Origin of the sequence: Hyphomonas beringensis (genome assembly GCF_000682755.1) — a bacterium.
Classification (GTDB): Bacteria; Pseudomonadota; Alphaproteobacteria; order Caulobacterales; family Hyphomonadaceae; genus Hyphomonas; species Hyphomonas beringensis.
Genome location: NZ_AWFF01000028.1, coordinates 1 through 55,836, shown reverse-complemented (window position 1 = coordinate 55,836; position 55,836 = coordinate 1). Strand labels below are relative to the sequence as shown.

At 59.3% G+C, this 55,836-nt stretch carries 59 protein-coding genes and 1 pseudogene (1 of these 60 only partly in view); 16 read left to right on the top strand and 44 right to left on the bottom strand.

Going from position 1 to position 55,836, the window contains the following annotated elements; genetic code table 11:
* The 3 genes from HY29_RS05125 to bfr all read left to right on the top strand — a co-directional run.
* Positions 1–429, top strand: partial view of an O-methyltransferase gene (locus HY29_RS05125; RefSeq protein ID WP_034793481.1) — the 3' portion only. 270 nt of this gene lie to the left of the window's left edge; 429 of the gene's 699 nt are visible here — the last part of the coding sequence; its start codon lies off the left edge, out of view; the stop codon is at positions 427–429.
* A gap of 18 nt (positions 430–447) precedes the next feature.
* Positions 448–684: a (2Fe-2S)-binding protein gene (locus HY29_RS05120; RefSeq protein ID WP_241765139.1), complete on the top strand. Its 237-nt coding sequence runs from the start codon at positions 448–450 to the stop codon at positions 682–684.
* A 182-nt stretch (positions 685–866) separates the two neighbouring features.
* On the top strand, positions 867–1,358 hold the full coding sequence (gene bfr / locus HY29_RS05115) for a bacterioferritin (RefSeq protein WP_034793479.1): 492 nt from the start codon (positions 867–869) through the stop codon (positions 1,356–1,358).
* Positions 1,359–1,378: 20 nt separating this feature from the next.
* Here the strand turns inward: bfr and HY29_RS05110 are convergent, their stop codons facing one another.
* The 12 genes from HY29_RS05110 to HY29_RS05055 form a co-directional block, all read right to left on the bottom strand.
* Entirely contained in the window at positions 1,379–2,203 is an 825-nt protein-coding gene (locus HY29_RS05110; protein ID WP_034793477.1) for an ion transporter, read from the bottom strand.
* 31 nt (positions 2,204–2,234) lie between these two features.
* Positions 2,235–4,628: a phenylalanine--tRNA ligase subunit beta gene (gene pheT / locus HY29_RS05105; protein ID WP_034793473.1), complete on the bottom strand. Its 2,394-nt coding sequence runs from the start codon at positions 4,626–4,628 to the stop codon at positions 2,235–2,237.
* Between the two features lie 3 nt (positions 4,629–4,631).
* A complete protein-coding gene (locus HY29_RS05100) occupies positions 4,632–5,237 on the bottom strand; it encodes a hypothetical protein (protein ID WP_034793470.1) in 606 nt (201 codons plus the stop codon).
* Between the two features lie 9 nt (positions 5,238–5,246).
* Entirely contained in the window at positions 5,247–5,696 is a 450-nt protein-coding gene (locus HY29_RS05095) for an ASCH domain-containing protein (protein ID WP_206741928.1), read from the bottom strand.
* Positions 5,693–6,769, bottom strand: a complete 1,077-nt coding sequence (gene pheS / locus HY29_RS05090; protein ID WP_034793466.1) for a phenylalanine--tRNA ligase subunit alpha — start codon at positions 6,767–6,769, stop codon at positions 5,693–5,695. The genes HY29_RS05095 and pheS overlap by 4 nt, the downstream gene beginning before the upstream one ends.
* Positions 6,770–6,892: 123 nt before the next feature.
* Entirely contained in the window at positions 6,893–7,255 is a 363-nt protein-coding gene (gene rplT / locus HY29_RS05085; protein ID WP_034793463.1) for a 50S ribosomal protein L20, read from the bottom strand.
* 38 nt (positions 7,256–7,293) lie between these two features.
* Positions 7,294–7,497 carry a 50S ribosomal protein L35 gene (gene rpmI / locus HY29_RS05080; protein ID WP_034793460.1) on the bottom strand — a complete coding sequence of 68 codons (204 nt, stop codon included), beginning with the start codon at positions 7,495–7,497 and terminating at the stop codon, positions 7,294–7,296.
* 512 nt (positions 7,498–8,009) lie between these two features.
* Entirely contained in the window at positions 8,010–8,600 is a 591-nt protein-coding gene (locus HY29_RS05075) for a hypothetical protein (protein ID WP_155838207.1), read from the bottom strand.
* A 115-nt stretch (positions 8,601–8,715) separates the two neighbouring features.
* Entirely contained in the window at positions 8,716–9,105 is a 390-nt protein-coding gene (locus HY29_RS18295) for an I78 family peptidase inhibitor (protein WP_051601143.1), read from the bottom strand.
* Entirely contained in the window at positions 9,102–9,623 is a 522-nt protein-coding gene (infC, locus tag HY29_RS05065; protein WP_034793454.1) for a translation initiation factor IF-3, read from the bottom strand. The genes HY29_RS18295 and infC overlap by 4 nt, the downstream gene beginning before the upstream one ends.
* Positions 9,624–9,739: 116 nt before the next feature.
* A complete protein-coding gene (locus HY29_RS05060) occupies positions 9,740–10,774 on the bottom strand; it encodes a glycosyltransferase family 9 protein (protein WP_051601142.1) in 1,035 nt (344 codons plus the stop codon).
* Positions 10,775–10,791: 17 nt separating this feature from the next.
* The gene (locus tag HY29_RS05055) at positions 10,792–11,952 is read right to left on the bottom strand and encodes a glycosyltransferase family 4 protein (protein ID WP_034793451.1); all 1,161 of its coding nucleotides are present in this window, start codon (positions 11,950–11,952) and stop codon (positions 10,792–10,794) included.
* Positions 11,953–12,008: 56 nt separating this feature from the next.
* Between HY29_RS05055 and HY29_RS05050 the strand changes: the two genes are divergently transcribed.
* Positions 12,009–12,764, top strand: coding sequence for an alpha/beta fold hydrolase (locus HY29_RS05050; protein ID WP_034793448.1), 756 nt, complete (start codon positions 12,009–12,011; stop codon positions 12,762–12,764).
* A 142-nt stretch (positions 12,765–12,906) separates the two neighbouring features.
* Positions 12,907–13,485 carry a type 1 glutamine amidotransferase domain-containing protein gene (locus HY29_RS05045; RefSeq protein WP_034793446.1) on the top strand — a complete coding sequence of 193 codons (579 nt, stop codon included), beginning with the start codon at positions 12,907–12,909 and terminating at the stop codon, positions 13,483–13,485.
* Positions 13,486–13,546: 61 nt separating this feature from the next.
* Here HY29_RS05045 and HY29_RS05040 read toward each other — a convergent pair whose 3' ends face one another.
* Positions 13,547–14,404 (bottom strand): SDR family oxidoreductase, encoded by an 858-nt coding sequence (locus tag HY29_RS05040; protein ID WP_034793443.1) that lies wholly within the window; start codon positions 14,402–14,404, stop codon positions 13,547–13,549.
* Between the two features lie 62 nt (positions 14,405–14,466).
* Here HY29_RS05040 and HY29_RS05035 point away from each other — a divergent pair, with 62 nt between their 5' ends.
* Positions 14,467–15,144 (top strand): tetratricopeptide repeat protein, encoded by a 678-nt coding sequence (locus HY29_RS05035; RefSeq protein WP_034793440.1) that lies wholly within the window; start codon positions 14,467–14,469, stop codon positions 15,142–15,144.
* On the opposite strand, the gene HY29_RS05030 is transcribed toward HY29_RS05035, so the two are convergent.
* Complete coding sequence (locus tag HY29_RS05030) at positions 15,145–16,509, bottom strand: leucyl aminopeptidase family protein (RefSeq protein WP_034793438.1); 1,365 nt, start codon at positions 16,507–16,509, stop codon at positions 15,145–15,147.
* Positions 16,510–16,627: 118 nt separating this feature from the next.
* On the opposite strand from HY29_RS05030, the gene HY29_RS05025 reads away from it, so the two are divergent.
* Positions 16,628–17,563 (top strand): tetratricopeptide repeat protein, encoded by a 936-nt coding sequence (locus HY29_RS05025; protein ID WP_051601141.1) that lies wholly within the window; start codon positions 16,628–16,630, stop codon positions 17,561–17,563.
* A 28-nt stretch (positions 17,564–17,591) separates the two neighbouring features.
* Here the strand turns inward: HY29_RS05025 and HY29_RS05020 are convergent, their stop codons facing one another.
* From HY29_RS05020 to HY29_RS18800, 9 genes are all read right to left on the bottom strand, one after another.
* A complete protein-coding gene (locus HY29_RS05020; protein ID WP_034793436.1) occupies positions 17,592–18,593 on the bottom strand; it encodes a type II secretion system F family protein in 1,002 nt (333 codons plus the stop codon).
* 12 nt (positions 18,594–18,605) lie between these two features.
* Complete coding sequence (locus HY29_RS05015) at positions 18,606–19,640, bottom strand: type II secretion system F family protein (protein WP_034793433.1); 1,035 nt, start codon at positions 19,638–19,640, stop codon at positions 18,606–18,608.
* Positions 19,641–19,643: 3 nt separating this feature from the next.
* Positions 19,644–21,146 carry an ATPase, T2SS/T4P/T4SS family gene (locus HY29_RS05010; protein ID WP_034793431.1) on the bottom strand — a complete coding sequence of 501 codons (1,503 nt, stop codon included), beginning with the start codon at positions 21,144–21,146 and terminating at the stop codon, positions 19,644–19,646.
* Between the two features lie 17 nt (positions 21,147–21,163).
* Positions 21,164–22,552: a CpaE/TadZ family protein gene (locus HY29_RS05005; RefSeq protein WP_034793429.1), complete on the bottom strand. Its 1,389-nt coding sequence runs from the start codon at positions 22,550–22,552 to the stop codon at positions 21,164–21,166.
* A gap of 27 nt (positions 22,553–22,579) precedes the next feature.
* Positions 22,580–23,290, bottom strand: a complete 711-nt coding sequence (locus tag HY29_RS18290; protein ID WP_051601139.1) for a CpaD family pilus assembly protein — start codon at positions 23,288–23,290, stop codon at positions 22,580–22,582.
* 10 nt (positions 23,291–23,300) lie between these two features.
* Positions 23,301–24,866 carry a type II and III secretion system protein family protein gene (locus HY29_RS04995; protein WP_034793385.1) on the bottom strand — a complete coding sequence of 522 codons (1,566 nt, stop codon included), beginning with the start codon at positions 24,864–24,866 and terminating at the stop codon, positions 23,301–23,303.
* Between the two features lie 2 nt (positions 24,867–24,868).
* Positions 24,869–25,717: a Flp pilus assembly protein CpaB gene (gene cpaB, locus HY29_RS04990; RefSeq protein ID WP_051601138.1), complete on the bottom strand. Its 849-nt coding sequence runs from the start codon at positions 25,715–25,717 to the stop codon at positions 24,869–24,871.
* Positions 25,718–25,816: 99 nt separating this feature from the next.
* The gene (locus tag HY29_RS04985) at positions 25,817–26,332 is read right to left on the bottom strand and encodes an A24 family peptidase (protein ID WP_034793371.1); all 516 of its coding nucleotides are present in this window, start codon (positions 26,330–26,332) and stop codon (positions 25,817–25,819) included.
* 133 nt (positions 26,333–26,465) lie between these two features.
* Entirely contained in the window at positions 26,466–26,621 is a 156-nt protein-coding gene (locus HY29_RS18800) for a Flp family type IVb pilin (RefSeq protein ID WP_081811236.1), read from the bottom strand.
* A 385-nt stretch (positions 26,622–27,006) separates the two neighbouring features.
* On the opposite strand from HY29_RS18800, the gene HY29_RS04980 reads away from it, so the two are divergent.
* From HY29_RS04980 to HY29_RS04970, 3 genes are all read left to right on the top strand, one after another.
* Positions 27,007–27,375 (top strand): pilus assembly protein N-terminal domain-containing protein, encoded by a 369-nt coding sequence (locus HY29_RS04980; RefSeq protein WP_162176671.1) that lies wholly within the window; start codon positions 27,007–27,009, stop codon positions 27,373–27,375.
* Between the two features lie 133 nt (positions 27,376–27,508).
* The gene (locus HY29_RS04975; protein WP_034793640.1) at positions 27,509–28,066 is read left to right on the top strand and encodes a TadE/TadG family type IV pilus assembly protein; all 558 of its coding nucleotides are present in this window, start codon (positions 27,509–27,511) and stop codon (positions 28,064–28,066) included.
* A gap of 5 nt (positions 28,067–28,071) precedes the next feature.
* Entirely contained in the window at positions 28,072–28,674 is a 603-nt protein-coding gene (locus tag HY29_RS04970) for a TadE/TadG family type IV pilus assembly protein (protein WP_241765138.1), read from the top strand.
* A 22-nt stretch (positions 28,675–28,696) separates the two neighbouring features.
* Here HY29_RS04970 and HY29_RS04965 read toward each other — a convergent pair whose 3' ends face one another.
* Entirely contained in the window at positions 28,697–30,202 is a 1,506-nt protein-coding gene (locus HY29_RS04965) for an MFS transporter (RefSeq protein WP_034793365.1), read from the bottom strand.
* A gap of 92 nt (positions 30,203–30,294) precedes the next feature.
* On the bottom strand, positions 30,295–31,719 hold the full coding sequence (murC, locus tag HY29_RS04960; protein WP_034793362.1) for a UDP-N-acetylmuramate--L-alanine ligase: 1,425 nt from the start codon (positions 31,717–31,719) through the stop codon (positions 30,295–30,297).
* Positions 31,720–31,899: 180 nt separating this feature from the next.
* Here murC and HY29_RS04955 point away from each other — a divergent pair, with 180 nt between their 5' ends.
* A complete protein-coding gene (locus HY29_RS04955; RefSeq protein WP_206741927.1) occupies positions 31,900–32,406 on the top strand; it encodes a DUF3291 domain-containing protein in 507 nt (168 codons plus the stop codon).
* Here HY29_RS04955 and murG read toward each other — a convergent pair.
* The 12 genes from murG to HY29_RS04895 all read right to left on the bottom strand — a co-directional run bounded on the left by murG (position 32,403) and on the right by HY29_RS04895 (position 45,371).
* Positions 32,403–33,500 (bottom strand): undecaprenyldiphospho-muramoylpentapeptide beta-N-acetylglucosaminyltransferase, encoded by a 1,098-nt coding sequence (murG, locus tag HY29_RS04950; RefSeq protein WP_034793359.1) that lies wholly within the window; start codon positions 33,498–33,500, stop codon positions 32,403–32,405. The genes HY29_RS04955 and murG overlap by 4 nt on opposite strands.
* On the bottom strand, positions 33,493–34,644 hold the full coding sequence (locus HY29_RS04945) for an FtsW/RodA/SpoVE family cell cycle protein (RefSeq protein ID WP_051601137.1): 1,152 nt from the start codon (positions 34,642–34,644) through the stop codon (positions 33,493–33,495). Before HY29_RS04945 ends, murG begins: the two co-directional genes overlap by 8 nt.
* Positions 34,641–36,056: a UDP-N-acetylmuramoyl-L-alanine--D-glutamate ligase gene (gene murD, locus HY29_RS04940; protein WP_034793349.1), complete on the bottom strand. Its 1,416-nt coding sequence runs from the start codon at positions 36,054–36,056 to the stop codon at positions 34,641–34,643. The genes HY29_RS04945 and murD overlap by 4 nt, the downstream gene beginning before the upstream one ends.
* A gap of 10 nt (positions 36,057–36,066) precedes the next feature.
* Positions 36,067–37,260 carry a phospho-N-acetylmuramoyl-pentapeptide-transferase gene (gene mraY, locus HY29_RS04935; protein ID WP_034793348.1) on the bottom strand — a complete coding sequence of 398 codons (1,194 nt, stop codon included), beginning with the start codon at positions 37,258–37,260 and terminating at the stop codon, positions 36,067–36,069.
* Positions 37,260–38,693, bottom strand: coding sequence for a UDP-N-acetylmuramoyl-tripeptide--D-alanyl-D-alanine ligase (locus tag HY29_RS04930; protein WP_034793347.1), 1,434 nt, complete (start codon positions 38,691–38,693; stop codon positions 37,260–37,262). Before HY29_RS04930 ends, mraY begins: the two co-directional genes overlap by 1 nt.
* Positions 38,690–40,129, bottom strand: coding sequence for a UDP-N-acetylmuramoyl-L-alanyl-D-glutamate--2,6-diaminopimelate ligase (locus HY29_RS04925; RefSeq protein ID WP_241765137.1), 1,440 nt, complete (start codon positions 40,127–40,129; stop codon positions 38,690–38,692). Before HY29_RS04925 ends, HY29_RS04930 begins: the two co-directional genes overlap by 4 nt.
* On the bottom strand, positions 40,126–41,754 hold the full coding sequence (locus HY29_RS04920; protein WP_034793346.1) for a peptidoglycan D,D-transpeptidase FtsI family protein: 1,629 nt from the start codon (positions 41,752–41,754) through the stop codon (positions 40,126–40,128). The genes HY29_RS04925 and HY29_RS04920 overlap by 4 nt, the downstream gene beginning before the upstream one ends.
* On the bottom strand, positions 41,751–42,092 hold the full coding sequence (gene ftsL / locus HY29_RS04915) for a cell division protein FtsL (protein ID WP_051601136.1): 342 nt from the start codon (positions 42,090–42,092) through the stop codon (positions 41,751–41,753). Before ftsL ends, HY29_RS04920 begins: the two co-directional genes overlap by 4 nt.
* Positions 42,089–43,120: a 16S rRNA (cytosine(1402)-N(4))-methyltransferase RsmH gene (gene rsmH / locus HY29_RS04910; RefSeq protein ID WP_051601135.1), complete on the bottom strand. Its 1,032-nt coding sequence runs from the start codon at positions 43,118–43,120 to the stop codon at positions 42,089–42,091. Before rsmH ends, ftsL begins: the two co-directional genes overlap by 4 nt.
* On the bottom strand, positions 43,120–43,632 hold the full coding sequence (locus HY29_RS04905; RefSeq protein WP_051595001.1) for a division/cell wall cluster transcriptional repressor MraZ: 513 nt from the start codon (positions 43,630–43,632) through the stop codon (positions 43,120–43,122). The genes rsmH and HY29_RS04905 overlap by 1 nt, the downstream gene beginning before the upstream one ends.
* Before the next feature lie 418 nt (positions 43,633–44,050).
* Complete coding sequence (gene ahpD, locus HY29_RS04900) at positions 44,051–44,581, bottom strand: alkylhydroperoxidase, AhpD family (RefSeq protein WP_034793344.1); 531 nt, start codon at positions 44,579–44,581, stop codon at positions 44,051–44,053.
* 241 nt (positions 44,582–44,822) lie between these two features.
* Complete coding sequence (locus HY29_RS04895; RefSeq protein WP_034793342.1) at positions 44,823–45,371, bottom strand: peroxiredoxin; 549 nt, start codon at positions 45,369–45,371, stop codon at positions 44,823–44,825.
* 117 nt (positions 45,372–45,488) lie between these two features.
* Between HY29_RS04895 and HY29_RS04890 the strand changes: the two genes are divergently transcribed.
* The gene (locus HY29_RS04890; RefSeq protein WP_034793340.1) at positions 45,489–46,388 is read left to right on the top strand and encodes a hydrogen peroxide-inducible genes activator; all 900 of its coding nucleotides are present in this window, start codon (positions 45,489–45,491) and stop codon (positions 46,386–46,388) included.
* Between the two features lie 123 nt (positions 46,389–46,511).
* The gene (locus HY29_RS04885; RefSeq protein ID WP_034793338.1) at positions 46,512–47,480 is read left to right on the top strand and encodes a bifunctional helix-turn-helix transcriptional regulator/GNAT family N-acetyltransferase; all 969 of its coding nucleotides are present in this window, start codon (positions 46,512–46,514) and stop codon (positions 47,478–47,480) included.
* 84 nt (positions 47,481–47,564) lie between these two features.
* On the opposite strand, the pseudogene HY29_RS04880 reads toward HY29_RS04885, so the two are convergent.
* From HY29_RS04880 to HY29_RS04845, 7 genes and pseudogenes are all read right to left on the bottom strand, one after another.
* Positions 47,565–47,762, bottom strand: a pseudogene (locus tag HY29_RS04880) (helix-turn-helix domain-containing protein); the annotation flags it as partial.
* 1 nt (position 47,763) lies between these two features.
* A complete protein-coding gene (locus HY29_RS04875) occupies positions 47,764–48,111 on the bottom strand; it encodes an ArsR/SmtB family transcription factor (RefSeq protein WP_034793333.1) in 348 nt (115 codons plus the stop codon).
* A 17-nt stretch (positions 48,112–48,128) separates the two neighbouring features.
* Positions 48,129–48,596 carry an SRPBCC family protein gene (locus tag HY29_RS04870; RefSeq protein ID WP_206741926.1) on the bottom strand — a complete coding sequence of 156 codons (468 nt, stop codon included), beginning with the start codon at positions 48,594–48,596 and terminating at the stop codon, positions 48,129–48,131.
* A 144-nt stretch (positions 48,597–48,740) separates the two neighbouring features.
* Entirely contained in the window at positions 48,741–50,219 is a 1,479-nt protein-coding gene (locus HY29_RS04865; protein ID WP_034793331.1) for a sigma-54-dependent transcriptional regulator, read from the bottom strand.
* 951 nt (positions 50,220–51,170) lie between these two features.
* Positions 51,171–51,539, bottom strand: coding sequence for a PilZ domain-containing protein (locus tag HY29_RS04855; protein WP_034793326.1), 369 nt, complete (start codon positions 51,537–51,539; stop codon positions 51,171–51,173).
* Positions 51,540–51,637: 98 nt separating this feature from the next.
* Positions 51,638–53,245 (bottom strand): putative bifunctional diguanylate cyclase/phosphodiesterase, encoded by a 1,608-nt coding sequence (locus HY29_RS04850; RefSeq protein WP_051601134.1) that lies wholly within the window; start codon positions 53,243–53,245, stop codon positions 51,638–51,640.
* A 112-nt stretch (positions 53,246–53,357) separates the two neighbouring features.
* Positions 53,358–53,795, bottom strand: a complete 438-nt coding sequence (locus tag HY29_RS04845; RefSeq protein ID WP_034793621.1) for an ester cyclase — start codon at positions 53,793–53,795, stop codon at positions 53,358–53,360.
* A gap of 140 nt (positions 53,796–53,935) precedes the next feature.
* On the opposite strand from HY29_RS04845, the gene HY29_RS04840 reads away from it, so the two are divergent.
* The 3 genes from HY29_RS04840 to HY29_RS04830 are packed head-to-tail and all read left to right on the top strand — an operon-like array spanning position 53,936 to position 55,799.
* Positions 53,936–54,520, top strand: coding sequence for a hypothetical protein (locus HY29_RS04840; protein ID WP_034793324.1), 585 nt, complete (start codon positions 53,936–53,938; stop codon positions 54,518–54,520).
* Positions 54,517–55,422, top strand: a complete 906-nt coding sequence (locus HY29_RS04835; RefSeq protein ID WP_034793322.1) for a ParA family protein — start codon at positions 54,517–54,519, stop codon at positions 55,420–55,422. The genes HY29_RS04840 and HY29_RS04835 overlap by 4 nt, the downstream gene beginning before the upstream one ends.
* A 17-nt stretch (positions 55,423–55,439) precedes the next feature.
* Positions 55,440–55,799 (top strand): hypothetical protein, encoded by a 360-nt coding sequence (locus HY29_RS04830; protein WP_034793320.1) that lies wholly within the window; start codon positions 55,440–55,442, stop codon positions 55,797–55,799.
* Positions 55,800–55,836 lie beyond the last annotated feature (37 nt).

Below are 55,836 nucleotides of genomic sequence, written 5' to 3'. Positions count from 1 at the left end.
GGCTCGTCCTTTGGGATCTCCGCCATCTATCTGGCCGCCGCGGCCCGTGAGACCGGCGGCCAGTTTATCGGAACGGAGAAAGACACACGGAAAGCGCAGATCGCCCTTAGAAATCTGGAAGAAGCCGGGCTCAGCCGCTGGTCAGACATCCGCGAAGGCGACGCGCGGGAGAGCCTTGCGCCCCTGCAGGGCCCCATTGATTTCGTCTTTCTCGATGGCTGGAAGGATCTCTATATCCCGATCCTGAAACTGCTGGAGCCGAAACTGTCCCCCGGCGCCACCATCATGGCCGACAATATCTTCAGCTTCCGAAAAACGCTCAAACCCTTTGTCGATTATGTCAGCGACCCGGCAGGACATTATGAGACAACCACGCTGAATATCGGCAGCGGGGTCAGCTGGTCTGTCTGGCGCGGGGAAAAGTGTTAAGAAGCGTGAAAAACCGTATTGACAATCATTCGCACGTTGTTGCAAATGGTTCTCATGATCGTTTGTGTCTGCAACCGCATTAACTGCAAGAGCGTCCGCAACGCCGTGGATGCCGGGGCGCGTAGCCCCAAAGCCGTGCAGGCGCATCATGGCTGCAAATTCCAGTGCGGAAAATGCAGCTGCTCCATGGGCGAAATCATCGCCGAGGAAATGGATCGCCGTATGCCGTCCCCTGCCCTGATTGCTGCAGAGTAGACGCTAGCCCTTTGCCTTGACTGGTTTTTTCCGCCGCCTTGCGCGCGCGACGCATTTGCATACCCGTCTGCAACTGTGTCGCACTTTCATATGCAATTGATTTTATTGGATTTTTTCTTGCGTGCGCGAGACAATCAACCTATCTGCTAGGTATATTCACGTAATCAAACAGGAGCCCCCCCATGAAAGGCGATCCAAAGGTCATCGAATTTCTGAACAAGTGTCTGAAAAACGAGCTGACAGCCATCAACCAGTACTTCCTGCACTCTCGCATGCTGCACGATTGGGGCGTCAGCAAGCTTGGCGACTATGAGTACAAGGAATCCATCGAAGAGATGGAACATGCCGACTGGCTGATCGAACGCATCCTGTTCCTCGGCGGCCTGCCGAACCTGCAGGATCTGGGCAAGCTGCGCATTGGCGAATCTGTGCAGGAAATTCTCGAATGCGACCTGAAGCTTGAGAATGATGCGATTCCGATGCTGCGCGACGCCATGGAATACTGCGAAAGCGTCCGCGACTATGGCAGCCGCGACCTGTTCGGCAAGATCCTCACCAATGAGGAAGAACATGTCGACTATCTGGAAACCCAGTTCGACCTGATCGAGCGTATCGGCATCGAGCGCTACACAATGCTGCAATCCGAAGCCAACGGCTCAAAAAGCCAGGACTAGGCTGCAAGATCAGGCTGTTCTCAGGCGCCGCTCTCTTCGGGGGCGGCGCCTTTTTTGGCTTCGGCCTCCTCCACCCGGTCCTGCAGCTTCTGAAGCTGGCGCTCGCGCAGCTCATCAGAGAAGGCGCTGGCAAATACGCCCGCCGGCAGGGCCACCACCCCGATCCCTGCAATTGCAATGACTGAGGCCGCGATCCGGCCCAGCGTCGTCACCGGATATACATCGCCATAGCCGACCGTTGTCAGCGTCGCGATGGACCACCAGATGGCCCGCGGGATGGAGTTGAACTCCGGACGCCCCTGCCCCACGCCTTCAATGAAATAGAGCAGCACAGCCGCGACATAGACCAGCGCCATGGCCATGGCGAGCGTTGTGAGAAGCTGAGAACCTGCCCGCTTCATCGCCGCGCCCAGCACATCAAAGGCCGGCACAAAACGCGCAATCTTGATCAGACGGAACAGGCGGAAAACGCGCAGCGCGATCAGCGGAATGCCGCCGCCAATCACCATGACAATCAATTCCGGCAGGAAAGCCAACAGGTCTGCGATAGAATAGAAGCGCGTAATGTAGCGTAGCCGCCCGACAAAGCCGGCATATTCCGGCCGCATGCCGGCAATCGCTACGCGCAGCACATATTCGATGGCAAAAATGATGACGACTGTGACGTTGAACCATCGGAATGCCACCCGCCATTCGGGAACGGCCAGCAGCGTCGGCTCGGTCTCAAGCGCCAGGAACAGGAAGCTGGCCAGGACCAGGCTGATGATGAACCAGTTCGTCAGGGAGATACCGGACTCCCGGGCTTCGGGAACCAGCTGATTGTGCAACCACCGATACAGCCCCATGCGTCCCCTCCGCGAACAGGTTCACCCTCTCTTATCCCCTTAGCACACCGCCTGTGCCCTTGGCGACCGCGGCCACAACCTTGTCCATCAGGGCCTGGATGTCTTCATCCTTCATCTTTTCGCGCGGCTGGAGGGTCAGCTCAAACGCGACCGATTTCTGGCCTTCCGGCACACCGGTGCCCTCATAGACATCGAAGACTTCCGCCTGGCTGATCAGCTTCTTGTCAGCGCCCTGCGCAAAGCGCACCAGATCGCCTGCCGGAACGGCCTGATCCACCACAAAGGCCAGGTCACGGCGGATCGGCGTCAGGTCGATACGCTCCAGAACCGGCTTGGTCTTCGTCGCCTTGGCCTTCATCTGCGGCAAGGCATTGAGGTTCAGCTCAAAGCCGAACATCGGGCCATCTACGCCCAGCGCTTTCAGCACGCCGGGGTGCAGCTGGCCGAAATGAGCCACCGTAACCTTCGGGCCGAGCTTCAGCGCCGCTGCCTGACCCGGATGCCATTGCGGCAGCACTGGGTCAGCCACCTGGAAACGATCCCCCGGCTGGCCAAGAGATTCCAGAACGGCAAACAGGTCCGCTTTCGCAGCATAGGAATCATAGGTATGCGGGGCGCCCTGCCAGTGACGCTCATTATAGGGGCGCACCAGACCGGCCACGACCGTACGCTGATCTTTCGGGCCATCGCCCAGATAGATCGGCCCGGCCTCGAACAGACGCACACCGCGCTCACCATGATTGGCCGCGCGTTGAGCCGCCTGCGCCAGATTGCCCAGAATGGACGGGCGCATATAGTCGAGATCGCTCGCCACAGGATTGGCGACGGTCAGGGACTCATCGATCTTGCCGAACAGCGCCGCATGGGCTTTCGACATGAAGCTCCAGCTGACCGTTTCCAGAAAGCCGCGAGATGCCATGACGCGGCGGGTCGTGCGCACACGCGCCTGCATCGGCGTCGTGATGGCGCGCACGCCCCCTTCCGGTGCGGGCAAGGACGTTGTCGGCAGCTGGTCATAGCCGATCAGGCGGGCAATCTCTTCCACGATATCGGCCGATTGTTCCATATCGAAGCGGAAGGTTGGCGGCGTCAGATACCAGGCATCCCCGGCATCCTCGATCACGAACTCCAGATCCTTCAGGATGCGGCGCATCTCGGTCTGCTTGACCGTCAGGCCGGTCAGGCGCTCGACATCGGCCGGATAGAACGTCACCTTGCGCGGGTTCACCGGCGGCTCGCCCACGACACTCGGCTTGGAGACGGTGCCGCCGCCATACTCCACGATCAGCGCCAGCGCCATGTTCAGGCCGTCCAGGCAGCTGTGCGGGTCCACGCCGCGCTCAAAGCGATAGCGCGCATCAGAATGGATACCTGTGGCGCGGCCTGTACGCGCGGTGCGTAGCGGATCAAACCAGGCGCTCTCGATGAAGACCTCTGTCGTCTCATCCGATACCGCCGTGGACTGGCCGCCCATCACGCCGCCAAGGCCAATCACGCCGCTGTCATCAGCAATGACACACATGTCTTCGCTTAGTTTGTAGGTCTTGCCGTCTAGCGCTTCCAGCGTCTCCCCTGCCTTGCCCAGACGGGCCACAACAGGGCCGGACAATTTCTGCGCGTCATACACATGCAGCGGGCGTGCGCGATCCAGAGAGATATAGTTCGTGACATCCACCAGAAGGCTTTTCGGCTGAATGCCAACGGCCTTCAGGCGCTGCTGCATCCAGTCCGGTGACGGACCATTCTTGACGCCAACAATCACCGCCCCAGCGAAGACCGGGCAGGCTTCCGGCGCGTCCAGCTGAATCTCTACCGGGCATTCGGCATTGCCGCTGACCTTCTTGATGTCCACCTGCACGAAACGGCCCCCGCCAGCGGCGGCGATGTCACGCGCAATGCCCTGCACGCCCAGCCAGTCGGGGCGGTTTGGCGTCACTTCGAAATCGATCACCGGATCATTCAGGCCCAGCGCCTCTGCGGCCGGTGTGCCGAGCGGTATGGAGGCGTCCAGATCGGCAATGCCGTCATGGTCTTCGCCAGCTTCCAGCTCTCGCGTGGAGCACATCATGCCATAGCTTTCCACGCCGCGGATCTTGCGGGCCTTCTTGTCCAGCGCAAAGTCCAGCCCCGGGATATAGGCGCCCAGCGGCGCATAGATGGCCGTCATACCGGTGCGGGCATTCGGCGCGCCGCAGACGATCTGTTTTTCGCCATCCACCGTATCCACGGCGCACACGCGCAGCTTGTCCGCATCCGGATGAGGCTTGGCCTCTTTCACCTTGCAGACCGTGAAGGCGGCCAGCTTCTCACGCGGGTCTTCCACCTCCTCAACCTCAAGGCCGGCTTTCAGCATGAGGGCGAGAATATCATCCAGCGTCGCCTTGGTGGCGAGGTGGTCGTTCAGCCAGGACAGGGTGAATTTCATGGTCTATTCCACTTCGGGAGTCTCAATACCTGCAGAAGGTGCAGGTGTACGGAGTTCTTCAAATATATCTCGGTCGCTGCGTTCACAGCGGTTGACGCGTTCGGCTCTCGCCGTGCCGATGCCGCGCAGTTTCCAGCACCGCTCAAAAACAGAGCAATAACAAATCTCAAGCGCCAGATCGTCCCACTCCCCGGCAACTTCGTAAAAATCGTCCTGGGACAATGCCTCAACCGGCCAGGCCACCTCAACGGGTGTGATCATCTGGTCAGGCGCCAGCGCCCGTCCCGTTGCTCCGCTCCAGGACAGATCATAGCCTGGCGGCAGGCTTTCGCGATGGCTCTCAAACCCGTCAATCGGCTCACCACCTTCCAGCAGCGTCACAGACTCGATCAGCGCAGGCCCCACACCACTATTGCTGAGGCGGAGGCCAAGGGAACGTCTTGTCGATGTACTGGACACAAAGCCATCCACCTGCAGCACAGGGTAAACCGAACCATGCTGCTGGGCCCGCATGACGCGGCCCTGATCCCATGCAACGAACAGGGCAATCACGCTGGTCAGTACCGCGCAGATCGCGATCAGCATTTCCGCTTTGTTACCATTACCCATGCCTGCCCCCTAAAGCGTCGCCCCGGCGCGTTCCTGCGCAAGGTGGTTGGGCGCCTGAGCCGCGAAGTCATCGTCGAGGATTTCCACGAGCCGAAACGTCTCGAACAGAATGTCCATGTCTTCAGCGAACACGCCATTACGGGTGAAATATGTCCGGTGGGCGCGCTGCCAGTAGTCCAGGCTGAGGTCGCCCTCCCCCTCCAGCGCTGCCAGCTCCTGCGTCATATCCGCAAACTTCATCGGCGTGATGGTCTGGGTTTCCAGGATCGCCACCGGTCTGCCATCGCCGCACATCAGATAGCCGCGCTCGCCTTCAACCGGCGGCGGGTCGATGCTCATATCGCTGCAGGACGCCGTTTTCACGCCCGCCACGATCAGAGCCGCCAGCCGGTCGGCCAGTTCGGGGCCGTCCCCGAAGGTCCATTTCGGCAGGTCAGATGATACGGCGCTGTCTGTCACGACAGCCCACCGCTGACGCTGGGCGTTGCCCACGGCGCAAAGCCGTAATGGCGCGTCCATTGCGGGTCCGCTTCGAAATACGGGCGCAGGTCCGGCATGCCGTATTTCAGCATGGCCAGGCGGTCGACGCCCATTCCGAAGGCAAAGCCCTGATACTCTTTCGGATCGATGCCACAATTGCGCAGAACGTTCGGATGCACCATGCCGGAGCCAAGAATCTCCATCCAGCTGTCGCCAGCACCGATCTCGATCGTCTCGCCCTTGCGGGTGTATTTCACATCCATCTCGGCAGACGGCTCAGTGAACGGGAAGAAGTGCGGGCGGAACCGCGCCTCGACTTCGTCGACCTCGAAGAAGGCTTTCACAAAGTCGATCAGGCAGCCTTTGAGGTGGCCCATATGCGTGTTCTTCTCGATCACGAGGCCTTCGACCTGGTGGAACATCGGCGTGTGCGTCGCGTCCCAGTCATTCCGGTAAACCCGGCCCGGCACGATGATGCGGATCGGCGGCTGCTGGGTCATCATGCTGCGGATCTGTACCGGCGATGTATGCGTGCGCAGAACCTTGGGGTCGTCCCCTTCCTGCGCCTTCATAAAGAAGGTGTCGTGCGTCTCGCGCGCCGGGTGGCCTTCGGGGAAGTTCAGCGCCGTGAAATTGTGCCAGTCATCTTCCATGTCCGGGCCTTCGGCCACGGTGAAGCCCATATCGCCAAAGATCGCGGCGATTTCTTCAAATACCTGCATGACGGGGTGCAGCGCGCCAGCCTTTGGGCCTGGCGCCGGCGGCAGGGACAGGTCGACCTTTTCGCTGGCCAGCTGAGCCTCCAGCGCGGCCGCTTCCAGCATCTCCTTGCGGGTGCGGATGGCGTCATCAACGCGCGTCTTCAGCGCATTGAGCTTCGGCCCCATTTCCTTGCGCTCTTCCGGGCTCATGCCGCCCAGCTGCTTCATCAGGCCGGATACGCGGCCCTTCTTGCCCAGCTCTGCCACGCGGATGTCTTCAAGCGCGCCAAGATCACCGGCAGACTCAATTGACGCGAGGGCTTCTGTTTCAATCGTATTGATATCGGACACGGGGGAAATTCCCTTTTCTGTTCGCGCGGGCTTTTTAGGCGCTTCGAAGCAGGTTGCAAACGCCCTTAAAGAAAAAGCCCGGCTTTAAGGGCCGGGCTTTGTCACTTGTGCCTTGATGGCAAGTTAAGCGAGGGCAGCCTTGGCCTGTTTGACCAGGGCACCAAATGCTTCCGGCTCGCGCACGGCGATGTCAGCCATGACCTTACGGTCGACTTCGACGCCGGCTTTGGTCAGGCCGTTGATGAACTGCGAATAGTTCATCTCGTCATCGTGAATGCGCACAGCAGCGTTGATACGCTGGATCCACAGGGAGCGGAATTTCCGCTTCTTCACCTTGCGGCCAACATAGGCGTACTGACCGGCTTCCCAGACAGACTGGTGCGCGATGCGGAACGTATTCTTGCGGCGGTTACGGAAACCCTTTGCCTGCTTCAGAATCTTCTTGTGGCGGGCGTGGGCGGGAACTTTATTACGTGAACGGGGCATCTAGGCCTCCTTGGTCAAGATCTTGAACGGATACGGGCCTAGAGGCCGTAGGGCAGGAATTTCTTCACAACGCGGGCAACGTCAGCTTTTGCGGCCAGCTTGGTGCCGCGGTTCTGACGGATGTACTTCGCATTGTGGCTGATCAGGCGGTGACGCTTGCCAGCGACGCCGTGCTTCAGCTTTCCGGTTGCCGTGATCTTGAACCGCTTTGCAGCGGCCTTTTTCGTCTTCATCTTCGGCATTTCATCTCTCCTCTAGTTGAGCTCACACCTTGCGGCGGCCCAGGGTTCATGAGTCAAAGGGGCATGCCGTTCGCCCGCATTGCTCGGAAGTGGCGGCTTATGACGGATCGGCGCACAGGAATCAAGGGGGTGAATCCTTTAAAAGCAGCGTCACTACTGGGGAAAGGCACCCAGCCACTCCCCTGCCCTGACGGGTCTGACACCCCCTTTATCGCAAGGGATCGGCCTTCGCCAATCCGGCGCAAAGCCCCTGCCTGTAATCTCAATCCTGTCATTTCGGTGGTGACATGCCGGAATGGGGGTTTCCATGGCCCCGGCGCGCGGAGAGACAGGGTCGCAACCTGATCCCTCCTACCTCTGTATCGATACGCGGCCTTTTGTGCTCTCCGCGTGTTACAAACAAAAAACCGGAGGGCTGTGGGCCCGTCCGGCTTTTCGTGTTGCCTGAAATGGCGGCGGCCTAAGCTGATCGGGGCAATTCGGGCGAGCCACCCCTGCACAGTCAGTTCACCCTACATACAGTCTTCTATGCCCACATTACTGTAGAGCGTCGTGTCGGTCTGGATCACGAATTCATCGGGGGCATCGCACTTCTCTCTAACGTAAGGCACCGCTCCGCTGGAGAGGTTGAATGGATCGCCATCCAACGAACTCACGGTCACCTGCAGTGCATTTACCAAGGCGGTACATTGAAACTTGCCGCCTGTTGTTACAGTGGAAGAATTGTAAGTGTTTGCCCCATACTTCCAACAAATCAGGGTTTGATCACCAGCCAATTGATGTGCGCCAGTTTCGTCGACATCCTTTTTCTCAAGCTTCCACTCCGCAGGAAGCGCTATGTCGTTACCTCCATACCACAACCAAGAGCGGCTCTCGCTCTCATAATACGTCACTTGAAATCCATGGTCTGGGGAAAACGACATGTAAGTTGTCCCGACCCTCGGATAACCGGGATAAGCGTCTCGTTGTGCTGAGACGCGCCCTTCAAATTCCTGCATCATTTTTTGAATGTCTTGAGAGGAAAAATCGCCAATCCCGGACGTAGCGCAACCAGTCAGCACTACTCCAGCGACTAAAGACGCATAAAGTTTCTTATGAAACACGATAGTTCTGCCCCCGCAGCTAGTTGAGAGTGGAGGCGTTCAAATACGCCTCCCTCTCCTGATAATACATTAGCGCGAACCGCAACACTTAAGGTTGGTAGTAAAGACCAAACCCTCACCCGCACTTCATGCTGAGGATGATGCCATCCTCATCGGTCAGCACATTCAGGCGCGTCGGCCTGTAATCCTCGGTCACCTGGGTATCCGGCGCGACGATACGCGCGGACTCCGGCAGCTCATCTTCCGGAATCTCGCTGGCGACCTGTCCGATATAGCTTTCAAGGTCCGTCATGCCGCAAGTATCTTCCACCTGGTCCAACGGGTCCATTTCCGGGGTCACGCTCTCATCAGAGGCCATGTCCTCGGCGGGCGTTTCATCCGGCGTAACAACGACCGGGGGCTCTGTAACCAACACCTCATCGTCGGCCGGTGCGGAGCTTTCTCCGCCACAAGCGGCCAGCAGCAGCGCTGCAGAGCTGGCCAGAAGGAAAGTACGCATCTTCATCGCGGCGCCAGGACCATGGTCATCTGGCGGCCTTCGAGTTTCGGCTCCAGCTCAACCTTGGCAACTTCATCGAAGTCTTCCTTGACGCGCTGAAGCAGTTCCATGCCGAGATGCTGGTGCGCCATTTCACGACCGCGGAAGCGCAGCGTGACTTTCACCTTGTCGCCTGCCTCAAAGAAGCGCGCCATGGCCTTGGACTTCACGCCATAGTCATGCACGTCGATATTGGGGCGCATCTTGATCTCTTTGAGCTCGGAAGACTTCTGCTTTTTCTTCGCAGCAGCCTTCTTCTTGCGCTCCTCGAACCGAAGCTTGCCATAGTCGAGAATCTTGACGACGGGCACCTCCTGATTTGGAGACACCTCCACAAGGTCCATTGAGGCTTCACGTGCTGCATCCAGTGCAGCCGAGAGGGGCATCACGCCCTGTTTTTCCCCGTTCTCATCAATCAAGAGAACTTTGGCGGCGCGGATGTCATCATTGATACGTGGGCCGGCGGTTTTCTGCGGTCCACCCATGTCTGGTCTGCGAGCTATGGCGAATCTCCTTTGTCGCTATTTCAAGAATGCCTGAATATGCGTGTAAATGCAGGCATATTCAAGGCGGTCGGCAATTCTACACTTCGACGGCCACGTCAAGACGGCAGCACACCTAGCGCCCTGACCGATTGCCAGACATCATCCACGCTGAGTTCCGCCAGTGTCGGGGCGGAATTTATGATGATCGTCTTCGCCCCGCGCGGGGCGGCATGGTCCGGATTGCTCTCATTCAGGGCAAACAGGGCGATGCCCGGCGCGCCAGCAATCGCGGCCATGTGCATCGGACCGGTATCATTGCCCACAACGAACAGCGCCTTCTCGGCCAGGGTGACGATCTGGAACAGATCCGTCCGCGTGGTCAGGCTTTTCGCGCGCGGCTCCTTGCGCACGATCTCCTGCGCCAGCTGGCCTTCCGCCTTGCCGCCAATGATGACCGGCGTAATGCCCCGCTCTGCAACACGTTTTGCCAGTTCGGCATAATTCTCCACCGGCCAGCGCTTGGCCTCTCGGTGCGCCGAGGCACCGGGGATCAGCAGCATATAAGGCTGCTCCAGGCTGAAATAGGCCGGCTGCAGACGCGGCGCATCCCGCAGCTTCGGGCGCACCCATGAGAGGTCCGGCTTCGGCGAGCTATTGCCCAGCCAACGGCCCCCCGGTGCGACGCCGGCCACTTCCAGCTGCTCTGCCAGCCGGTCGATGGAGTGCATTGTCTTGCGGTCGGCATTGTCGTGGAAGAAAGCGGCCTTCTCATGATGGCCGGACCAGAGCGGCGGGCGGCCAGTACGATTCAGCGCGGTGTAGTAATTCTTTGTGCGGCCGCTCGTCTGGAAATCATAGATGATGTCATACTTCGCCTTGCGGATACGCTGGATCAGCGCGGCGGTGGCCTTCATCCCTTCCGGGCGGCCATCGGTTTCCACCTCGTCCACATAGGGGCATAGCTCAGCAAACTCCTTGTAGGGCGGCGTGGTCAGCAGGGTGATCCGCGCCTTGGGGTGGGCTTCACGCACGGCTTTCATCGCGCCCAGCGAAAGCACGAAGTCGCCCAGGGCGCTGAGTTTGATCACCAGCACCTTGCGCGCACTCTCCCCCGGATTAACGGGACTGGCAGACCTGCCCGGTTTTGTCATGCTTGCCTCAGTTTTCCCTATTCAAGCAGGGTCTTATAGACGCCGAGCGTCGCCGCCTGAAGCCCCCGCTTGGAGAAATGCTTGCGAACATGCAGTTGACCGGCCCGTCCCATGCCGCTGCGGGCCTCTTCTCCGATGGAAATCAAGGCGCGAATGGCCCCGGCCAGCGACTGCGCATTGCCCGGCTCGACGCGCGCGCCTGTTTCGCCCTCGATCACGGTTTCCCGTCCGCCGCCATGATCTGTCACGACAACAGGTCGGCACATGGCAGAGGCCTCTGCGGCCACACGGCCAAAGGCTTCCGGGCGGATCGACGGGGCGAGCACGATGTCGCTCGCCATATAGGCCGCCGGCATATCGGTGATGTGCTCTGACATGACCACGCCGCGGTCGAGCCCATTGGCGACCACCGCCTCTTCCAGCCGCGTGACATAATTCTTGCGGCCCTGTGCATCCCCGGCCAGCACGAGCACCAGCTTCTCGCGCTCTTCCGGCGCCAGCAGGCCCAGCGCCTCAATCGCGACCAGTTGGCCTTTCCACTCTGTCAGGCGGCCCGGCAGCAACAAAACGAGACGATCATCATTCTCCAGGCCCATGGACTGGCGGATGGCGGTCACGCGGGACGGGGCAACGGCAATCGGGTGAAACACCTCCAGATCCACACCGCGCGGAATGGTGACGATCTTTTCATCCGGCACGCCATGCTCTTCCTTCACATGTTCGGCGATCCATTGCGAATTGGCGATCACGATATCGCCCTTCGCCATCACCGAATTGTATGTCTTCTTGAGAGAGGATGTGCCGGAATACGCGCCATGATAGGTCGTCACGAATGGCACACCCATGGCGCGGGCAGCCTTGTAGGCGCTCCAGGCCGGCGCACGGGAGCGGGCATGCACAAGGTCCACCCCTTCCCGCTCAATCAGGCGCTTCAGCTTGCCTTCATTCAGCTTGATCGTGACGGGGTTCTTGGTCTTGGCATCCATGCGAAACAATTCGCCGCCAAGCGATTCGAAGTCCTTCTCCAGCCGTCCGCCCTTGCTGGCCAGCAAGGCCCGCCCGCCAGCGCTGACAATCGCTTCGGTGACTTCCAGCACGGTGCGCTCAACCCCGCCCGCAGAGAGCTCCGGGGCCACCTGAAGAATGGTCTTTCCGGTCAGATCCGGGAATTCGTCCACAGCGCGCTACCTCCCACTCGCTTGACAGGCGAGAGAGATGGAGGAACGGGAGAGGAATGACAACGACCTATTTCACCTCCCCTGAGGGACGTCGCCTCGCTTACCGGGCGTCGTCCCCGTCTCGTTCGGACCTGACCTTTGTCTGGCTGTCCGGTTTCAAATCCGACATGAGCGGCACAAAAGTGACGGAGCTGGAGAACTGGGCCAGCGCCGAGGGCCATGGCTTCCTGGCGTTCGATTATTCCGGTCACGGCGAATCCGATGGCGCGTTTGAAGACGGGACGATTTCCGCCTGGCGCGAAGATGCCCTCGCCGCAATTGACGCGCATACGACAGGCCCGCTGGTCCTGGTCGGCTCCAGCATGGGCGGCTGGATGGCACTCCTGTCTGCCCTCGCCCGCCGCGAACGCATCGCCGGCCTCGTCCTGATTGCGCCTGCACCGGACTTTACCGAGAAGTTGATGTGGCCGGAATTTTCCGCAGAGGCGCAGGCAGAGATCATGGACAAGGGCTTCACGCTGCGCCCCTCCGATTATGGAGAGCCCTACACGATCACGCGCGCGCTGATCGAAGATGGCCGGACCTGGCAGATTCTTGACGCGCCGATTGATCTCGGAGTGCCGGTCCGCATTCTTCAGGGCATGCAGGACGCGGATGTGCCATGGCAGCACGCAGAGCGCCTGGTCGAGGCGATTACCAGCGAAGATCTCGTCTTTACCCTGATTAAGGATGGTGATCACCGCCTCTCCCGCGAACAGGATATTGCGCGCCTGAAGGCCACCTGCGCCGACATAGCAGAAGCGGCCCGCTGAGCAGCGCTGACCTTTCCGCTATTTAATCGGAACAACACACGGGCCTCACCCATTGATTGTGTGATGGACGGGATGATCCTGTCCGCCGCGCTCCCCCAACAGGGTCGCAGCGCGGATAACACGAAGCAAGGAGGCATATTCCATGTCAAACCAACGCGCTGAAGGTCGTAAACTCGCAATTCTGGCTGCTGACGGATTTGAGCAGATCGAACTGACATCTCCTAAAGAAGCCATCGAAGCCGCAGGCGGTGAAACGAAAATCGTTTCCATCGAAAAAGGCTTCATCCACGCGAACAAGCACCGTGAGCATGGTGACAGCTTCCATGTCGACATGTCTCTGGAAGAGGCAAAGGCAGATGATTTCGACGCCTTGCTGATCCCCGGCGGTCTGTTCAGCCCGGACGCCCTGCGCACCAATGACCGCGCCAAGGATTTCGTTTCAAAGTTCTTTGAACAGAAGAAACCCGTCTTCGCCATCTGTCACGGCCCACAGGTCCTGATTTCTGCCAATCTGGTGGACGGACGCGAAGTTACCGGTTTCCCGGCCATCCAGCAGGATCTGCGCAATGCCGGCGGTAAAGTGAAAGACCAGTCCGTGGTCGTTGATGGTGGCCTTGTCACCTCACGCTCCCCGGATGACCTCGGAGACTTCAACGCCAAGATTGTTGAGGAAATCTGTGAAGGCAAACACGCTCGCCAGCTCGAGTCTGTGACCGCCTAATTTCACCCCCAATAAAAATACCCCTCTATACCTGCCCCTTCCGATTACGGAGGGGGCTTTTTTATGGGGCGCCCTCTTCTGCCTGCAGCACAGCCGCCAGACCTTCGCGATACGTGCGATAGGCTGGCTGCCAGCCAAGAGCAGCCTTTGCCCGCGCATTGGAAACCCGCTTGCACTCGGCATAGAAACTGCGCGCCATGGGGCTGAGGTCTGCGTCCTTGAAAGGCACTTCCGGTGGCGGCGCGATGCCCAGCAGTTCAGCCGCATAGGCGGTCACATCCTGCGGCGGAGCAGGTTCATCATCACACAGATGGAACACGCCACTTATTTGCGGGCGCAGCATCAGGGCCTCAAGGCCCGCCGCAATGTCATCAACATGCACGCGGGAAAAAACCTGTCCCGGTTTCACAGTGCGGGTAGCCTTGCCTTTTCGCAACTTGTCGAAGGGAGAGCGGCCCGGCCCATAAATGCCCGGCAGCCGCACAGACCGCAGAGCGCCATCTGCCGCCTCCAGCCATTGCTGTTCGGCCTTCACCCGCGCCGCCGCCCGGTCAGAGCCCGGATTGAGGGGGCTCCACTCCATCGCCCAACCGCCCTTCAGGTCTCCATAGACCCCGGTTGTCGAAAGATACGTCACCGATGCGGGCTTTGCTTCGGCATGGCTGGCGGCCCGTGCAGCGGGGCAGCCATCTGCGTCCGGCGGCAACGTCACCAGCCAGTGCGCCCCATCTGGAATTTCCGGCACGCCCTGCCCTTCCCAAACCTGCGCACGGATGCCTTTTGCCTGTAATGTCTCGGCTTTTTCGCCTGTGCGCACTGTGCCATGCACCTGCCAGCCCAGCGGTTTCAGCCGCTCTGCCAGCTGTAATGCGCTATAGCCAAGTCCGAAGACAAAAAGCAGAGATGGCTGATCTGTCATTTGCGCTGGCCTTTCCCGTCGGGTCTAAGATCAGTCATATAGTCCTCCGGAGCCCATGATCCATGTCCCTCCTTGCCCTGGCCACAGCCTCTCTCTTCCTGTCGCAAAGTGCGACGGCCAGTTTCGATACACGTGAAGCTGAACGCCTCGAAGCCTGCGTGGCCAAGATCGAAGTGGATGCGGAAGAGGCCTATGAAGACGGCCTCGCCTGGACCTATCAGGGCAACCGTCCCGGCGCGCGCCAGTGCACGGCGCTCGCCCTGATCGCCCTTGGCCGCCCCGATGAAGGCGCAGCCCGGCTGGAAAACCTGGCCAATGCCGTTGATGGCGGCACGCTGGAACAACGCGCAGAATACCTGACCCAGGCCGGCAATGCCTGGCTGCAGGCCGGCGCGCCGGAAGCGGCCGAACTGACGCTGACCAATGCGCTGAAGCTGAAGCCGAATGTACCGGACCTGCTGATTGACCGGGCCAGCGCCTATCTGATGCAGGAAAAATGGGACGAGGCGGAAGCTGATCTCGACAAGGCCATCTCTCTGCAGCCCGGCCTTGCCACTGCGCACCAGTTCCGCGCGGAGGCTCGCCTGAATCTCGACAAGCTGGACCCGGCCATGGCCGATGTGGAAGACGCCATGGCGGCAGACCCGGAAAATATTGACACGCTGGTGCTGCGCGGACGCGTCCGGGAAGCCAAGCGCCTGTCAAAAGTTCAGGTGCTTAGCCCCCAGATTGTCGACTGATCAGGCCGAGTAACGGTTCTGCAAAGTCTTCCAGATCGCGCGCAGACCGCAAGCGGCGGCGCCTTCCGGGCGCCCATACTTGCCAAGACGCCATGCCCAGACATCCAGATGCGTCCAGCTGGGCGCGTCCACGAACTGTTTCAGGAACAGGCCTGCCGTGATGGAGCCTGCAAAGCGTCCGCCGGAATTGACGAGGTCTGCGATCGGGCTTTGCAGATCGGCCAGATACGGGTCCCATAGCGGCATACGCCAGACCGGATCGCCGGACACTTCAGACCCCGCCTGAATGGCCTCTGCCATGGCTTCGTCATCGGTGTAATAAGGCGCAAGCTCCTGCCCCAGAGCGACCCGCGCCGCGCCGGTCAGCGTGGCGAAATCGATCAGAACGTCCGGCTTTTCCTCGCAGGCCCGCGTCAGCGCATCGGCCAGGATGAGCCGACCCTCGGCATCTGTATTGTCGATCTCGACCGTCAGGCCCTTGCGGCTGGTCAGCACGTCTCCCGGACGGAAGGAATCCCCCGCCACGGCATTCTCGACCGAGGGCACATACAGCTTCAGATGCACCGGCAAATTGGCGCTCATGATCAGCTGCGCCAGTGCGATGACATGGGCCGAGCCGCCCATATCCTTCTTCATGATCCGCATGCCGGAGCCGGGCTTCAGGTCCAGGCCACCGGAGTCAAACGTCACGCCCTTGCCCACCAGCGCGATGCGCGTATTGGTCGGGTCACCCCATTCCAGCTCCATGAAGCGCGGCGCATAGGTCGCGGCGCGGCCCACAGCGTGGACCATGGGGTAGTTCTCTTTCAGCAGATCGTCACCCACAATGGTCGTCAGCTTGGCGCCGAACTTTCCGGCAATCTCGGCAATCGCGCCTTCGACATGCTGTGGCCCCATATCCTGGGCGGGCGTGTTGACCAGATCGCGCACAAGCGCGCAGGCATCGGCTTCACGGCTCAGCGCGTCGGCATCCTCATCTTCCGGAATGACGAGTTGCGGCGGCTTGGCCTTGTCTTTCAGGTAGCGATCAAAACGATACGCGCCGTCTGCCCAGCCTGCAGCGATCTGCTCGAAAGGAAGACCGCCATTCTCGGCGATGCTGTAGCTGCCCTTGGGCAGCTTGCCTGAGAGGGCCGCGACCGCCAGCGCATCCTTGCCCTTGCCCAGGCCGAACAGCACTTTTCCCAGCGTGCCCCCTTCCCCGGGGATCATCGCGACCTGCCCGGCCGCCGCGGTAAAGCCCAGCGCCTTGGCCGTCGCCCGCGCGGATGGGAAGGGATCGTTCTCCAGTCCCTTGAAGGCAGCAGATGTGTAGAGGAAGACGTCAACGGCGCCCGTGGGGTCGGCGGTGAAACTCTTATGCATTCAAACAGGCCTTTCAGCGGCGAGAGTTAATGGAAACTGCCGGGGCGTTAACTGATCCTTGACGCCATGCCGCCAGAGTCCCTTTTGGCTATAACTGATACAAACCCGGAGCCTGTCCATGTCCAGAGCCAAAACGTCACTGGCTGCACTCGCTGTTGTGCTGAGCGCCTGCGCGACAAGTCCGGACCCGGCTGAACAGGTAGAGCAGGACTATGCGCAAGCGGTTGAGGCGGCCATGCAGCCCGCAACCCCCGAAGAAGTTGCTGCTGCCAACCGCGCAGACCCTCTGACCAAGGCCAATTTCTGGGCCAAAGAACATGCCAAGGATCCGGACAATCTGGATAAGGCGCTGAGTTTTGCCAGCGCGCTCCGCGGCATTGGCTCCGATGAACGGGCGATTGAAGTTCTCTCCCAGGTTCTGGTCGTGCATCCCGGGGATCCAGACCTGCTGATTGCACTGGGCAAGGCCCTGTCTACGCAGAATGACATTGTCGCCTCCGCCCGCGCCTTCGAGCAGGCAACGCGCACCGCGCCTGACCGGGCCGAGGGCTGGGCTGCGCTCGGCACGTCTCTGGACAAGCTGGACCGTCACGAAGATGCGCAGCGGGCCTATACGCAGGCCCTGCTGCTGGAGCCGACCCGAACCTCCACACTGACGAATTACGGTCTGTCCCTGGCCCTCAGCGGAAACCTGATCGCTGCGGAGGAAAAGCTGCGGCTGGCCGCCGCTCAGCCGGACGCGGACGTGCGTGTGACGGAAAATCTGGCCCTGATCCTGGGGCTGCAGGGCAAGTATGACGAGATGGCAGAGATTAGCAGCCGGCACGCCCCGCAAGGCGTGGTGGAACAGAATGCAAAACTGCTTCAGGACATGATTCAGCCGGTCCGCTCTTGGGAAGCGCTGGAGGCCGAGGCACCAGCAGCGAAACGGTCTGCCCCGCCCGTAGAGAAGACCAAACCCACACCGGCCACACCGCCTGTTGCCACGAATGCGGAAGACAGCGCGCCGGAGGCCAGCTCGACAGGTTTGCGCCTGCGCCGGTCCGGCGAATAGATTTTAGAACATCAAGAGCAGCAGAAGATCAGGACTGGCGCGTCACGGGCGCCGGCGGTTCTTCATTCATCTGCGATTTCTTGAAGGTGAGATAGGCCGGGCCCAGCACCACAAGGAACAGAACCGGCAGAAAGAACATGATCATCGGTACGGTCAGCTGGGCTGGCAGCGCAGCGGCCTTCTTCTCGGCCTGCGCCATACGCATGTCGCGGTTTTCCTTGGCCATGACGCGCAGGGCATCGCCCAGCGGCGTCCCGTAGCGCTCTGCCTGGCCCAGGGCCATACAGACAGCCTTCACGCCTTCATGCCCTGTCCGCTTGGCAAGGTTCTCATAGGCCTGGCGGCGTTCCGGCAGATAGGCGAGTTCCGCCACCGTCAAGCCGAACTCTTCGGCCAGTTCCGGAGAGGCAGAGCCGATTTCCTGGCTGACCTTGGAAAAGCCCACCTCGATCGACATGCCGGATTCGACACAGATCAGCAGCATGTCCAGCGCATCGGGAAAGGCACGCATGATCGACTTCTGACGCTTCTGAGCCAGGTTTGAGATGTAGATATTCGGCGCATAGAACCCCGCCGCCGCACCAAACAGCAACGAGCCATAGCGCATCGGCCCCTGCAGGCCGTGATCATTCACATAGAAGATGTAGAGGAACATCAGAAATGCGCCGACAAAGGGCAGCGTCATCCGTGCAAAATAGAAGGCGGACAGCGGGCCGGGCCCCCGCAGGCCGGCCTTGCTCAGCGTTGCGGCGACGTTCGGATCTTCCAGAGCCTTTGCGAGATTCAGCTTGGACGAAATGTTTCCGACCATGGAATCATCGGTGCGGCGAAGCCCGCGATTTTCCAGCTCGGCGCGGTTCTGCTTGCGCAGTTTCTCGCGCTGCTCCGTCACCGCCTTGAGACGCGTTTCGAGTTTATCCGTCTTCAGATAGGGCAGCATGATGGACAGGACTGTACCGAACACGGCCAGTGCCACCAGAATTGACGCGATCGCCTCAGGGCGAGCCAGCGAAACAAGCGTATTGTACATCCGGCCCCTCCCCTACATGTCGAAATTGATCATCTTGCGCATCGTCAGGACGCCCAAGGTCATCAGCACAACACCGATGGCTATAAACAAGTGCCCAGCCTCTTCCGTGAAGAGCAGCATGATATAAGCGGGGGTCGTCAGATAGACGAGGAAGCCGACCACGAAGGGCAAGGACCCGATAATCATGGCGGACGCCTTCGCCTCGGAAGACATCGCCTTGACTTTCTCCCGCATCATTTTCCGGGAGCGGATCACATTGGAAAGGTTGTTCAGGGCCTCGGAGAGGTTACCCCCGGCCTTGGACTGGATCAGCAGCACGATGACAAAGAAGTTCACTTCCTGAAGCGGCACACGCTTGTAGAAACTGTTCAGCGAGCGCTCCATGCCTGCACCCATGGCAAGATTATCTGCCAGGATAGCAAACTCGGCGCGCAACGGCTCAGGGCTTTCCTTGGCAATGATCCGCACACATTCGTTCAACGGCAGGCCGGATTTCACACCCCGCACGATGATGTCGAGCGCATCCGCGAACTGGTTGATCATCTTCTTGTTGCGCCGGGTGGTCAGCATATTGACCATAAAGCGCGGGAAGCCGAACATGCCGGCAAAGAAGGCCCCGCCTACGATGACCGGCTGACTTTTCAGGACAATCCCGCTGATCGTCAGGCCATCAAAGCCGGTGATGTAGAGAAAGCCACCGAGAAAAATGCCCGACACCAGCGAGAACAGCCAGAACATGGTGGGCGAGATATCAAGGCCAGCCTGCGTCAGCTTGGTTTTCAGGTCTTGCGGACGAACGGATTTGCGGCGCTCCTGGTCCTGCTTGCGCAGCTTGTCCAGCATTTCCTGTGTCTTCTGGCGGCGCTTTGCATTCTCATCCAGAATGCGTGTGTCGCGGCCCTTGCCATTGATGGTCTGCCCAGACCCGATGGCCTTCACACGCTTGCGGGCCGCTTCGTTCTTTTCCGAAGTCATGGCAATACCGATGCCGGCAATCGCCAGGAAGGCCAGAGCGGCGACCATGTAGATGATCATGTTACCTGCCATGCCTCAGTTCCCCAGGGCGTCCAGCGCGGCGCCCAGCTCTCGTTCAAGACTGTAATAGGAAGCGCGCTCCCAGAAGCGCGGGCGGCCAACGCCTGTGCCACGGTGCGACCCGACAACCCGGCTATCCTCGTCTTCGCCTTCGATCTCGAACTTCAGCACATCCTGAAGCACGATTGTATCCCCTTCCAGACCCATCACCTCGGTGATGTTCATGATGCGGCGAGAGCCATCCCGCAGGCGGGAGGCCTGCACGACAACATCAATCGAACCAACAATCATCTCACGGATCGTTTTTGCTGGCAGGGAGAAGCCGCCCATCGTGATCATGGACTCCACACGGGACAAGGCTTCGCGCGGACTGTTGGCGTGCAACGTTCCCATGGAGCCGTCATGGCCGGTGTTCATGGCCTGCAACAGGTCAAATGCCTCGGGCCCACGCACCTCGCCCACGATGATCCGCTCAGGACGCATACGCAGACAGTTCTTTACAAGGTCGCGCATCGTGATTTCGCCAGAGCCTTCAATGTTCGGCGGGCGGGTTTCGAGACGCACCACATGCGGCTGCTGGAGTTGAAGTTCGGCGGAGTCTTCGCAGGTGATGACGCGCTCGGTCGGGTCAATGAATCCCGTCAGACAGTTCAGCAGTGTCGTCTTGCCTGAACCGGTACCACCGGAGATCAGGATGTTACAGCGGGCGCGACCGATGATGCGGAGAATCTCCGCCCCCGGCTCGGAAATCGAGCCGAAGTTCACGAGGTCCTGCAGCTTCAGCTTGTCCTTCTTGAACTTACGAATGGTCAGGGTCGGGCCATCAATCGCCAGTGGCGGCGCGATGACGTTGACACGGGAGCCATCCAGAAGACGCGCGTCACAGATAGGTGAGGAGTCATCGACGCGGCGGCCAACCTGGCTCACGATGCGCTGACAGATATTCATCAGCTGGGCATTGTCCCGGAAGCGGATATTCGTCCGCTCGATCTTGCCATTGACCTCGATATAGGTCGTGTCGGCACCGTTCACCATGATATCGGCAATGTCATCCCGTGCGAGCAGTGGCTCCAGCGGGCCATAGCCGAGCACGTCGTTACAGATATCATCGAGCAGCTGTTCCTGCTCGGAAATCGACATCACCACATTCTTGATGCTGATGATCTCGACAACAATATCGCGAATCTCTTCGCGGGCGCTTTCCGCGTCCAGCTGTGCCAGCTGTGACAGGTCGATCGTATCGATCAGCGCGTTGAAGATCGTCGTCTTGGTGGCGTAGTATTGCTCGGACTGCTGGTTCACCTGACGCACAGGTTCCGGCTTTGGCTCCGGCGCCTTGACCTGAACGGGCTTTCCTTGCGCGGATGGTGGTTTGGGCGCGCCCTTTACGGCAACCGGGGCCGGGGTTTTCGGCTTTTGCGCCTGAGGACGCGGCACAGCAGCAGGCACAGCCTTGGGCTTCGGCGCAACTGGCGCCGGCTCAGGTGTGCTGGATGCTGATCGTTTGCCGAAGGCCATTCAGGGCTCCCTAAGGGCTATTTGCCAAGCAGTTTCTTGAAGAAGGATTTCTCGACCGGCTCGATTGTCCGGCCAGACATGGCACAGGCCAGATGGTCAATGGCTTGCGAGGATTTCGAGGCCGCGTCCGTTTCGGAAATCATCTGGCCATTATTGGCCGCCGTGCCGAACAGTTCTGGCTCGAAGGGAAGGATGATTTCTGGCTCCACGCCGATGGCGGCGGCGAAGTCCTTTACCGGAATTTCGGGACGCTTCGGCACACCGCTCATGTTCAAGACAAGGCGGGGCGGATTGTCGTTCGGCCGTTTGGCCTTCAGCTGGTCGATAAAATTCTTGCCGTTGCGCAGGGAGGCGAGGTCTGGCTGGCAGACAACGATCACCTCATCAGACGCGACCAGCGTCTCCAGCATCCAGGCGGACCAGACATGCGGCAGGTCCAGCACCACATAGGGCACATTACGGCGAACGACGTCGATCACCATGGAATAGGACTCGTCGGGAATATCCATGATCTGATTGATCGTGGCGGGCGCGGTGAACAGTGACAGGCGCTCCGTCGGCTTGGCCAACAGGCGCTCGACAACGGTGTCGTCGGCCCGTTCCGGTGCCAGCAGGGCATCGGCGATGGTCTGCGGCGTCTCCTGGTTGAAGTCCAGCGCTGTTGTGCCGAAGGAGAGGTCCAGATCCACCAGCGTGGTGTTGACCTTCACATTCTCTGCCAGGGCCCAGGCCAGATTGTGTGCAATCGTGGAGGACCCTACCCCGCCCTTGGCGCCAACCACGGAAATCTGCTTACCGACAAATGGCGCATCCGGGTTGTGAAACAGCTCTCCAATGGAACGGATGACCTGAAGCGGCTCGAATGGCGGCACGAGATACTCGCTGACACCGCGCGCAATCAGCTGGCGGTAGAGCGTAATGTCATTGACGCTGCCGATGACCATGACCTTCACGGTCTCATCGCAATGCTCTGCCAGCTGATCGATCTCCCGAAGCACCTGTCCGGCAGAATCAGACGATTCGATCAGCAACAGGTTTGGCGTCGGATTCTCGCTCATATAGGCAATCGCAGCCGGGATGCCGCCGGGAATGGACTCCACTGTGGCCCGGCCCATACGGCGATCATTGGCGCAGGTTTCCAGCAATTGGCGAGTCTCATCGCGCTCATAGAACAGCTTGATGGAGATGGCAGGCAACATGCTGTCGCCGCCCGCACGATCAACGGTGCTGAACCGGAAAGCGTCATTGTCTGCAGTCGGCGGCGTTACCGCTTCATCGGCCATGGCGCCTGTCTCAGCCGCAGGCTCCGCAGACGGTTTGACCAGATCCGCCAGCGGATCTTCTGCAAAGACGTCCTCGAAATCGGGATCGATCTCGTCGTCGAAAAGTGCTTTGTCATGTGACATGTTCAGCCCAATCCTCTCTCGCCCGGCCTAGTTTCCAACCGCGGTGGAAACAGTCCCGGATTCATTGTCGGACCGCTCCGCGCCTGTAGCTTCACCTTGGCGGAATTTCTCAAGAATAACGCTGCGGCGCAGCGGATCTGCCGGGTCCAGGGCCCGCTGCCCCAGCAGGTCGGCCGGATCGGCAATCATGGCAGCCAAATTCGTGCGAACCGCGCAGCCAAGCGTCGGCTGCTCATTATTGGATTTGATATCGGCAAAATCCATGCTGGCCATGGACGGGCAGTCCGGTGCGATCGCGTCATATGTCTGATAGGCCAGGATCAGCGGCTCTGTCAGGTCTTCTTCAGTGCCATGATGACTATCCGAAATCTCTTCATATTGAACGCCGTTTTCCCAGGCGATGGTCCGTGCCTCGGAGATTGCAGCGACAGCCAGTTGCGGATTGGCCGATGAGGTCGGCAGCGACATGACCAGCGGACCATGCCCCTTCTGGCGATAGTCGACCACGAAATTGTTGATCCGCGCCTTGTCGGCCAGGCTCAGTTCGCTACCGGAAGTGTCCAGATCAATTTCGAGAAATTCAGTGCGCTTGGCAACGCCGATCGGGTTACGGTCGAGCGCCGTCCCCTGAAGATAGGATTTCGGCACCGCGGTCGGCGCGTAATTGGAACAGGCCGCCAACGTGCCCAGTGCCGTCACAGCGGCCAGACCAAAAGATAGTGTCTTCAATCTGCTCATTCCTCGTCCCCTACTCCTCAATGAAGCCAACAGGGCTGCGATAATCGGAGGCGTCCACCGGCGCGCCATCCTTGCCATATTGTTCGTTCAGCTTTCCGAAGAAAATCGTCTTCGCGTCCGATGCGTTCGCATAGCCATCTGCCGGCGTACGCAGCTGGTTCTTGGCAGTCGGATCAACCAGATACGGCGTTACGATCACGACCAGCTCTGTTTCCTCCTGCAGGAAATCCCGCGACTGGAACAGCGCGCCCAGAACCGGCAGTTTCTTCAGACCGGGCAGCTGATCCAGATTCTGACGGGACCGGGACTGGATCAGGCCGGCCATCATCATGGAGCCACCAGACGGCAGCTCGATCGTGGATTCTGCGCGCCGCACCGTCAGCGCTGGCAGGGTCACCCCCTCCTGCGTGACGACATTGCCATCACTGTCGACCGTTGTTGTGCTGGCAGCCTGATAGGCGCCTTGCGAGCTCAGTTCGGAAACTTCGGTGGACACCTTGAGAGAGATACGTCCCTCTGACAGCACGACAGGCGTGAAGCCGAGACCGACACCGTAAGGTTTGAACTCAATCGTGATGCGGCCATTATTGTCCTGGCCGATAGGCACAGGGAACTCGCCGCCCGCCAGGAATTTCGCACTCTCTCCGGACATGGCAACCATGTTCGGTTCGGCCAGCGTCTTGACCACGCCAATCCGCTCCAGCGCGTTGATCGTCACACCAACCGCAGACTGAAGGTCGCCTCCGACATAGTTCGCATAATTGAAAGCTGTATTCAGACCGCCAATGCTTCTTCCCTGCACAGGAAAACTCAGGCCGGTATCAATGTTGCCCGAATAATCGAAGGGTAGACCGGGCTCCAGTGTGGTTGTTTCAGCATTTACCGGAACACCATTCGCGTCGGGAAGAAAAAGCTGTTTCTCAACAAGCTTTCCCAAATCCCCAAAGGTCGGGCTGCCGCTCAGATTGACGCCCAGCTGTTTTACCGCATTACGCTGCATCTCCACGATGCGCACTTCCAGTAGCACCTGATCCTTGGCGGAGATGCTCATCATATTGACAATGTCGGCATTGTTGCCAGAGCCGACATAGGCCTTGACGAGGCGCTCAACCGTATCGAATTCCGTCAGATTGCTGGCATTCCCGGTAATGACGATATTGCCATTCATGCCTTCGACCTTGACGCGGGCGCCGGGCACCAGACGCGCGATGGTTGAATGCAGATTGGCCATATCCATTTCGACGCCAATTTCGAGATTCAGCAGCTGTTTGCCATACTGGTCAAAGACGAACGCATTCGTCTGACCATAGCTGACCCCGCGGAAAATGATCCGCTGCGCCGTCTGCACAACAGCATCGGCAATCTTGGGATTCGTGATCACGACATCAGCAGCCGGCTGGTCCAGATCAATCACCATGGATTTGTTGAGGCCCAGCGTGACGCGCTGGCTGGACTCAGACTCCCCTGGATAGGTAATCCGTGTGCCCTGCGTACCCGGTTCGGCATGCGCAAAGGACGGCGTGGATGCCGCCATGGCCAAGACGAAGAGGCCCGTAATGCTGTTGCGTGGTTTCATGTTCAGCGTCCCCAAGGCCGACTCGGCGTATCCGGCTGTCCATTCTTGTAAACAACCACCCCACTCTCCATTAGCGTATCGCCGGCAGAGTTGAGCAAATCTGACCGCGCCTTGCGGCTTTCCCCTTCTCCCACATCGGACCAGGAGCGAAGCGAGAGGGACAGGAGGCCCCGGCGCTCTGAATAGGCAATCAGTTCTGCCTCTTCCCCGGTAACTTCCAGCGTCGCGGTACTGCCAATCTGCGTCGCGCCGCCAAACTCGTCCGTGGTGTAAACCTGGTCGATTGCCAGAACACGCACGTTCTGAAGTATGGTCTTGGTGATCGGCATCTTGTCATCACCAGACCCACCACTTGAACCTGAAGCCACCTCATAAGTGAGGATGACATCAACATGGTCATTGGGCAGGATGAAGCCACCCGTTGCGGATTCCACCGAAATTTCTACGGCGATGGCGCGCATGCCAGGCGTCAGCAGCGCAGCCATGGTGCCTGTATCACCTTTCATGACCAGCTTGGTGTCCATGATCGGCTCTTTTTCATAGATCGGAATACGCACAATACTGCCGGACAATTTCTCCATGGCGTCCGGGTCAGCGGCCTCCGTGCTGTATGTATTGAGAACATTGCTCTCCGGCCAGTCGGCCCAGCGCATATCTTCCGGCACGATCATCTCGCCAACCTGCAGGTTTCGCTTGGCAACCAGGACCCGCGTCTGGGAAATTTCCTGTGTCTCAACGACCGGCGCAGGCGCTTGCGGCGCGGGAGCTTGCGCCATGTTGCGCACTAGAAAAGCCGCGGCAATGGCTGCGATAGCGGCACCAACAAGAATGATCAAACGTATCGGCGACATCAGATGTCACTCCCCTAGATACATGGTCCGAGTAGACACACTTGCGGCATGTACCCACCCGATTTGCCCCGACAATTTCACACCGGGCCTAAAGCATCGTTAACCGAAAAAACTGATCTGTCTTAAGACTCCGCTAAGGAATGGAGACCCGGCACCGGCAACGAAAACACCGATGGCAATCGCCACCCCATACGGAACACCCGCCTTTTCCTCAAAAGGTGCGCGGACAGCGCCCGGCAACACTTCCACCGGCATGGTCTTGCGCACGAGCAGGATCAGCAGGGCGCAGGCCCCTCCCGCGATCGCCATTGCGAACAGGAATTCAAAGGCCACGTTGGGGCCAAGCCATAACATCACGGCAGGGATCATCTTGGCATCCCCTCCCCCGAAAACATTGAAGGCGAAGAGGGCAAAGGCGATGACGAATGCACACAGAGCAGCAAGAAGATGCCCCCCAAGAATTTCCAGGGGCAGGCCGGAAACGAACGCGGCCGGAATGAACAACACCGCCAGTGTAAGGTTCAGCCAGTTCGGTATGGTCAGGCGGTTTACATCATGAAGCGCGGCAAACACACACAGTGCCAGAAACAGGCCGCCAAGAATTGTCAGGATCATGATCTCGCTTCCCCAAGCTTTGATTTTCCCGAACCATGCCGAAAAAGGTTGAAGGAAGTTTTATCCGAGCAGACATGAAAAAAGCCGCCAGGTTCCCCCGGCGGCTTCCAAACCGTTGACGGTTTCGCCTAGCTTAGGCGATAGCGTCTTTCACTGCGATGAACTTAGCGTTCGTAGCCGTACCAAGAGCGGTAACACCGCCGATGATAGCAACAGCAATAAGAGCAGCGATCAGGCCGTATTCGATAGCCGTGGCGCCAGACTCGTCTTTAAGAAAACGTGCAAACATTTGGAAACTCCCATCATGCATTTCTAACTGCCCCGGTTTTGGATTTCTCTGCCCGGAACAGTGATGACCTTAGGGTATCAGTCTCAATATCAGGTGAAAGAAAACAGAAAATCCATAAAGGCGGATGAGTGATTCGTTTACCATTTGACGCCCTGCAAACACTGGGCTTTTTGATTCGCCGCCTCCATGCCTGAGTATAATTATAAAGTATACCCCTAGTTTCCTGATGACCTTCTGGGAACCCTATTAGGAAAGGCGCAACCTTATTCAGCGAATGTTGGCGGGCTGATTTACTCTGGAGACGGCAGACATGAAGTTCGCGGGGAAACTTTGCGCATTGCCGCTGGCGGGCGCCTTTTTGACGCAAATTGCTATAGCGGAGCCCTTGACTGTACAAGCAAACACAACGGTTCCCGTAAAGCTGAATGGGACAGTAGACAGCGTCGTGCTCGGCAATCAGAGAGTTGCCGATGTTGCAGTTCATAATGAAAATCTGATCTTCATTACAGGTCGCTCGGCAGGCACGACGAATGTCATGGCCTTCAATGAAAACGGTGACCAGGTCTATGCCGCCGACATCATTGTCACGGTGGATACGAGCAATCTCGTCACGGTTAATCGCTCCGGCGAAGACTATACATATGATTGCGCACCAGAATGCGTACCAACGCCTTCCCTGGGAGATGAGCGCAGCTTCTTCTCCTCAGTGATTGGCCAGGAAAACAGTCTCGATCGGCGCGCACAGGGCAAATAGCGCCCTTCCCTGCCCCAACATCATGGCGGTCTGCTGGGATTTGTGAAATTTCACCTAAGTCTGCAACGGCATGAAAACTGTGCTTTGCTACAGTCCCAATTGGACCTGCATGTCCTTTTGGGGAAGCCGCGCGATGACAATTCCGTTTACAATTCTGACCGCTCGCCTGCAGCGCAAGGCGGAAGCCTGGTGCCAGGACCGAAAAGGGGCCGCAGCCGTCGAGTTTGCGCTGGTGGCTATCCCGTTCTTCTTCCTGATCTTCGGCATTCTTGAGGTCTGCCTGATCTTCATCATGTCGACCGTCCTCGAGAACTCGGTCAGTGAGGCTGCCCGCAAAGTCCGTACAGGGCAGGCTCAGGAAAGCGGGTATACGGAAGTCGAATTCCGGCGCGACATCTGCAATGAGTTCTTCAACCTGCTGAGCTGTGACAACAAGCTTCACATTGACGTCCGCTCCATGACCAAATTCAGCGCGGCAGACATGAGCACCCCCAAGGATGCAGATGGCAATCTGGATGATGTCGGCTTCATCTATGATCCGGGCGAGGCCAATGAAATCGTGGCAGTTCGGGTTTATTATGAATGGCCACTAATTACGCCGATCATTTCTGCCCCCCTGGCAAACCTTCCCGACAATCGGCACCTGCTTCAGGCCAATGCCGTATTCCGCAACGAGCCTTTCGGAGACTGATGGACATGGCAAAGAAATCCCTTCTTTCCCGGCTGAACCCGCGTCTGAAATGGCGCGGTGTGCGGGGCATCCGCTATAATGAAAAGGGCGTCTCGGCTGTTGAGTTTGCCCTGATTGCCCCCATCCTCATTCTGCTTTATCTCGGCGCGGTTGAACTCAGCCTGCTGATGAGAGTGGACCGGCGCGTAACGTCAACCAGTTCCAGCCTGGGTGACCTGACAGCCCGTCTTGCCAAAGTCACCGATGATGACATGCGCGAGATGTTCGCAGCTGCTGACGTGATGATGCAACCCTATAGCGCCCGGACCGCCCGCATGCGGATCACGAGCATCGTGGACAATGGCGACGGTAATGCCCGCGTGGCCTGGTCAGATGCCTACCTGATGACCCCCTATTCCAAGGGCACAATCCTGAGTGTTCCAGAGGGCATCATTTCGTCTCCTGGCTCGGTAATCTTTTCAGAGGTCGAGTATAATTATGACGGCGCCCTTGGGGGCTTCCTGACCAATGACCAGAAGTTGCGCAGCCAGTTCTATCTGCGTCCACGCCGGGTTCGCGAGATCGAGCGTGTCTCAGGTGGCGGGGCAGTTTTCGGCCCGACCAGCTAAGTCAGACAGGGCCCCGCCTGCCCTATTCCGCAGGCGCCTTGCTGACATTCACCCGGGTCAGAACGGCAAAGCCGCAGAAGAACAGAAGCGCGATCGCAGACATGCCGACGCGCTGGCTGTTTGACCAGGTCGTGAACAACTCGATCAACAGCGGCCCGATCCAGACTGTTACCGTGCCGGCAATGGCGTAGAGGCCAAAGAACTCTCCCCGCATATGCTTGGGCGCAACATGCACCAGCATGGAACGGCTGGACGATATGTTCGCTGTCGCGAAGACACCGATCAGCGCCCCGGTAAGCAGATAGGAGACATCTGACAGGCTGGAGAAGACAGGGGTATTCCACAAGTCTCGGTTATCGATCAGCCCGTAGAGAATGGAGTCCCGCGTGACCGAGAGGCTGAGGAACAAGATCAGCACGATCGCCATCAATTCCATCAGAAGGGCATTCTTGGGGCCGAGCTTTGAGTCAAACCAGCCCCCGGCCACACCTCCAACGGCAGCCCAGATCGAGGCCCAGATCGCATAGACGGTCAGCTCGACAATGCCCCAGCCAAGAAACAGGCTGACATAGACCGCAGACAGCGCCAGCAGGGCAAACATGCCATCGGCATAGATTGTCCGCGCGATCAGAAATTTGAACGCTTCACGGTGCTGGCTGGCCTTTCGTACCGTGCGAATGACATTCTGAGCGCCTTGCTTGACCGACGGAAACAATTTCGTGCCTTTTCGGCCGGTATCTTTCGCATACAGGAAGAATGGCAGCATCATCACGATCAGCCAGACGGCACAGATCGGCCCGGCAATCCGGAAATGCTCATATTTCGACGTATCAATACCGAAAAGCGGCTCAGCGAATGGCCAGTGCATCATGTCCGGCAAGGCAAACATGAAGACGATGGCAACGAACAAGAGGGTCGACGCCGCATTGCCAAGCGCGAGCCCCATGCCCGACACCGCAGGCAAGGCTGCGGGGCGCGCGGCATCCGGCAACATGGAATTGTGCGTCACTTCGCTGAATGTGTAGCAGACATAAGCCGCAATCAGGATGCCAATGATCGCACCTGTGGGCAGGCCCGCCTCACCGGGAATGGCCCACCAGAGCAGGAAGCTGAGCACCGAAAGCGCCCCAAGGAAAAGTAGGAGCAGCGGCTTGCGGCGCAGGCCCCGGTCAAACGCCGCGCCCAGGAAGGGCGCCGTCAGCGCGGCAATCGCGCCTGCCCATTTTGACAGGGAGGCAACCACTGCCTGCCCTTTCGCCCCGGCCACCTGAGCAGCCGTGTCCGCGTCCATGCCGTCCAGCTCTCCGCTGGCCAGAATGTCTGCGCCGATAATGTCGCGCGCGAAATATGGCGCGAATACGTAGATAATGATGAGAATATAGTAGGGATTGCGCGCCCATTCGAACCAGGCCCAGGCAAAGCCCGTCTTGCCGAAAACGCCGCCTTCCCCACCTGGCACAACGCCCTGCTCGGCGGCGACAATCGCCGCCTCTTCATCCTGACCTGGTGACAATGATGTCTCAGTCATTCGATTTCCTCCACTTCACCTCTACCGGGCGCTGGAGAAGAACCTGCGACATTCGCAGGCAAAGGGAAAGGCGTTTTAGCCTTGTCGCAGCGTCAGGACTGTAGCTTTTCCGCCAGTTCGCCTGCATAGCGGGTGATATCTCCGGCGCCCAGACAGACCACCATCGCGCCCGGCTGAGCCAGGGATTTCAGTACATCAGGCAGCTCATCCAGCGATGACAGGGTCTGTGCCCCGCGGTGACCATTGCGCGCAATGCTGGTGACGAGGCTTTCATGCGTAAAGCCCTCAATGGGGCTCTCCCCGGCCTCATAGACCGGCGCGACAAGCACATTGTCGGCCTGGTCAAAGCAGCGTGAGAAATCCTCGAACAGGTCCCGCAGGCGGGTGTAGCGGTGCGGCTGGCACACAGCGATCAACTGGCCTTGGCCCAGCATGGCGCGGGCTGCTTTCAGCACAGCCTCGATCTCGACCGGGTGATGGCCATAATCATCAATAATGCGCACAGGCGCCTCGCCTTCGATAGGCGTCCACTCTCCCACCGGCGTGAACCGGCGCTTCACGCCACCAAACTGGTTGAGGGAGGTTCGGATCTGTTCGTCACTCGCGCCCAGCTCCAGCGCCACAGCGATGGCGGCCAGCGCGTTCTGGACATTATGCTCCCCCGCCATGGGCAGGGTCAGCCCTTCAATCATGCGCGGCTGGGCAGAGCCCGGGCGGCGGAGCGCCACATCAAAATGCGCACCGGACAGATCTGTTGTGAGGTTTACGGCCCGCACATCGGCCTGACGGTTAAAGCCATAGGTAATGCGCCGGCGGTCTGTCACGCGGGAGGCAAGGCCCTGCACTTCGGGGTGGTCTGTGCACAGCACAGCAAAGCCATAGAAGGGCAAATTCTCGACGAAGACATCAAACGCCTCGCGCAGTTTCTCCATGGAGCCGTAATGGTCCATGTGCTCGGGGTCGATATTCGTGACCACGGCGCAGGTCGGGTGCAGCTTTGCGAACGTACCGTCGCTCTCATCGCTTTCCACGACCATCCAGTCGCTTTCGCCCGCCTTGTAGTTGGAGCCATAGGCATGAATGATCCCGCCATTGATGACGGTGGGGTCGATGCCAGAGCCATCCAGAAGCGCCGCGACCATGGAGGTCGTTGTCGTCTTGCCATGCGTGCCGGCAATGCAGACTGTGTATTTCAGACGTGTGATCTCTGCCAGCATGTTGGCCCGGCGCACCACGGGGATCCCGGTGGCCCGCGCGGTCGCAACTTCCGGATTGTCGCCCTTGATGGCGGAGGAAATGATGACGGTGCCCGCCCCTTTCACATTCTCTCCGGAATGGCCGATGAAGATCTTCGCCCCGCGATCCCGCAGGCGCTGGATATTGTCGGACTCCTTGATGTCGGAGCCCTGCACTTCATAGCCCATCGTGATCATCACATCGGCAATGCCAGACATGCCGATGCCGCCAATACCGACAATATGTGCAGGGCCGAGATCAAAAGGTGTGGGAGATGTCATGAAGAAATCCGCTCAATCAGAGAAAACACGAGAAACAGCGTTACCTTGCTGCACATTGGAGAGGCAAGCGTTCGGGGCGATTCAAACTCAGCCATCTCTGCTGCGACAGTCCGGCCTGCCTCATTGCGTTGAGCATCCTTTTGAATCGTGGCTATTCATTGGCACAACAGGAGGTTGTTCATGACGCTTGAGACGAAAACGGAAATGCATCTGGCAGAATTGAATGTTGGCCGCCTCATCGCGGCAACCGATGATCCCCGCGTCAAGGAATTCATGGACAATCTCGATGTCATCAACGGCCTTGGCAAGCAGATGCCGGGCTTTGTCTGGATGATGGAAGGCTCTGGCGAGCCGGGCAAAGGCAATACCGAAAACAAGATCGGCGGCGACCCGCAATTCGTGTCCAACCTCACCGTCTGGGAAGATGTGGAAAGTCTTGAGCGCTTTGTGTGGGGCACGGTGCACCGCAAATTCTATGAACGCCGCGCGGAATGGTTCGAAATCCTGGGCGGCATGCATTTCGTGATGTGGTGGGTAGAGCCCGGTCACCAGCCGACGCTGGACGAAGCGCTGGAAAGACTGGCCGCGCGTGAACGCGACGGGGACTCAGACTTCGCCTTTGGCTGGGACTGGCTACGCGATGCGAAAATGCACCGCACGCATTCTTGTCGGCCCTCTGCAGCCTAAAGCTCAGCCACGCGCTCGGCCATGTCAGCGAGATCACGGGTGGCGTTGATTTTCGCTGAGGCCTTTGCGGCGGCGGCGCGGGCTCTCAAATCATCCGTATCCTGCAGGCGTGCTGTAATCAGGGCCCCTAGCAGTTTCGGGTAGAGATTGCTTTCCAGAACCATGTCCGCCGCGCCGACATCGACCAACGCTTCCGCATTGGCGGCCTGATGATCATCCATCGCAATTGCCAGCGGGATGAGGATGGAAGGCCGGCCAACCGCCGCGATCTCTGACACAGTGCCTGCGCCAGACCGCGCAATCACAAGATGCGCCTCGGACAGCTTTTCCGGCATGTCGGAGAAGAAGGGCGCCAGCTCAGCCTCGATCTTCATCCGGCGGTACATATTGTCGACAAAGGCATATTGTTCCTTGCGCACCTGCTGGATCACCTTGAGGCGAGATTGAAGCGGCGGCGGCACATGATCGGCAATGGCCGAAGGGATGATATCTCCAATGATCTTGGAGCCCTGGCTGCCGCCCGTAATCAGGATAGTCAGCTTGCCATCCGTGGAAGGATACGGGTCTTCCCGGCGGGCCAGAATGGGCGCCCGCACCGGATTGCCGACCGCCATATGCGCGCTCCAGTTCGGCAGGCGGTCCAGCCGGTCAAATCCGCTGGCGACCAGTTTGGCATGTTTGGCGAACTGGCGGTTCACCCGGCCCAGCACGGCGTTCTGCTCATGTATTATGATCGGCACTTTCTGACGCCGCGCTGCCGCCAAAGCCGGAAAGGCCGGATAGCCGCCAAAGCCGGCCACCAGCAAGGGCTGCGTTTCGCGGATCAGCGTCACTGCGCGGGAAATGCCTGCATTGATCTTCAAAGCAGCGCCCGGAACGGTCCACGGCTTGCGGAAATTGGGGGACGCGGCCTGCACCTGCTCCATCCATTCAGCGGGAAAGCCTTCGGCATATTTCACGCCGCGCTTGTCAGAGATCAGGCCGACCTTCCAGCCGCGGTCGCGCATCTCATCGGCAAAGGCCCGGGCCGGGAACAAATGCCCCCCAGTGCCGCCTGCTGCAATGATGACGAGCTTGTCTCTGCCTTCAACCATACCGGCCCCTTGTGCGCGTACCTTGTCCGCGCACAAGTGCCAGGGCAAGGCCGAGTGTCAATCCCGTGCCGATCATGGATGAGCCGCCGCTGGAAACAAATGGCAGTGTCATCCCCTTTGGCGGGATCAAGGCCAGATTAACGGCTATATTTATGGCAGCCTGAAGACCAAAAAGCGTGAAGAGTCCGGCACTCGCAGCCCGGGCATAGCCATCATCCACGCGCGCACTCGCGCGGAAGCCGCGGATGATCACCAACACGAAGATGCTCATCAGTACCAGCGCGGCGATCAGGCCATATTCCTCTGCCATGACAGCAAAGATGAAATCGGTATGCGCATCCGGCAGGTGCAGCTTGACCTGCCCCTCCCCCGGGCCGACGCCGAACAGGCCGCCCCGGCCAATCGCCTCGGCCGCCTTGTCGATCTGATAGGTGTCCGCCGAAGACGGATCGATGAAGCTGTTAATGCGCACGCGCACATGCGGCAGCAGCGCGTAGAGCAGCGCCGACAGGCTGATGCCGCCAACACCGAACCCGGCCGCCCAGCGCCAGGGCAGCCCGCTGACAAAGAAGGTGACAACAAAGGCCGCCGTCAACAGCACCGACTGACCGACATCTGGCTGCAACAGCAAAAGGCCCAGCGTCACCGCATAGAACAGGAAGGCAATGATCGCCCAGGGCCCGGTGGGATACAGCTCGCGCTGCGCCAACAGCCAACCGCTCAAAACGATCAGTGCCGGTTTGACCACTTCGCTCGGTTGCGCGGTGAAGCCGGCGACCTGCACCCAACGCTGCGCGCCCTTCGCTTCATGGCCCCACAGAAGGATGTAGAACATCATCGCCAGTCCGCCGATGAAGACCAGCGTTGCAAAGCGCCGCGCCCAGGACCGGTCCAGCATGCTGACGCCGATCATGATCACGCCGCTGGCGGCCACGAAGATCGCTTGGCGGAAGACGAAATAATATTCATTGTCATAACCGATGCGCGCAGCCGCGCTGGGCCCGGCAGCGAGCGACAGCAACATGCCAATGGCCATGAGAAACAAGGCGCCGCCGACCAGACCCCAATCAAGCGTCCGCCTCCACTCGGTCAGCCAGGATGTATCCGAGCGTGCGAGCAATGGGGCGGACGATACGTAGGTCAAGCCAACTCCTTCAACTCCTGCGGCATCATCGATTGGACGATGCTCCGAAACACATCCCCGCGATGTTCAAAATCGCGGAACTGGTCGAAACTCGCACAAGCAGGTGAAAGAAGAATGACCGGATGCTCATCGCCTGCAGCACTTGCATCTTTAAATGCAGCTTGAATGGCATGTTCCAGCGTGCCGCATTTCTGCAGCGCCACCTTCCCTTTGAGCGTATCGGCAAAGGCCTCTTCGGCATCGCCGATCAGATAGGCCTTGGCAACATTCGGAAAATGCGGCGCCAGGGATTTGATCCCGTCCGCCTTGGGCACGCCGCCAGCGATCCAGTAGGCATTCTTGTAGGCCTTCAGCGCCTGTTCGGCCGCCTCGGCATTGGTCGCCTTGGAGTCGTTGACGAATTTGACACCGTCAATCTCTCCCACCGTTTCCAGGCGGTGCGCCAGGCCGGGGAAGGATTTCAGACCATCCATGATGGTTTGAGAATCAAGACCCAGAGAGCGGCAGGCCGCATAGGCCGCCGATGCGTTCTGATGATTGTGACGTCCCGGCAGCGCGGTGCAGTCAGCGAGCTTGCCGACAAAGTTCGCCTGCCCGGTCGTGCTGTCATAAAGCCGTCCGTCCACGGCGCTGACCCCACGGCCAAGCGCATAGGTGGACGAGGCCTGAACGATACGGGCCGGGCCATTGGCCGACAGGCCGATCGCAATGGATTGGGTGATCACATCATCAAAACCGATAACCGCAACATCCTTTGCGGTCTGGTTCTGGAAGATGCGCATCTTCGCGGCCTGATAGCCTTCCATGCCGCCATGCCGGTCCAGATGGTCCGGCGTGATGTTCAGCAGTACGGCCACATCGCAATGCAGGCTCTTCACCAGGTCCAACTGGTAGGAAGACAGTTCCAGCACATAGATCGCATTGGCGTGCAGCGGGGCGAGGTCCAGCACGCCCGTGCCGATATTACCGCCGATGCGCACATCCCGGCCAGCCTGCTTCAGGATGTGCCCGATCAGCGCTGTCGTCGTGGATTTTCCATTGGTGCCGGTGATGCCGATGATTTTCGGGCGGCCACGTTCCGGCAGGGACTGCACGGCGCGGGCAAACAATTCCATGTCGCCGACAATCGGCACGCCGGTCATCTCGGCCATGCGCACGATGCGGTGCGGCTGAGGGAATTTGTAGGGCACGCCGGGCGACAGGACGAGCGCGGCAAAGGTCTGCCAGTCACGCTTGTTGATGTCAGACAAGGGCAGGCCTGCGGCCTCTGCCTTGGCGCGGGTTTCCTCATTGTCATCCCACGCATGAACACGCGCGCCGCCTGCCCTCAGGGCCTTGGCAGCCGAGAGGCCTGTCCGGCCAAGGCCGAACACTGCAACATCTCTTCCCGCATATTCATTGATCGGAATCATAAGTCTCGGACTACCTCAGCTTCAGTGTTGCGAGGCCCGCGAGGGCGAACAGGACGGACAGGATCCAGAAGCGGGCGACAACCCGGGTTTCTGGCCAGTTCTTTTTCTGGAAATGGTGGTGCAGCGGGGCCATCAGGAAGATACGCTTGCCCTGACCGGTCAGCTTGCGCGTGATCTTGAACCAGCCGACCTGCATCATCACGGACAGGGCTTCGATCACGAACAGGCCGCCAATGATGACAAGGGCGAACTCGTGCTTTGCGGCCACGGCCACGACGCCCAGCATGCCGCCAAGGCCCAGCGAGCCGGTATCGCCCATGAAGACTTTTGCCGGATAGGCATTGTACCAGAGGAACCCCATGCCCGCGCCGATCATGGCCGACAGCAAAACCGTCAGCTCTCCGGTGCCGGGCGTAAACTGGATGCCAAGATAATTGGCGAAGACGAAGTTACCTGTCAGATAGGCGATCAACGCATAGGCCGCGGCGGCGAACGTCATCGGCACAATGGCCAGGCCGTCCAACCCATCAGTGAAGTTCACGGCATTGGCGCTGCCAACCACCACGATCATGCCGAACAGGATGAAGAAGCCACCCAGCGGCAGGAAATAGTCATTCACGAAGGGCACAGCGACACCGCCGGAGAAGGACGGGTCTGCCGGCTTCACACTCGTCTCGGGCGCCAGGCCTGCAATCATTTCAGCAAGGCCGTTCAGCGGGCCCCATTCGGCATGGCCAGCCGGAGTATGCGCGCCCTGCAGGCCCATGATGAATGCGCACGCCAGGGCAGCAATGCCGAAACCGACGATCAGGCGCACACCTGCAGACACGCCATCTGCGCTCTGCTTCGAAACTTTTGCCAGATCATCCAGAAACCCAAGGAAGGCATAGGACAGGGTCACGAACAGGGTGACCCAGACATACGGGTTATGCAGATTACCCCACAACAGGACGCCGACGACCAGGCCAAGCCAGATCAGGAAGCCGCCCATGGTGGGCGTGCCCTGCTTTGACAGCTGCGCCTCCAGCGACAGGTCGCGGATCGGCTGTCCCTTGCCCTGCCGGGCCCGGAGGAAATTGATAATTGCATCACCGAAGATCACGGTCACCAGGAAAGCCGTCACAACGGCGGCTCCCGACCGGAAGGTGATGTAATTCAATAGATTGAATATACCGCTGTCAGCGGCCAGCCATTCATACAGCATCACCCGACCTCTGCGGTACTTTCTGCACCGCTATCCATCTTGCCCAACGCCGGCTCGCTCCATTGACGTAGCCGGTCTGCTAATTTGCCCATCCCGGACGCATTCGAGCCCTTGATCAAGAGCACATCACCGTCCTGCAGGGCTTTTTCGAGCTGATTCCACAGCTCTTCCCAATTGGGGGCCCAGATCTGCTGCAACTGAGGCGGAAGTGAGTCCGCAAGGTGAGTCATTTTGTCACCAACCAGGAAGACTCCGGCTGCGCCCGTATCGGCAACAGGGCCTGCCAGCGCCGCATGTTCCTCGTCAGAGGTCGCACCAATTTCCAGCATCTCACCCAAGGCAATCAGGCGGCGGCCTTCGGGCCGGCGGATCAGCGCCGCAAGGGAGGCGCGCATGCTGGCGGGGTTGGCATTGTAGGCGTCATCAATCAGCGTGATATGGCCGCCGCCCGGCAAGGCGAGCCGCTCAGACGTGCCGCGTCCGGGCGGCGGGGTGTAACCTGCCAGCGCCTCAGCGCAATCTTCCACGGCCAGTCCTGACTGGCTGGCCGCCAGCACGGCAGCGGCGGCGTTCAGCGCCCAATGTTCGCCTACGGCATTCAGCTTTACCAGCACGGGCTTGCCGACGACATCCAGCTGGATGCGGCTTTCCGTTCCGTCCGTCTCGTAGCCGACAATGCGGGCCGTCGCATTCGCGGCATGGCCGAAGCTTTCCAGGTTCCCGGTCGGGCAGAAACGCCGCGCCCGGCCTGCGAGGTATTCGAAGAACTCATCATCTGCCGGCAGGATGAAGGTGCCGCCCGCTTCCATTCCGGCAAAAATGTCAGCCTTTTCATGGGCAACCGCACTGAGAGAGCCGAGCCCTTCCAGATGCGCGCCGCCAATACAGGTGACGATGCCCGTATGTGGACGGACCATCTGGCTGCGCGGCGCAATCTCGCCCGGCGTGGACATGCCGATCTCGAACACTGCGCGGGCTGTCTCTTCCGGCATGCGCGCCAGCGTCAGCGGCACGCCCCAGTGATTATTGAAGCTTTTGACATTCCAGTGCGCCGGGCCGAAGGCGCGATAAATCTGCGCCAGCATTTCCTTCACACTTGTCTTGCCGACAGACCCAGTGACAGCCGTGCGGTGCGCGGCGCAGCGGATGCGGGCCGCAATACCCATCTGCTCCAGCGCCTTCAGCACATCCTCGACCACAATTTGCGGGCTATCGCCCACCTTGCGGGAAACGAGCGCGCCCGCCGCACCCGCCGCAAAGGCCGCCGCGACAAAGTCATGCCCGTCGCGCTGGTCGGTCAACGCCACGAACAGATCACCGGGCTTCAGCGTGCGCGTATCAATGGAGACACCGCCGGTAACGTTAAAGTCAGCCGTCGCGACGCCGCCTGTGGCGAGCGCAATATCCGCAGAGGTCCAAAGCGGCGCGGTCATCCGGCACCGCCTTCCAGCGCAGCCAGCGCTGTGTCCTGATCGGAGAAGGGAATAATCTCCTTGCCGATAATCTGGCCGGTCTCATGCCCCTTGCCTGCGATGACCAGCGTGTCACCTTTTTGAAGCTCGGCAATGAGGGTGCGGATCGCTTCACCGCGATCGCCAATCTCGCGTGCCTCCGGCGCAGCAGCCATGATGGCCTTGCGGATCAGGGCCGGGTCTTCAGAGCGCGGATTGTCATCAGTTACGATCACATCATCAGCCTGACGCGCCGCGATCTCACCCATTAACGGGCGCTTCTTGGCATCCCGGTCACCGCCGCAGCCAAAGATCACCTTCAGCCGCCCTGCCGTGTGCGGACGGACAGCGCGCAGAAGGACGTCCAGCCCATCCGGGGTGTGGGCATAATCCACGAACACACCTGCGCCCGCTTCAGTCTTGCCAACCAGTTCCAGACGGCCTTTGACCGGCTTGAGATTTTGCAGCCCTTTCGCCACCTCTTCGAACTCCATGCCCAGCGACAGGCAGATCGCCGCTGCAGCCAGCGCGTTCAGAGCCTGGAACTCTCCGATCAGGGGCAGTTCGAACGGCTTCTGTTCCACATCGCGCCAGAACAGGTTCAGCACCTGGCCAGTCGCGCGCGGCATGATCTCGTCAATCCAGAGGTCTTCGCCGCGCCAGCCAAAGGACACGACGTTCAGGCCATGCTCCGCAGCGGCCTTTTCGAACACGTCGCGATGGTCACTATCAGCGTTCACGATGGCCGGCATGCCCTGCCTGCCAAGGTCGCGGAACAGGCGCAGCTTGGCATTCAGATATTCTTCCATCGTCGCATGATAATCGAGATGGTCCTGCGTGAAGTTCAGGAAGGCGACAGCAGCCAGATCCACCCCGTCCAGGCGGTGCTGTTCCAGGCCATGGCTGGAAGCTTCCATCGCGCAATGCGTGACACCCTGCCCTGCAAGTTCCCGCAAGGTTTCGTGGATTGTCACCGGATCCGGGGTCGTGTGGCCGACATCAATCTTGCCCTTTGGACCAATCGCGCCAAGCGTGCCCATGGAGGCCGCCGAGAGGCCTGCGCCGGTCCAGATCTGGCGGCAGAAATCCACAGTCGAAGATTTGCCATTCGTACCGGTAATGGCCGCAATCGTCTTCGGCTGCGAATTGTAGAAATACTTTGCGGCCAGCGCCAGCGCCCGGCGCGGCTCATCCGCAATGACATGGGCCGCAGTCGTCACATCCACACCGCTATCGGACAGGATTGCAACCGCGCCTTTTTCAATCGCCTGCGGAATATAGTCCCGGCCGTCAGAGACCGTACCTTTCAGGGCAGCAAACAGATAGCCCGGCTGCACCCGGCGGCTATCGGCCGTCATGCCGGTGATCTCGGTCTCTCCATCCTCGACGAGGGGGAACAGGTCTTTCAGTTTGGTCACAGCGAACTCCTCTTCTCCTGGGCGGAGCCGAGGGGCGCGCCAGCCGGACGGATATCCTCAAAGCGCGGGGCCAGGCCGAGCAATGGCGCGACCCGCTCAATGATCCGTCCGGCTGTGGGGGCCGCATTATATGCTGCGGTGACGCCAATCTCGTTTCCGGCCTGCGGATCATCCAGAGTCACGATCAGGGCATATTGAGGACGATCATAGGGAAAGATCGCCGCAAAGCTGGTGACGTTTTCCGTATCGGAGTAGCCCCCGACGACCGGCTTCTCCGCCGTGCCAGTCTTACCTGCCACGCGGTAGCCTGCCACTTCGGCATTCTTGCCCGTGCCGGTCACAACCGCTTCGCGCATCATCACATTGACGATCTCCGCCGTCAGGGCAGACATCACGCGCACGGGCTGAGGCCGCTCGCGATGGTTCATGATCAGGGTCGGCTGAACCCGCTCGCCGCCATTCGCAAAGGCCGAAAAGGCCTCCAGATACGCCATCGGCGTGACGGCGATGCCATGGCCGTAGGAAATAGTCGCGGAATAGAGGTCATCGAACCGCTCGGGCAGGATCGGCGCCGCGCTGCCGGACAGCTCGATATGTGCGCGGTCCATCAGCCCGGCCTGTTTCAGGAAGGCCTGCTGGCGCCGCGTGCCAAGTTTCTCATTGATCCGCACCGTGCCGATATTGGAACTTTCGGAGATAATGTGGGTGACGTCCGCATCGCCATGGAAGGGATGGTCGTCCTTGATGGTGTAGCCCTTGATCTCCAGCGGCTTGCGCACATCGAACAGGTCTTTCGGATGCACAACGCCGCTCTCGATGGCCGCTGCCACGGTGAACGGCTTGAACACCGATCCCAGCTCATAAACGGCTCCCACAGCGCGATTCAGGCGGGAGGGGTCGCTCACCTCGATGTCCAGTGAGCGGTTCGGGTCAAAAGGCGGCCAGCTGGCCATGGCGCGCACTTCACCGGTCTGCGCATCCATCAGGATCGCGGCGCCGCCTTGTATGTCATGCTCTGCCGCAGTGGCAGCAAGTTCAGCCTCGACGGCGGCCTGCACCCCATTATCGATGGTCAGGCGAACGGCCTCGCCGCCTTTCGCCAGGCGGTCATTCTGGCTGTACTCGACGCCCCCTGCCCCGACGCCATCAATATTGGTGAAGCCCAGAACATGCCCGGCCAGTGTGCCACGGGGATAGGCCCGGCGGCTTTCCTCTTCAAAGCGCAGGCCCTCAAGCCCAAGATCGAACACCGCCTTGCGCTGGCGCGGGGTGAGACCGCGCTTCACCCAGACGAATTCCCGCGTCTGGTCAGACAGGCGCTCGCTCAAACTCTCGACATCAATCTCAGGCAGTACGGTGGCGAGCGCCGCAGCGACATCACCGCCATCCCAGATCAGTTTCGGGTTCGCGACCAGTGAATAGGCGCTGACAGATGTGGCCAGCAATTCGCCATTGCGGTCGACAATATCGGCGCGCGCGACACGCGGCGCCTCTTTCGCAGAGTGATGCACAGGTGCCGCGCCACCGGCCAACGCCAGATAGCCGGCTTTTCCCGCCAGGACGACAAACAGCGCGCCAACCCCAAGGCCAGCGATCCGTGTCCGGTTGCGGGAGGCTTCGCTCACTCTGGCGCCTCCCCTTTGGTTTCCGCTGCCGGGACCTGGCCCAGTTCGGTCACCGGCACGCCAACCATGACATCCAGATCATCTTCAGAGGCCATCTGCTCCGGCTTTGGCGGGCCCATGCCCAGCTCCTTGCGGGCATATTCCTCGATCCATTCACGGCGGCTCATATGCGACAGCTCGGTTTCGAGCAGCGCCTTTTCGTGAAGGGCCTCCTCGATCTGGGCTTCAACAGCCATCAGTTCCGCAGCCGTATCCTTCGCGCCATATTTCGCGCGGTACAGGCTCACAATCAGCAAGCCAATGACGACAAGTCCAAACAGGAACGCTCGGCGGCTCATACAGCATCCTCCAGCGCTGAGAGTGGCGGCAGGTTCATACCGTCACTCGCGTCTTCCATAATGACGGGGGCTTCCGTCCGGATGGCCGCCCGCAACTTGGCTGAGCGTGCCCGTGGATTGCCTTCCACTTCGTTAGCAGACGGCAGAACCGCTTTAGAAACAGCGAGTTCGAATGTGGAATCAGGGCCTTTTTGCGCCAAGGGCATGTGGCGAGACCCCCCACCCGTCTTTCCGGACCGGTCTCGCAGCCATTGCTTGACCATGCGATCTTCCAGGGAATGGAACGCCACAATCACCAGGCGACCACCCGGACGTAGCAGACGCTCTGCCGCGTGCAGCGCGCGGGCCAGCTCTCCCAGCTCGTCATTCACATACATGCGGATGGCCTGGAAGGTCAGTGTCGCGGGGTGGATGCGCGCACCCTTGCGGCCGCCGACAGCGTTCTCGACGGTCTCGGCCAGTTCAGTCGTGGTTTCGAATTTCGCTTCCTCGCGGCGGCGCACGATGGCCTTGGCGATTCGGCGCGCCTGCTTTTCTTCGCCCAGCCGGAAGATGACATTGGCGAGGTCGCGCTCGCTCATATAGTTGACGACATCCGCCGCCGTCGGCCCGACCGCGCCCATGCGCATGTCCAGGGGCCCATGTTTCATGAAGGAAAAGCCGCGCGCGGCCTGGTCAATCTGAAAGCTGGAGACACCAATATCCAGCACGACGCCATCCACCTGCTCAAAGCCGGCTTGCGGGACGATTTCGTCCATTTCGCCAAAGCGCCCAAGCAACGGAACGAGGCGCTCCATATCTTCCGCCATCTTCTCGGCGCGCAATATGGCGTCCAGATCGCGGTCAATCCCGACAAGCGTGCACTTGGCCGCCTGCAGGATGGCGCGGCTGTAGCCACCGCCGCCAAATGTGCCGTCAACAATGACATCGCCATCCTTCACGGCCAGCCATTCCAGCACTTCATCCAGCATGACCGGTTTGTGTCCGGCGGGCTCGCCTACAGTTGGGGTTGCAGTGTCTTGCGTCATCAGCCCTCCCCTCCGTCAATGATTGTGAGACCGGGCGCGCCACCAACCTGTTGGCGCAGCACTTCATTATAAGCCTGGCCAAGCGCTTCCAGCGTGTCTTCCTTCGCCGCCTCTGCCGCCATGGCATCGAAATGGGCGGCATGGCGTTCGGGGTTCCAGATCTGGAAGCTGTCCATATTGCCCGCGAATTTCACGCGGCCCTCAAGATCCGCTGCCTGCATAAGCTCGTCTGTCAGCTTGATGCGGCCGGTATCATCCATTTTCAGGTCGGCAGAGCCTGCGATGATGCGCGTGACAAGCGCCTTGCGAGCCGGCGATTGCGGCGCAAGACGAGTGAGTGTGGCGCGGTACATGGCCATCAGTGCTTCGCCGCCCCCTTCGAGGCAGCCGGAGCCGTCCAGCGCAGGCCAGAGGAAAATCCGGTTTCCACCGCCCAGCGCAGCGCGAAAGGAGGCGGGGATCGAGACCCGTCCTTTTGCATCAATAGCGCTTTCATAGGTGGAAACAAACACCCGCCAACCCTGACTTATTCTGCCTAAACCCCGCATGGGTAAACCATGTCTTAATTTGGAGTACCATGGGACAGGATGGGCCTCAATGGGCGCCGCAGATGAATCCAAATATCCACACACCCAGAAGCCCGAAATAAACAGGGAATATTACACGAACAAACGCGAACCCTTCCCCTACCCTATTTGGGACGCGTGAAAATTTCCTTTCTGAATCAGCTGGCTGCCTGCCGGTTGGCTGGAACATGGACCGAGATGAAAAAAGCCTGCCTTTTTTCCGGTTTTTCACAGCTTGCCCACAGCCCGCTGAGAAATCACCCAAAACAGCGGCAACAGAACTTCACGAATGCTTCGCAGCAAAAGAAAAGGCCCCGAAGCAATGCTTCGAGGCCTTTGAAACCTTGGGAGCGTCAGAACCGTATCAGGCGCCCTGGGATTCTGTTGCCATGACGCGGGAAACGGCATTCACAACCGCGCCGATGCGGACGGCAGCCTGGATTTGCTCGCTGGTCATGCCGTGCTTGCGCAGCTCGGCCTCGTGCGCGTCGAGGCACATGCCGCAACCGTTCACGGCTGAGACGCCGAGGGAATAAAGCTCGAAATCCGCCTTCTCGATGCCAGGCGCCCCAATGACATTCATCCGCAGCTTGGCTGGCAGCGTCTTGTAGACGTCATTCTTCAGCAGGTGGACCGTGCGGTAATAGACATTGTTCATGCCCATGATGGCACTGGCGGCCTTGGCCGCTTTCAGAGCCTCGGGGCTAAGCTTCGGCGACACTTCTGCCTCAATGGCAGCCAGCGTAGCCGGCTCTCCCACAGCATGTGCACAGGCCAGGAACGTCCCGAGCTTTTGCTGATCCGAGAGGATCGTCTCGTTCAGCAGGGAGCCAAGATTGAGTTTCAGATCCTTGGCATAATCGGGCAGCGCAGATTTCAGGGATTCAACAGACATGAATCATCCTTTCGATAGGAATGTGCAGGTTTTACTGGGGGAGCGTATTGGCCCGACAAGCCAGAGGCTTGGGTGGGGGACGAGGCCTATGTCCATGGGGTAGGACATTAGGCTTGCCGGGCCTATCGCGACGCTTTGAGACGATGCCCCTTGGGGTGGGGGAGGGAGAGAGACACCGTCTTTTTATCTGCGTGCGAGGGGTATACGCGTGAACCGGAAAAACGGTTCCAAAATAGTTTGCTTACAATGTGTCGCCGCCGAGAGGACGGTTACACGGGCACAGCTCGTCGGTCTGCAGGGCGTCAAGAACACGCAGCGTGTCGGACGGATTACGGCCCACATTCAGGTTCGTGACATAGACGTGCTGAACCACATTGTGCGGGTCCACGACATAGGTTGCACGATAGGCAACGCCTTCTTCCGGCTCACGGATACCGAGACCGTCAACCAGTTCGCCGCGCGTATCAGCGAATTGCCAGATCGGCAGTTCGTTGAGGTCCGCATGATCACGGCGCCATGCGAGTTTCACGAACTCGTTGTCGGTGGAACCGCCCATGACAACGGCGTCACGGTCTTCGAAATCACCCGCCAGACGGGCAAATTCAGCGATTTCGGTTGGGCAGACGAAGGTGAAGTCTTTCGGGTAGAAGAAGATTACCTTCCATTTGCCTTCGAAGGAGTCCTGGGTGATCGGCTCGAAAGCGCTCTCGCCGTTTTGCTCGTGCTGCATGAATTTCGGTTTCACACCTGTGACAGTGAATTCGGGAAGCTTCTGGCCAATACCGAGCATGTAAATCTCCTGGGTTGTGTTGTGCTGCCGGCACGGTGGGGCCGGTCACCCCTTCACTTGCGCAGTTCGGCGAAAAAGAAAAATTGATAATCCCAGAAACAGATATAGAAGGAATCTATGATTATCCCGACCCTTCGACAATTGCAGTATCTGGTGGCCCTTGGAGAGACGGGGTCCTTCTCCCGCGCAGCAGAAGCGTGCCATGTCACGCAGCCAACGCTGTCTGCCGGCATCAAGGAATTGGAGGAGATGCTGGGCGTCAAGCTGGCAGAGCGCGAAGCCCGCGGCGCCAAGCTGACCCATGCCGGACAACTGGCCGTCACACGCGCGACCGCGCTGATCAATGATGCCCACGCCCTGGTACAGACCGTACAGAGCGCCGGGGCCCTGCTGACCGGGCCGTTCCATCTGGGGGCCATCCCGACAATTGCCCCTTTCGTGCTGCCCGCTGCCGTTCGCGCCCTCAGCGAGACCTATCCGAACCTGAAGCTCTACCTGCACGAAGACAAGACGTCCCGCCTGATAGACCAGCTGCGCACTCGCACGCTGGACGCGGCCCTGATCGCCCTGCCCTGGGATGTGCACGGCGTTGAGACCCTGCCCCTGTTTGACGACGAGTTCCTTTTCGCTGCGCCGATCAACCACCCGCTCGCAAAGAAGAACGGCCTGTCTCCGGAAGATCTGGCAAATGAAGACATTCTGCTGCTGGAAGACGGGCATTGCCTGCGCGATCACGCCCTGTCGATCTGCCGGATGAAGACCGGCGAGAACAAGGGCCAGGTTGCCGCGACCTCGCTTGGCACGCTGGTCAACATGATTGCCGGCGGCCTGGGCGTATCCCTGCTGCCGAAGCTCGCAACGGATAATGGCCTCGCAACGGGGCCGGATGTAGCCTTGCGGGAATTCGTCCGCCCGGTCATCGGCCGCCAGATCGGTATTGCCTGGCGCACCGGCAGCCCGCGCGAGGCTGATGCCCGCAAGATTGGCGAGATCGTCAAGACCGCTGTCCGGCACTAAAGAGACCAACACGGCCCTGCCCTATTCAAAAACCCTATACCACCGCACGGCCCGGCTTGACGAAGGCATGACCAAAGCCTAATTGCATAACATGTTATATAACTGATTATGGATTCTCCCTTCATGGCACAGGATATTCTCCGCGATGTTGGCTATCTCGGCCTCGCCAGCCGCCTGAAACGCCTTGCCGACAAGCTGCAGGCCGATGCTGTCAGCGTATTCGATACACGCGGCTATCCCATTCAGACGACGCACTTCCCCCTCATTGCCGCCCTGGAGGCCAACGGCCCCCTCAGCGTCAATGCCGCCGTTGAGGCGACCGGCGTCAGTCAGCCTGCCATCACACGCATCCACAATGCGTTGCAGAAAATGGGCCTGACCGATACGCGCCCGATCGAGGGCGACAACCGGCAAAAGGAAATCTTCCTGACGCCGGCAGGCGAAGCGCTGGTTACCGAAATGCGCGCCAGCTTCTGGCCCGTCGTGCGTGAGGCAGCCCAGCAACTTTGTCAGTATCCCCAACATGACCTGCTGGCTGAAGTCGCACGCGTCGAGGATCGCCTGGCTGAGCAAAGCCTTGCGACACGTATCGAGCAGACCGCCAATCCATCCGGCCTGCACATCGTCGAGTATACCGACGCCCTGGCGCCTCACTTCGACACCATTTCCCGCGAATGGGTGGAAGACATGTTCCGGCTGGAACCGGAAGACATCGCCATGATTGAGAATCCCCGCAGCAAGGTCATCGACCGCGGCGGCACCATCCTGTTCGTGGAGGACCCGGAGCTGGGCATCATCGGCACCTGCGCCCTGATGCCCGCAGAGGATGGCGCGTTCGAACTGACCAAAATGGGCGTTTTGAAATCCGCGCGCGGGCGCAAGGCGGGCGACTTCCTGATGAAGCAGATCCTGCGCCGAGCCCGCGAGATGAAACTGCGCGAACTCTTCTTGCTGACCAACGCAAAATGCGGCCCCGCCATCCGGCTCTATGAGAAATACGGCTTCAGGCATGATGAAGACATCATGCGCCGCTACGGACACCGGTATGAGCGCTGCGACGTGACCATGTCATACGCCATGCCGAAGACTTGAGACCTTTACCCATAAAAAAAAGCGGCCCCGAAAGGCCGCTTTCCTTTTTTCCCTTTAACCTCGGCTTGTCACCTCGGTGTGTGCCTAGCTGGCCTCGCGCTCTGCGCGGACGTCCAGGTCATATTCGCGTACCTTGCGGTACAGGGTCGATCGACCGATTCCCAGTCTGCGGGATACTTCACTCATATGTCCATCATAGAAATCAATCGCATACTGCAGAATATCGCGTTCAACATCCTGCAGGGCGCGTAGCTCGCCACTCTCATCCTTGATTGGAATCGGGCTAATCGCCTCCACCGTCTTCCTCTTCATCCAGAAATTCCGCCAGCCGGTGGAAGCGGTCTTCCCAGAGCTGGCGGCGTTCATCCAGCCATTGCCGGGCGAGTGCAAGCCCTTGGGGGTTTATCTCGCATGTGCGGACCCGTCCGATCTTATTGGACCGGACGAGCCCGCTGCGCTCAAGCACCTGCACATGCTGCACGACCGCAGCCAGGGACATGTCGAACGGGGCAGCAATATCCGAGATCGAGGCGGGACGCCGGCTCAACCGTTCCAGTATGGCGCGGCGGGTGGCGTCTCCGAGGGCTTGGAAGACCGCATCGGTATCGGACGGGGCGGCAGGAGCGCTCATGGATCGGTCCTTTCCTTCTACTCCCCAAGTTCCGCGGCCAGCTGGGACAGCAGTTCGCGCGTCCCCTGCTCTCGCATCTCGATGCCGTCAGCATTCTCAAAGAACGCCGCCTGCTCCGTAAATACAAGCCGGGTACCCTCCCCTTCCGGGTGGAATTCCATGGTGGCAAGCGACACAGAGAAAGGAGACCCCGCTAGACTCATCGAATAGGCAATCACGATCCGCTTGTCCGGCACGATGTCCATATAGACGGTATCATTCGCGCACGGCGTTCCTTCCTCAATGGGCTTGTCTGCAACAAAGCGGAAGCGGGACTTTTCCTCTCCGCCAACCCGGAAATCCATGGCGAAGGAATCGAGATGGAAACCCGGCCCCTCCGCAAACCAGCGTCTCTTCTTCTTCGGATCGGCGAAGGCATCGAATACCCTGGCCGGGGCAGAGCGAAAAACCCGCTCGATGGTGAAGTTGCCGTGCGTGACTGACATGGGGTTCATTTGAGGCTCCATAATACTAAAGTTTTCACTTTTGTATTTCGGCGCAAAGAATAGTCAAGCGCAAACTTTAGTATCATATTAAAGAAAAGGCGGCTCCCGGAGGAACCGCCTTCCCATTTCCTCCCGTACCGGGGATCAGCCAGCTTTTCTTTCGTCTCGGACTTCAAGTTCGTATTCGCGCACCTTGCGGTACAGGGTCGAGCGGCCAATACCCAGACGGCGCGAGACTTCGCTCATATGGCCGTCATAGAACTCGATCGCATACTGCAGAATATCGCGTTCAATATCCTGCAGGGCGCGCAGCTCGCCATTCTCATCCTTGATCGGAATCGGGCCTTCGCCATCGGATGACGGCGCCATTTGCGGCGCGTCCTGTGGTGCAGCCGGTGTGGCTGTCGGCATGGCCGGAGCCTCTGGCAAGCTTGCCAGATCCGGCATCTGACCGGAGATCTGCGGGAAATCCTGCGGGCGAAGCATGTCGCCTTCGCACAGCACAACCGCGCGGAACACAGCGTTCTCCAACTGGCGCACATTGCCCGGCCAGTCATAAGAATAGAGCAGCTTCAGCGTATCGTCTTCCGCGCCGGTGACCTTGGCCCCCTCGCTGGCATTGAAGCGTGTAATGAAGTGATCCACCAGGGCCGGAATATCCTCGCGGCGTTCGCGCAGGCTCGGCATGTCCACCGGATAAACATTAAGGCGGTAGAACAGGTCTTCCCGGAACGTGCCTTCCTTCACCTGCTGGGCAAGGTCTCTATTGGTGGCAGAGATGATTCGTACATCCACCTTGGTCGGACGGCGGGAGCCAACAGCATCCACCTCACCTTCCTGAAGGGCACGGAGCAATTTGACCTGCGCGTCGAGCGGCAGTTCACCCACTTCGTCCAGGAACAGGGTGCCGCCATCTGCCTCAACGAATTTACCGAGGGACTTGGTCACAGCACCGGTGAACGCCCCCTTCTCGTGACCAAACAGAATGGACTCGACCAGGTTTTCCGGGATCGCGCCGCAGTTAACGGTAACAAAGGGTTTGCCGGCACGGCCTGAGGCGCCCTGAATGCAACGGGCAACAACTTCCTTACCCACACCACTTTCGCCCAGAATCAGAACCGGAATGTCAGACGTCGCCGCGCGCTCTGCCAGGCGCAGCACCTGGCGCATGGGCGGGGCGGCTGCGATCATGTCGTCAAAGGCCATGCCCCCTTCAGCCTTTCGGGCCAGGCGCTTCACTTCTCCGGACAGGGACTGCATCTTCAGGGCATTGCGAATGGAGACGACCACGCGCTCAGGATTGGCCGGCTTCACGATGAAGTCGATGGCACCGCGGCGCATGCTCTGTACGATCGTATCAATACCACTGGTCGCCGTCAGCATGATCACCGGCAGATCCGGACGCTTGGACGCCAGACGCTCCAGCGTGTCCATGCCGGACAGGCCGGGCATGGTCAGGTCCAGCAGAACGACATCGATGCCGTCCCTCGGGTCAGATGCAAGGGCAACACCAGCTTCGCCATCCGGCGCGGTGCGGCAGGCAAAGCCCGCCTTCTCCACAGCAGCCTGCAACAGGCGGCGCTGTGTCGGATCGTCATCGATTACCAGAACCGTCTTGGCCATGTTCAGTATCACCCTTTCCGTATCCGGAGCAGGCGGGACGCTGGCCGGACTTGTGTATTTCTTGACGCAATACGAAACACCCCCGTCCCGTATCGTTACGCCCCGTTCTGACACATGGGTGTGGAGTTACGGTTGAATGGAAGGATGAAATTTCAATCAAATCCTTCGGTTAGAGCGCGTGCTGACGGGCCCGCAAACCGTCGGCAGCGCCCATAAGCCGGGCTAATTGATTCATAATCAAAATTAATTCTGCGTCAGACATTGGAATTTTGCTGAGCTGCTCCGGCAGCAAGACTACCGTTACGACAGGCAGCAAGCCATAAATTTTAAATTGCACCAAGCCACCATGGAACTCACCAATGAATCCCGGATTCTGTAGTCATGACTACAGAATCCGGGTCCTCAAAAGTGCCCATCACGTCTGGTATTTTCACTTTCGCTGCCAGAATGACCTGCCCCAGAGGTTGATTCAGAGGATTTCAATTCCGCGAATGCGTCTCATCTACTCCATTTTGGAGTGAAAATCTTTTGATGCGGACGGTATCGACAGAGCCAGTATTTACGCCTAAAGGGCCACATCTGGCTGGGGGTCAGGGTCCAGATTTGGGCCACGTCCCCTTAGGAATTGGGACCCGGTATGATGCAGGACAGAAAAGGCAAACGACCTGTCTCCGGCAAAGGAAAGCCGACCCAAAAGGCTGACATTGTGGGACAGGCCATGCGCGAAACTTTCGACCGACTTTCCCAAGAGCCCCTGCCCAAACGCCTCAGCGACCTTATGGACGCCCTCAAGAAAAAAGAGCAGGAAAATAAAAGCGACAAGAGCGACTGAGTCCTCTCGCCTCCCTTCCCAAAACAGAAAAACCGCCGAACCGGACATAAAATATCCCGGCCCGACGGTTCCTGCATGATCCTCCAGCAAGTGCTGGACGGAAGTTCCAAGCTGGCCTGTCAGCCAGCCCTGGAAAGGGTTACCTCGCTGACACCTGTGAGGCTTCGCAGCATGTCCGCAGACAGCGCGTCGGAGAAGACGACACCCACCACCGGGCCCACTCTCCACCGCACCGTGCAGTGCAGCCTGGACGCCGCGCCGCCAGGGCTCGTGCGCACCAGAAGGTAAAACGTATCGGCAAGCCCTGGCCATTCACCAATCGTCAGGGCTGCGCCGGTCATGGATATGTTGCGGATCAAAACACTGCGCGCCTGGCTCATGTCTTCCAGCACGACACGGCCCGCCACCTGCCGGTGAACCCGCAGGCTGCGGCGCAGGTCGACGGGGCTGCCATCCTGGTTGAGTTCGAAGGGCGCATCCTTGTCCATATCCAGCCTATGCAGGAGTCAGCCAAATCGTTCAAAAAAAACGAAAAAAACTTTTCGGGTCCGCGGATGAACGCGCGTATCGTTGCAAATACTACAGATCAGGCGGTTCCACGAGACGAGGTCGGGAAGGCTTCCGCCTCCTCATAATCCTCATTTGCCGCGTCTTCCGTGACGCGCCGGCGCGATGCTTCGGCCGGTCGGCCATACAGGAATCCCTGGCCATACTCACAGCCAATTCCCTGCAGGAAACTGACATGCGCATCATCCTCGATGCCCTCCGCCGTCACCTTCAGACCCAGATTGTGCGCCAGCGTCGTCACCGTCCGCACAATCGTGTCAGAGGCCTCGTCATTGCCCAGCCGGGCGACGAAACTCTTGTCGATCTTCAGCTTGTCAAAGGGCAGCTCGCTGAGATGCCGCAAGCTGGAATAGCCCGTTCCGAAATCATCCAGCGAGATGCGGATGCCCTGGCGCTTCAGCTTGGTCACCATGGCGTGTGCGGCCTCGAAATTCGCCACCAGCGCGGTTTCGGTGATTTCTACCTCCAGTCGCCCCGGCGCGACGCCCGTCTCGGTCAGGATCGCCAGAATCTGTTCGGCCAGCCAGTCATCGCTCAGCTGCAAGGATGACAGATTGATCGCCATCGTCATGTGCGGCGGCTTGTGGCGCAGCACCAGACAGCCCTTTTTCAGCACCTGCAGGAAGAGGCGCGAAATCAGGCCGGACTGTTCGGCGATTGGAATGAATTCATCCGGCATCAGCAGGCTGCCATCCGAAGCGCGGCAGCGCGCCAGCGCCTCAAAGCCAATGACTTCGCCGGTTTCCAGGTCGATGATCGGCTGGAAATACGGTTCGACACGTTCATCGATCAGCGCGCTGCGCAGCTCACTCTCGATCATGGCCCGCCGCTTGGCGGCCTCTTCCATGCCTGGCTCGTAGAATGAGATCGAAACGCCGCCCTTGTCCTTGTCGCGATACATGGCGATGTCGGCGCGGCTGAGGAAGCCTTCCACGCCGATGTGTTCATCATCGGTCTGCGACACGCCGATGCTGGCGCCGACAGAACAAACCACGTGGTCCAGTTCAAAGGGCGTCCGGAAAATGCCTGGCAATTGATTGATCACATCGCTGATCGGAGGGTGGTAGGCAGAGCCCTTGAAGATCACCACGAACTCATCCCCACCCATGCGGCAAACCATGCCCAGATCGCCCACAAGATCGACCAGCCGCTCACTGACCGCCACCAGCAGCATATCCCCCGCATTGTGACCATGCAGGTCATTCACGCCTTTGAAGCGGTTGAGGTCCACCCCGATGATCGTGACCGGCATTGTGGACGCGTTCTGCAGCAACCGCTTCAGATGCGCCATGCCCTTACGGCGATTGGCCAGGCCGGTGAGCGGGTCATGCAGCGCAATCTTTTCAACAGCCGCTTCAGCCGCCTTGCGGGCCTTGATCACCCCACGCAGCTCCTTGGCCCGCCGTATCATGAATATCAGCATGGCGACCGGCAGGATCATCATGACGACGAGGATCTCGTCGATCTCCCACGTTTCATGCGTGTCGGAGAAATACACAATATATTCGAAGGCTTCGGTCGCGACTGCGGCCGCGAACAGCACTAGGGAACAGACCGCAATGATGACAGCATCGCGGCGCGCATGCTTGCTGGCGCTTTCGATCTTCTCTTTCACGCGCTGCGGCATGGAGGGGCACCCTTCCGTAACTAATGCGGTAAAGTAAGAGAGAAGGGTGAATCCGGCGTTAGTCACGCTTTGGAAATTGCTTGTAAATCAGGCCCCGACTGCAGAAGCCGGCTCAGGCGAGGTCCAGCGCGCGCAGCACTGCGCCCTGGTCAAAATAGGGTCGTTCGCAGATAATCCGGTCGCTGCCCGGCGCGAACTCGAATGTCGCGGCCATGCGCACACGGAAACTCCGCCCCGTCGGCTCGATTATCTTGTCCCCTACCCTCAAGGGGCCAGTATGCGTGCCAGTCAGCCAGAACTCGACCAACAGCGTGTCGGCCGCTTCATCGACCGCGATGGAGATGATCTCATTGTCCTGGTCCGGGAACGGCGTGCGCGATAGCTCGAAATAGCGCCGCACCGCCTCTTCCCCATCAAACACCTGCCCGCCGCCATGCATCTCATAGCGCGGATGCTCAAACGTCGCGATCACCGCATCCCAATCATGCGTGACCTCAAGGGCCATGTGGTTGCGGACGTTTGCAATGCGGGCTTCGGTGAGGGGGGTCATGGTGTTTCCTTCAGTCGGGTAAAAATATCCCGTGACAGCATCTGCTGCCTCAATCGCGCTTGGGTCAGACACGCTATATCAATCTGCGGTCTTGCCTTTTCCATGTAAACGGGATTTTCTGTGGTTAACAGGGGCGCGTCATGAAAATTATCAAGCCGGAAAGTGCGCTATACCCATTGGTATGGCGCTGGCTCAACTCGCAGTTCTCGCATTCGGAACTGGTTCCCAGTTTCCCGGGAATGGCTCAGATTTTCACGTCCAATACATCTCAAGCCCCCGCAATTGATGGCGGCTACTGGTCGAGACCAGACTTGGCAGCGATGCTATATTCCCGTGCACGGTTCGTCCCAACTCTAGCAGCATCTCTCTATACATTTGAGATCAAGACCTGGGACGGCATATCAGACTCTTCCGTATACGAGGCGATAGCTCACAAACGCTACGCAAATTACTCTGCACTTGTTTGGCAGGCCGAACCGAAGGACACGAGAAACAACGGCATCTTCGAGTTATGCAAATACCATGGTGTGGGCGCCGTCACCGCCGAAGACCCATCAAATCCGCACGACTATATAGTACATGTCGCTGCAGAACGCGCCGAAGTTGATCCGTTTGTCATTGATCAATTTGTGGACCGTCGTTTCCCACGGGAAGCACGCATGAATATGGAAAAGTGGCTCCAGGAGATGGGCTGGAAAGCCATACCCCGGGAGGGCATCATTTGAAGAAAATCGCCATCGCCAATATGAAAGGCGGGGTGGGCAAGTCCACCTCCGCAATGATGTTGGCAGACGTACTATCACACCAATACGAAAAACGCGTTCTGCTCATCGATTGTGATCCGCAATCTAATCTAAGCCAGATGATCTTGAGTTTTCCAGGATTGAAGAGTGCGAAAGCAGCGGGCTGCACGATCACCAACTGGATCGAGAGCTTTGGCAATGGAACAATGCTGGGGCACAACCCCAGTCCTGATATCGATGCAGCCAGAACGATCCAATCCAATGTGTCTGGGTTGGAAAGCCTTAGAATGAACAACCCGCGCCGTAGAAACGGACAAATCTCACTTTGGGCAGCAACACCCGATCTTCGCTTCGCAGAGTTGGCCTTCGATCACCTCTACTTCGTAGCAGGTGATCGAGCCTCTCCTCGCAATATGCTGAACGGCCTATTGAAAGACGCTCTCTCCTCTGTCGAGGTACAATTTGATTACGCCATCTTCGACTGCCCGCCTGGCTTCTCCACTTTGAGCCAATCGGCCCTTCTGCAGGCTGACTTGATCTTGTCACCCCTCAATGTTGATAGGGTATCGCTCTGGAGCCTGATGAATTTCTGGAAGCAAGGCTTGGAAGAAACCCTCTCACTTGGCGTCACCCGCAGGTACGCCTTCCTGACGATGGTTGCAGGCGGCAATGGCGCGAAGCGAGAGAAACTGAAACTGAGAGAAGACCTCAGACGTTTTGCAGGCACATCCGTGCTGGAGACCGAAATTCCATTTTCGGTGCAGGCCCTACGATTTGTCCGGCGCGTAGATGAGCAATCCTACACCACATTCAACCACAAATATGGCGGCATCAGAAAGACAGTAGAGAGTTTCGGCAATGAAGTTCTGAACTTGGTCTACTGAAGATATGGAGATCACACATGACGGAAAATGAAATCGACGCCCAGAAGGCAATTAATGGCTTCCTCGCAGCCATTCGCGACGCAGCGGCAGAGAGCCCGGCATTCAGGGCAAGACTCATCGAAGCCATGCAGGTCACGGTTCTCTATGAGGGTCAGGAACAGTTTCAAGGCGCGAACCCGGCTGTACAGGCAGCGCGCTGGTCCAAGGATGCCTTCTGCCGAATTTGGGGCGCCGCAAAGGTTGGCGAATTGAAGGCAACTCTCAAAGAGAACGACTTGGCGACTGCCACAGATATGAAGGGCATGAAGAAGAACGACCTGGTCGAACTCCTTTATAAACGGGCGTTGTCGCGGGCTGAGGAATTGCGTCTGGCATAATCCCCCCCCCTGCACCATATCTGGCGCATGGCTCCTC

Bases quoted from the DNA above. Each gene is read 5' to 3' on its own strand.
- infC (WP_034793454.1), bottom strand. From the start codon at position 9,623: ATGGGTGGACCGCAGAAAACCGCCGGCCCACGTATCAATGATGACATC.
- ftsL (WP_051601136.1), bottom strand. From the start codon at position 42,092: ATGAGCCGCCGAGCGTTCCTGTTTGGACTTGTCGTCATTGGCTTGCTG.
- murG (WP_034793359.1), bottom strand. From the start codon at position 33,500: ATGGTTGAAGGCAGAGACAAGCTCGTCATCATTGCAGCAGGCGGCACT.
- HY29_RS05030 (WP_034793438.1), bottom strand. From the start codon at position 16,509: ATGCATAAGAGTTTCACCGCCGACCCCACGGGCGCCGTTGACGTCTTC.
- pheT (WP_034793473.1), bottom strand. From the start codon at position 4,628: ATGAAATTCACCCTGTCCTGGCTGAACGACCACCTCGCCACCAAGGCG.
- bfr (WP_034793479.1), top strand. From the start codon at position 867: ATGAAAGGCGATCCAAAGGTCATCGAATTTCTGAACAAGTGTCTGAAA.
- HY29_RS04985 (WP_034793371.1), bottom strand. From the start codon at position 26,332: ATGATCCTGACAATTCTTGGCGGCCTGTTTCTGGCACTGTGTGTGTTT.
- ahpD (WP_034793344.1), bottom strand. From the start codon at position 44,581: ATGTCTGTTGAATCCCTGAAATCTGCGCTGCCCGATTATGCCAAGGAT.
- HY29_RS05045 (WP_034793446.1), top strand. From the start codon at position 12,907: ATGTCAAACCAACGCGCTGAAGGTCGTAAACTCGCAATTCTGGCTGCT.
- cpaB (WP_051601138.1), bottom strand. From the start codon at position 25,717: ATGTCGCCGATACGTTTGATCATTCTTGTTGGTGCCGCTATCGCAGCC.
- HY29_RS05025 (WP_051601141.1), top strand. From the start codon at position 16,628: ATGTCCAGAGCCAAAACGTCACTGGCTGCACTCGCTGTTGTGCTGAGC.
- HY29_RS04885 (WP_034793338.1), top strand. From the start codon at position 46,512: ATGGCACAGGATATTCTCCGCGATGTTGGCTATCTCGGCCTCGCCAGC.
- rpmI (WP_034793460.1), bottom strand. From the start codon at position 7,497: ATGCCGAAGATGAAGACGAAAAAGGCCGCTGCAAAGCGGTTCAAGATC.
- HY29_RS04965 (WP_034793365.1), bottom strand. From the start codon at position 30,202: ATGACTGAGACATCATTGTCACCAGGTCAGGATGAAGAGGCGGCGATT.
- HY29_RS05100 (WP_034793470.1), bottom strand. From the start codon at position 5,237: ATGGGTAATGGTAACAAAGCGGAAATGCTGATCGCGATCTGCGCGGTA.
- murC (WP_034793362.1), bottom strand. From the start codon at position 31,719: ATGACATCTCCCACACCTTTTGATCTCGGCCCTGCACATATTGTCGGT.
- HY29_RS04855 (WP_034793326.1), bottom strand. From the start codon at position 51,539: ATGGACAAGGATGCGCCCTTCGAACTCAACCAGGATGGCAGCCCCGTC.
- HY29_RS04975 (WP_034793640.1), top strand. From the start codon at position 27,509: ATGACAATTCCGTTTACAATTCTGACCGCTCGCCTGCAGCGCAAGGCG.
- HY29_RS05110 (WP_034793477.1), bottom strand. From the start codon at position 2,203: ATGGGGCTGTATCGGTGGTTGCACAATCAGCTGGTTCCCGAAGCCCGG.
- HY29_RS04955 (WP_206741927.1), top strand. From the start codon at position 31,900: ATGACGCTTGAGACGAAAACGGAAATGCATCTGGCAGAATTGAATGTT.
- HY29_RS04840 (WP_034793324.1), top strand. From the start codon at position 53,936: ATGAAAATTATCAAGCCGGAAAGTGCGCTATACCCATTGGTATGGCGC.
- HY29_RS05035 (WP_034793440.1), top strand. From the start codon at position 14,467: ATGTCCCTCCTTGCCCTGGCCACAGCCTCTCTCTTCCTGTCGCAAAGT.
- mraY (WP_034793348.1), bottom strand. From the start codon at position 37,260: ATGCTGTATGAATGGCTGGCCGCTGACAGCGGTATATTCAATCTATTG.
- HY29_RS04890 (WP_034793340.1), top strand. From the start codon at position 45,489: ATGATTATCCCGACCCTTCGACAATTGCAGTATCTGGTGGCCCTTGGA.
- HY29_RS18290 (WP_051601139.1), bottom strand. From the start codon at position 23,290: ATGAGCAGATTGAAGACACTATCTTTTGGTCTGGCCGCTGTGACGGCA.
- HY29_RS18800 (WP_081811236.1), bottom strand. From the start codon at position 26,621: ATGTTTGCACGTTTTCTTAAAGACGAGTCTGGCGCCACGGCTATCGAA.
- HY29_RS05020 (WP_034793436.1), bottom strand. From the start codon at position 18,593: ATGTACAATACGCTTGTTTCGCTGGCTCGCCCTGAGGCGATCGCGTCA.
- HY29_RS04865 (WP_034793331.1), bottom strand. From the start codon at position 50,219: ATGGCCAAGACGGTTCTGGTAATCGATGACGATCCGACACAGCGCCGC.
- HY29_RS04930 (WP_034793347.1), bottom strand. From the start codon at position 38,693: ATGACCGCGCCGCTTTGGACCTCTGCGGATATTGCGCTCGCCACAGGC.
- rsmH (WP_051601135.1), bottom strand. From the start codon at position 43,120: ATGACGCAAGACACTGCAACCCCAACTGTAGGCGAGCCCGCCGGACAC.
- HY29_RS05010 (WP_034793431.1), bottom strand. From the start codon at position 21,146: ATGGCCTTCGGCAAACGATCAGCATCCAGCACACCTGAGCCGGCGCCA.
- HY29_RS05050 (WP_034793448.1), top strand. From the start codon at position 12,009: ATGACAACGACCTATTTCACCTCCCCTGAGGGACGTCGCCTCGCTTAC.
- HY29_RS04850 (WP_051601134.1), bottom strand. From the start codon at position 53,245: ATGCCGCAGCGCGTGAAAGAGAAGATCGAAAGCGCCAGCAAGCATGCG.
- HY29_RS04845 (WP_034793621.1), bottom strand. From the start codon at position 53,795: ATGACCCCCCTCACCGAAGCCCGCATTGCAAACGTCCGCAACCACATG.
- rplT (WP_034793463.1), bottom strand. From the start codon at position 7,255: ATGCCCCGTTCACGTAATAAAGTTCCCGCCCACGCCCGCCACAAGAAG.
- HY29_RS04875 (WP_034793333.1), bottom strand. From the start codon at position 48,111: ATGAGCGCTCCTGCCGCCCCGTCCGATACCGATGCGGTCTTCCAAGCC.
- HY29_RS04870 (WP_206741926.1), bottom strand. From the start codon at position 48,596: ATGTCAGTCACGCACGGCAACTTCACCATCGAGCGGGTTTTTCGCTCT.
- HY29_RS05060 (WP_051601142.1), bottom strand. From the start codon at position 10,774: ATGACAAAACCGGGCAGGTCTGCCAGTCCCGTTAATCCGGGGGAGAGT.
- HY29_RS05040 (WP_034793443.1), bottom strand. From the start codon at position 14,404: ATGACAGATCAGCCATCTCTGCTTTTTGTCTTCGGACTTGGCTATAGC.
- murD (WP_034793349.1), bottom strand. From the start codon at position 36,056: ATGATTCCGATCAATGAATATGCGGGAAGAGATGTTGCAGTGTTCGGC.
- HY29_RS05005 (WP_034793429.1), bottom strand. From the start codon at position 22,552: ATGTCACATGACAAAGCACTTTTCGACGACGAGATCGATCCCGATTTC.
- HY29_RS18295 (WP_051601143.1), bottom strand. From the start codon at position 9,105: ATGAAGATGCGTACTTTCCTTCTGGCCAGCTCTGCAGCGCTGCTGCTG.
- HY29_RS04970 (WP_241765138.1), top strand. From the start codon at position 28,072: ATGGCAAAGAAATCCCTTCTTTCCCGGCTGAACCCGCGTCTGAAATGG.
- HY29_RS05015 (WP_034793433.1), bottom strand. From the start codon at position 19,640: ATGGCAGGTAACATGATCATCTACATGGTCGCCGCTCTGGCCTTCCTG.
- HY29_RS04895 (WP_034793342.1), bottom strand. From the start codon at position 45,371: ATGCTCGGTATTGGCCAGAAGCTTCCCGAATTCACTGTCACAGGTGTG.
- HY29_RS04995 (WP_034793385.1), bottom strand. From the start codon at position 24,866: ATGAAACCACGCAACAGCATTACGGGCCTCTTCGTCTTGGCCATGGCG.
- HY29_RS04830 (WP_034793320.1), top strand. From the start codon at position 55,440: ATGACGGAAAATGAAATCGACGCCCAGAAGGCAATTAATGGCTTCCTC.